The organism is Amycolatopsis samaneae, assembly GCF_039541975.1.
In the GTDB taxonomy this organism is placed as follows: domain Bacteria; phylum Actinomycetota; class Actinomycetes; order Mycobacteriales; family Pseudonocardiaceae; genus Amycolatopsis; species Amycolatopsis samaneae.
The window spans coordinates 1-57080 of record NZ_BAABHG010000021.1 but is presented as its reverse complement, the minus strand read 5'-3'; the positions used below and the strand labels follow the sequence as shown (position 1 = coordinate 57080).

Below are 57080 nucleotides of genomic sequence, written 5' to 3'. Positions count from 1 at the left end.
TCCCCGCCCTCGTGGCTCCAGTACGTCCCGCCGCATCCCAGGGGGCGTTCGACCAGGCCGAGCCCGTAGCGGTCACCGGGCCACAGCTGCTGGACCTCCGCGCTGACGGGACGGTCTGCTTCATTTGCGCGTGGATATCCCGGCCGCGGCTCAGGTCGTCTTCCGGTCGCACAACGCGATGTCCACGGTCTTGACCAGGTTCATCCCCTGGTCCATGGTGTCGGCTGCTCGGGTGACGGCGACGGTGGCGCTGCGCCCCGTGCGCTCGCCGGCGTCGACGGCCACGCCGGTCAAGGTCGAGTAACCGGGTACATCACCGCTGTGGCCGTAGAAGTAGCCGCCGCAGGACAGCGGCGTGCGGATCAGGCCGAGCCCGTAGCCCGCGTCAGGCCACAACCGCGTCGCCGGGTCCGGCCGCTTCATCTCCGCCAGCGTGCCCGGTGACAGCAGCCGACGATCGCCCTCGAGCAGCGCGGTCAGGAACCGGTTGAAGTCGCGCGGGGTCGATACCAGCATGCCGGACGCACCGAGAGCGGACGGTTCGAACTCGGTGATGTCCGCCAGCCGCGCGCCATCGGGGCCGGGCACCGTCACGTAGCCGCGAGGGTGCGGCCCGCGCAGGCCGAGCTCCCCGGTACGGGGCAGATACATGGTGTCCAGGCCCAGAGGCCGGATGACGCGCTCGGTCACCTCGTGCTGCCAGCTGTGCCCGGTGACCTTCTCGATCACCATGCCGAGCAGTTCGTAGCCGGTGTTGGAATACGCCCAGCGGTTCGCCTCCCCCGGCTGGAACGTCGCCGGGTGCGCCAGCGCCAGGCCGAGCAGCTCCTTGCCGCTGAACCGCTGGAACCGGCCGGGCAGGTTTCGCGGCGTGAACGGCAGATCACCGGTGAAGTCCGGCACCCCGCTGGTGTGCTGCAACAGATGCCGGATGTGCATCTCGCGGCCGTCATTGCCATGGCCGCGCACCAGCCCCGGCAGGTAACGCTCAACGGGTGCGTCCAGGTCGATCCGGCCTCGTTCGGCCAGTTGCAGCACCACCGTGGCCAGGACGGGCTTGGCATTGCTGCCCATCCTGACCCGGCTGTCGTACGGCACGGGCTGCCCGGTGCTCAGGTCGCCCACTCCGCTGCGCACGGTCCGGTGCCCGCCGGCGCCGCTCGGCCGGGGCGGGTCGCTCACCGTGGCGAGCGCGCCGGGAAACCCGACCTCGCGCGTCAGCCTGTCCACCGCCGCCCGCAGCACCGAACCCGTCGCCGCGTCCGCCTTGGCCGGCACGGACACGACACCGCCACCAGCGACGATCACCGTCGCGGCCACCCCGATCACCCAACCAGACCTCGACATCGTGAGAGCCTCCCCAGCCCGTCCGCCACCACGTCTACGCGAACACGATCCCAGCCCGGACACCACCAGGCACTCGGGCACACACCACGATCCGGGGTGGGGCCATCCCCTCCCCTCGGCAAAGACCTCGCGCACCGCCTGTGTCGTCAACGGTCCCGGCGAGCACGGGAGGCCGTGTCAATCCGGCGGTGTGTCGCGTTCAGGACGTTGCCACGCGGGGTTCGTTGTCGTCTGGGCGGCGAGGCGCGTGGCGTCGGCCGTACCGATCCGGTGGTAGATGTCCAGAGCCTGGTTCAGTGCGGTAGCGGCGGAACGGACGTCCGCCAGGTGCTCGGCGACCCGTCCCAACCCTTCCAGTCCGGTGGCTTCTTCCCACGGAGCTTTGAGATCCCTCGCCAAAGCCACCCCGCGCCGGTAGCAGCGTGACGCGATGTCCGGCCGACCACGGGCGAGGTGCAGTGACCCGATCCGGTGAAGAGTGCCCGCCTCACCGACGCGGTCTCCGACGCGCCGGTGGAGCTGTAGTGCCCGGCGAAGTGCCTGGGCCGCGGCCACGTAGTCCCTTGCGTCCATGTGCAGCGCGCCCAGTTGCCGCAGCGTCGCCGCCTCGCCGCGCGAGTCGCCCACGTCGCGCTGCAGTCCGACCGCCCGGACGAGCGCCTCTCCCGCGCCCGGCGCGTCGCCGGTCAGCCGGCGTATCGTGCCGACCTGCTGGAGGGCGTTCGCTTCGCCGTATTGGTCCCCCACGTCCCGTTGGATCGCCTGCGCCCGGGTGAGCAGTTCGGTCGCCTGACCGTAGTCGCCGATGATCCACAGTGAGTTGGCCATTTCGTTGAGCACGTTGGCCTCGCCGCGACGGTCGTGGATCTCGCGGAACACGACCAGTCCCCGACGCAGCGTCGTGATCGCGTCCTGATACCGCCCGACGAGCCGGTGCACGGCGCCCAGCTGGTGCAGCGCGTTGGCCTCGCCTCGACGGTCGTGGATCGCACGATGAATGCCCAGCGCTTGTCGCAGCGCCTGCCGGGCACCGCCGTAGTCCCCGTTCAGCCACCGCGCGATGCCCAGTTCGTTGAGCGCGTTACCTTCACCACGGCGATTGCCCAGGGCCCGGTACAGGCCCAAAGCACGCTCCTGTGCCCGGCCGGCACGATCGAAGCTCCCGGACAGGTGCAGGACGATGCCGAGGTTGTTCAGCGCCGTGGCCAGACCGTTTCGGTCACCCTCCTGTTGGAAGATGCCGATGGCCTGCTCCAGCGACGTGGTCGCGCCGGGATAGTCGCCGGTGAGCCAGCCCAGATTGCCCAGCGCACAGTGCGCGTTGCCCTCCCCGAGCCGATCGTCCAGCTCCAGGTAAAGCGCCAACGCGCGTTCGTGCATTCGAATCCCGGCCGGGTAGTCCCCGATGTACAGGTACACGGCCCCCAGCCCCCGGTGGACGTTCGCCTCGCCCGACCGATCCGCGATCCCACGGTAGATCGCCAGTGCCGACTCGTAGGAGTCGATCGCGGCGCCGTACTCACCTGTCTGCTCCTGTACGACACCGAGTCCGGTCAACGCGTCGGCCTCGCCGCCCAGGACGACCAGGTCACGCCAGATCGCGAGCGCGCGGCGCAACGCCTCGATCGCACCGGAAAAGTCGCTGGTCAACGATCGGATCTCGCCGAGATCCCCCAGTGCCTGAGCGACGCCGTGCCGGTCACCCTCGCGCTGGGCGGCGTCGACCGCGTTCTCGTGGCAACGCACAGCCACATCCCAGGGACCGGCGTACCGAAGAAACGGAGCCGCGGCGGCGGTCAGGCCAACGGCGCGTGTGTCGTCGGCGCACGCATACGCGTGGTCGACACACGCCAGGATGTTTCCCCGTTCGGCGCGGAGCCACCGTAACGCCGCGCCGGAATCCGACAGTTGTGGCACCGTAGGCGGAACGCGGGCCACCACCGGTGCGCGAGCACGCGAATTTCGACTGAATGCCAGGCAGGCGATGGCGGTGGTGTGCTGGTAGTAGTCCAGCAGGCGACCGACTGCCCGGCCACGCTGCTGTGCGGGCTCGGCCGCGGCCAGGTCACGAGCGTACTCGCGGAGCAGCTCGTGCATCCGGTAGTAGCCCTGGGTCGGTTCGTCGAGCAGGTGGTCGTCGTACAGCACCCGAAGCCGCTCGGCGGCCTCGGCAACGGGCACCTCTTCGAGTGCCGCGACCGCGTAGGGGTCCACCGTGGCACCGGGATGCAGTCCGAGGCGCCGGAACAGACGCTGCCCGATGCCGGGCAAACACCGGTAGGACAACTCGAACGCCGCGGCCACGGCACGGTCGTCCACCTTCAACCGGGCAAGCCGGCTCGTGGCGGCGGAGATGTCGGAAACCAGGCTCCTCACCGTCCATTGAGGACGCGAGTTCAGGATGCCCGCGAGGAGCACGATCGCGAGCGGAAGGCGGCCGGACAGGTCCACCAACTCCTCGACAGCGGCGCGATCGGTCCGCGCGACCGGCACGAGGCGGAGGAACATCTGCGCGGCCTCGTGCCCGGTCAGGATACCCAGCTCGAGGGAGTCGGCGTCCAACGCCGACAGCCGTCGGCGGCTGGTGATCAGGACCATCCCCGCGTCCGACCCAGGAAGCAGCGGTTCGACCTGGGCATGGCCGGCAGCGTCGTCGAGGACGAGCAGCACTCGCCGACCGGTGACCCGGCTACGCCACAGCGCGGCGCGATCATCCAGACCTACTGGCAGGAACCGCGGGGACACCCCGTCGGCGACCAGCAGCGAACCGAGAGCGTCCACTGCCTCGACCGGCCTGCGGCCAGCGGTATGGCCGTGCAGGTCCAGAAAGAACTGCCCGTCCGGAAATCGCTCCGACAGCCGGCGCGCGGCATGCAGCACCAGTGCCGTCTTACCGGCTCCCGGCATCCCGTTGATCGCCGACACCACGACCGCGCCGCCGCCTCCCGTCGCCGTACCCACCAAGCTGACTATCCTGTCGAGTTCCCGCTCCCGGCCGGTGAACCGACGGGGCGCCGAGGGCAACTGCCGGGGCACGACGACATCCCGGCCCGGCATCCGGATATGCACTCCACCAGTCACCGTACCGGCCTGCACCACCACGCCGGTCACATCGGCCCGGGTCACATTCGTCGGCCGGGACGGCTCGTTCACGCGTACCAGCATCGCACCACGGCTCACCCGGACGAAGTCACAATTCGGGGCATTCCATTCCAGCGAGATCATCAACGGCGACACCGGCCTGTCGCTGCGCGATTATGACCGCGCCGGCGGAGACGGACCACGACCTCACGGCCGCGACCTGCTGACGCACGGGCCGCACCTCGAGCGGATCAACCGGCCATAACCTGACAGATAACACACGCGGTATCCGTAGCGGGCACCAACAAGCGGTCATACATTTGCGGAAGGTTAAACACGACAGTAAGACTCTAGGTGCAATTTAAATCGAGAGCCGATCTACTACACAATTTCTGCGAGACAATATAATAAGGCACCCTAAACAACTGGATACGATAAACTCGTTCACCTCCTGTTTACCTGAATGTTCCTGTACGGTTAACCGCGACGTGGACAGCATGTGTCCCATGTCAACTTCCGCTCAGGCGAGCGAAAAGAGCATTAAAGACACTTCGGACATCGCACTGGCGCCCCATGAAGAAACCGTCTTCATGACGCTCAGAAAATCCGAGAGCGCGGCCGCGCAGGATATTGCCAGGGCATATCTCACGTCCTTGCCGCGCGCCCGATCCACCGCGATGTCCCGTTTGCTGTCCGCCCTGCTTCGAGAAGGCCTGCTCGATGCGACCTCGGCGCGGGACCGTGGTCTCGAGTTTCGTATGGAGAAGGCCACGGCCACCGGTCGTCTCGATCTTCGCGGCCCGGTGATGTTCGGCCCGGCTGCCGGCCGGCGGGTGGTCGAGGATCCCGTGGACCTGCTGAATGCTCTCGTGGAGCAGGGCCTTGTCGGCGGCACTCCCGAAGGCTGGGCGCGCCTGCGTTCCGAGATCGCCGAAAGCGTCACGGGACACGCCCTGTCACTGGCGGCCGCGGATCGCCTTGCCAGCGAGCTTCGGGATCACAGTGTTTTCGCCGACGAGGTCGAAGAGCATCCGTTCACCTCACTGGTCAATGCGTTCCGCATTTCGGGAGAACGAGGTTCACTGCTCGTCCCCTTCGAACGGATGGTCGTCGACGGGCATCCATTGCATCCGGCGGCGAAGATCAGGATCGGGATGACCCCGGACGAGGTCGTCCGGTTTTCTCCTGAATTCGGTGCGGCGTTCGATGTCGCCCTGATCGCGGTGTCCCGGGTCGCGGCGACGGGAGCGAGTAATTTCGAATCCGCACAATCGGTGCTTCGCCGCGCGTTCCCCCGCGCCATCGCCGCGGCGGAACTGGAAATGCGGGCGGCGGGGCTGGATCCCGCACGTCATGTGCTGGTTCCCGTGCATCCGCATCAGCTGCGGCACGCCGTGCCCGCGTTGCACGCCGACGCGCTGTCCGACGGCACGGTGGTTCCGCTCCGCACCGGGCTCCCGGCCCGGCCGCTGATGTCGGTCCGGACCCTGGCCGTGCGGGAGCCCGCCGCGAGCACCGGGCTGCACATCAAGACCGCGCTGGAGGTGCAGCTCACCAACGCCGTCCGTGGCGTCTCCCCCGCCGCGGTGCACAACGGCCCCCGCATGTCGGCGCTGCTCACGGACATCGTGGCCGGGGACCTGGACCTGGCGCTCACCACGGCGGACGGACGCCCCGGGTTCGCCGTACTGCGCGAGCTGGGCAGCGTCGCCTACGTTCCCCCCGAAGACCGCGGTCCCCGGTCGGCGCGCGAGGCGGCGAACGGGACCCCGGCCAGGAAGCGTTCGCTGGGCGCGATCCTGCGTGAAGACAGCGAAGACCTGCTCGGCGAGGACGAGCTCGCGATGCCGATCGCCGCGCTGCTGGCGAAATCGCCGCTCACGGGTGCCTGTCTCGTCCACGACCTGCTCTCCGAGATTTCGTCGGTCACCGGCACGCCCGTGGCCGACGTCGCCCCGCGGTGGCTCGGCGCACATGTCGAGCGGTGTGTCCCACCCGCGCTGACCCTGTTGGTTCGCTACGGCATCGCGCTGGAACCGCACCCGCAGAACACCGTGCTGGTACTGAAGGACCGGTGGCCGCACCGCGTCCTGGTCAGGGACCTCGGTGGCGCGCGCCTGTTCGAGCCCCGCCTTGCCCGTCGAGGTTTCACCGCCGAGCTGCGTCCCGGGTCCGCGTTGCTCGCGCCCGACGCGGCCTCTGTTCGTGCCAAGCTGTACTTCCCGCTCTTCGGCAACCATCTCGGGGAACTGGTCGCCGCGATCGCCGACGCGACCAGGTGTGCGCAGCAGCGGCTGTGGTCCGTGGTGCGTCGATGCGTACAGCGGACCTTCCTGCGGCTGGGCAGGTCGGCCTGCTGCCACGACGAGGCCACCGACGCCAGGACGGACGCCGAGGAACTGCTGACCAAACCGTGGCGGCACAAGGCGATGCTGACCATGCGCCTGAACGCCCTCGTCACCGACCAGCGCTACGTCACCGGCCCGAACCCGCTCGCCGCCTCCGCGCCGGCCACCGTCCCGGCGGGGCTCAGCGAGGCGGAGGACGAGATGCTGACAGGACTCCGCGAGAACCAACCCGACCTCGTGCAACCCTGGCTTGACGAACTCGGCGAGGCGCGGCTGCGCACTCTCAACGGCGCCTTCAGCGCGATACTCCGCGAACGTGGCCTCGTCCTCGCCGCGCGGATCACCGAGAGCGAACTCCTCGTGGGAAGGCCTCCGGCACCTTCGGCCGTCCTCACCGCGCTGGGGCCGGGCCTTCCGCGCACGGGAACGCTGGCCTGCGTGACGATGCCGTCGGGGCGGACGCTGTCGGCGGTGTGCCGGGCCGACACCGGTTTCGCGGCCAACGAGGTGGTGAGCCCCATCGTGGTCCGCGACGGCGACGAAGTCCGCCGGCTCCAGCGGCCCGAAGAACTGGCCGACCTCATCCTGGACGACACGCCGTCCACCGGCGCTGCCGGCTGGCGCGGCCTGCGGGCCGAGCTCGTCGACTCCGCCCGCAACCTGGCCCTGGCCAGGGCCGCGGTCCAGCGCCGTTTCCTTACGCACCCCGAAGGAGCCGGGACGGCACCCGGCGGGCGCGCCGCCTCCGACCGCACGCTCGATCTGGACGCCTCGTGCGCGGACGGGCACACGATCCACCCGTGTCCGCGGGCCCGCCACGGCTTCACCCCGGCCGATTCCCTCGCCTACTGTCCGGAGAGCGCGGACACCGTCGGCCTCGTCTTCGTGGCGGTACGCAAGGACTCCGTGGTCTCGACCCCCGACCGATCCGGTGCTTCGGTGGGAGCGGTCCTGGCCGACCACTACCCCGCGATCGCCGCGCACGCCGTCGGCGCGCTCACCGCCCGCGGACACGCACCCTCCGACTACGAGCTGATTCCCGTACACCCGTGGCAGGCCAGGGTGATGCTGCCGGACGAGTACCGTGAGGAACTCGCGGCGGGCACCATCGTCGCGCTCCCCGAAGCGCGCCTGGCGTGCCGGCCGACCGTGTCGGTCCGCACCCTGGTCACCGCCGCGCCGGGCAGGCACGGCCGGAGACTGAGTGTGAAGGTCTCGCTGGATGTCCAGCTCACTTCGACCCGCCGGACGATCTCGCCGGCCACCACCGCCAACGGTCCTCGGCTGAGCCGTCTCCTGCGCCGCCTCCTCGCGGCGGACCCCATCACCTGCGGAAAGGTCGACTGCGTACCGGATCTGGCCGGAATCGCGTTCTCGCCCGAAGCGGGAACGTCCTCGCGGGCGCGGGAACGTGGCCTGTCCGCCCTGCTCCGTGCCGATCCCGCCGACCACGCGCGCCCCGGCGAAGTCGTCCTGTCCGCCTGCGCGCTGTTCGGCCTGTCCGCGCATCCGGGCGGGACCGTGCTCGCGGAACTGATCGAGGAACGCGCTCGCCGCCTTGCCGTCCCCACCCGCGACGCCGCGTTCGCGTTTTTCGGTGCGTACGCGGACCTGATGCTTTCCGCGGGGCTGCCCCTGTTGTGGCACTACGGGATCGGCCTGGAAGCCCACATGCAGAACACGATGCTGGTGATGCGCGGGGAAACGCCGGTCCGTGTCCTCCTCCGCGACTTCGGCGGGATCCGCGTCCACACCGGCAGGCTGCGGGACGCGGGACTCGAATTCACCGCCCATCCTGGCTCGATCAACTTCACCGAGGACATCGACGAGGTCCGCGCCAAGGTGGCACACGCGCTGCTACAGGCCAACATCGCACAGGTGGTCAAGTCGCTCTCCTCGTCCTACGGCCTTCCCGGCGAACGCCTCTGGGCGACAGTCCGCGCCACCATGGTCGGCCTACCCGACCGGCTGCCCGAGAACCTGCGCTCCCGCGCCGCCTCGGACCTGGAGTTCTTGCTGGCTCCTCACCTGCCGCAGAAGGCACTCGGGCTCATGCGCCTGCACCCCACCGGCGAGGACATCTACCTTCCCCAGCCCAATCCGCTGCACGGGGCCGGGAACCGGGTGCCATGACCGCCCACCGCTCCCAGCGCCTGCCGTTGCGCGTGTTCCTGGCCGGGACCGTGGCGTCCCGGATCGGCGACGCGGCCGATCTCGTGGCGCTGAACTGGTACGTCCTCGAACGGACCGGCTCCGCGACGGCGCTGGCAACCGTGAACGTGCTGCGGCTCGCGCCCATCCTGCTGCTCACCGCCCCGACCGGATGGCTCGCCGATCGCTTCGACAAACGCCGCCTGCTGGCGGCCACACGCGTGACGCTCTTCGCCGCCACCCTCGGGCTCGCGTGGATCGTCACCGTCGCGGGTCCGTTCTGGCTCCTGTACGCCGCGGTCCTCCTCCGGGCATCGGCGGGCAGCGCCGAACCGGTACTGCGCCAGACGTTGCTGCCATCACTGCGGGGCGGCCGGGCGCTCACGGCGGTGGTCGCGATGAACTCGGCCTGCCTGAACACGGCCATGATCCTCGGCCCGGCGATCGGCGCGCTCCTCCTCACGATCGGTTCCGTCACCACCGCGTTCTGGTTCAACGCCTGTTGCACGCTGGCCGCGCTGTGCTGTTTGACCCTGCTGCCGGATCCGCCGTCTCCACCACCCTCGCCGGCTGCTCCCCCGACGGCGATCGAACCGCCGCGATCGAACCACTCGGTACGGCATTTCCTGCGCGAGAACAGAGCGGTGCGGCACCAGATCGCGCTCGCGATGGGGCCGATGCTGTTCGCCTTCCCCTACACCTCGATGATGCCGCTGCTGGCCAAGGACCTGTTCGACGGTGACGGAGGCACCGCCGGCCTACTGCTGACCTGCGGCGCGGTGGGCGCGTTCGCGGCCTCCACGACGATGTCGCGAAGACCACCGGCCGACCCCGCCCGCCTGGCCGCCGGGGGTGCCGTGCTCCTGGGAATCTCGCTCCTCGTCCTGCTCGTCCCCAGCGGACTCACCGGGGACGCCGCCGCGCTCGGCGCGGGCGTCGTGATGGTGGCCGTGGGCCTGACCGGCCAGTGCTACCGCACCGCCAACCGGGCGGCCATCCAGCTCACCGTGCCCGAACACCTCCTCGGCCGCGTCATGGGCATCGCCGGCACCGACCGCGCGATGATCCCCATCGGCACAGCCGTTCTCGGGCCCGTCGCACACCTCGCCGGCACCCGGACGATGGTCGTGTGCATGGGACTCGGCTGCGTCGTCATCTCCCTGCTGACCCGCAAACCCAGCCGGTTCCGAGCAGTTGTTCGCCTTCCAGCAGCAGGCCGTCGACACCTGGGCCCACCCGGAACGGGTCGCGTCGGCCACCGAGGACGACGCCCGTGAGCGGCGGATCACCGACCTGTACCCGAAGGCGGCTGACCAGCTCGGTTCGGACAAGGCACCCGTGCGGCTGGCGGGACTGTAGGCGCTGGAGCGCCTAGCGCAGGACAACCCGAGCCAGCGTCAGATGACCGTGAACGTCCTGTGCGCCTGCCTGCGCATGCCGTATTCGCCGCCCACGAAGACATCGCAGCCTCATCGTCGGGCGCGCACCCGGATGGGCACGCCGTCACCCACACCGGCGCCGCTGCCGCACCTGGCCGGGCGGCCGGTCACTCGGTCAGGCTCGGGCCCCGGGTTCGTCGGGCAGCAGGCTCCGCAGCATCGCTTCGAACTCGTCCGGGGTGGGCTTGCGGTCGGCCAGCAGGGCTCGCAGGAGCAGCCCGTCGTAGGCACCGACGAACAGTTCGACCCGTGCCGGGTCGGCGGTGTGGCGCCGAGCGAAGCCGGCGAGTGCTTTCGCCCAGCGGTCGGTCGAGTCGCGCAGTTCCGGCCGTCGCGCGGCGAGCAGGCACAGTTCGAACTCGGCCAGCAGCCGTGACCGGCCCGCCACCCGCTCGGCCATCAGCTCGGCCAGCGCCCGGCGGCTCGACACGTTGTCGCCGGGGGTGTCGGTGAGCAGCCGCAGCCGCGTCGCGTCCTCGTCGAGGCAACTGGTCAGGACCGCGGTGAGCAGGCCGTCGATACCGTCGAAGTAGTACGTCGGCGTGGTGGTGGGCAGGCCGGCCTCGCCGGCGACGCTGCGATGGGTGACGCCGGAGGCGCCGTCACGTTCGATGACCCGCAACGTGGCTTCGACCAGTGCGCGTCGGCGACGCTCGCCTTTGGCCCGGCGGCCGTCGGAGAACTCGTCGGTGTTGCCTGCGGGGCTCGGTTCGGTCATGCCCCGAAGCTAACCGCAGGCGGCGAGTTCGCCCACCGGGGCATGCGGCTTCGCCTCGGTCCTGGACCGCAGCGGCCGGTAGGCGAGCACCACGGTCAGCAACCCCAGGGCACCGGCGGCGATGGCGACGCCGAAACCGGCCCGCGTGCCCAGCGCGTCCACCACCTGCCCGGACACCGCGGCACCGAGCGCGATCCCGACGCTCAACCCGGCGATCAGCCAGGTCATGCCCTCGGTGAGCTTGGCCGCCGGCACCACCTGTTCCGCGATGCCCATGACGACGATCATGGTCGGGGCGAAGAACATCCCGGCGAAGAACACCGCCAGAGACAGCGTCATGACGTTGCCGACCACCAGGAACGGGAGCGTGGTCGCCGCCGTACCCGCCACCCCGAACAGGAGCAGCCGGACCGGCCGGACGTTCCAGGTGCGCGCGCCGAACACCAGCCCGGACAGGCCGGAACCGAGCGCGTAGGCGGAGAAGACGATACTCGCGGCGCCCTTCTGGCCCTGCTGCTCGGCGAAGGCCAGGCCCAGGGTGTCCACGGTGCCCGCGATCGCCCCGCCGAACAGCAGGGTGACGGCAAGGATCAGCACCGCACCGGACCTGATCGCCGAGCCCCCGTCCCGCTGGGTGCGCGGCCGCACGGGCGGCTCGGTGCGCTTCTGCGCGGTGAACAACACGACGCCGGCGACCAGGAGTGCCGCTGCCAGTGCCGGGCCGGCGGCCGGGAGGAGTGTGGTGCACAGCATCACCGCGAGCGCGGGCCCGATGATGTAGGTGAGTTCGTCCACAACGGACTCCAGCGAGTACGCGGTGTTCAGCTTCGGCGAGCCACGGTACAGCTCGGTCCACCGCGCCCGCACCATCGCGCCCATGCTGGGCATGAACCCGGCCAGTACCGCGAGGGCGAACAGCGTCCACATCGGACCTTCGTAGTAGGCGCATAGGATCAGTGCGCCCAGGGCGGCGACACTGATCCCGGTCGCCGGCACCAGCACCCGCCCCTGCCCGAGCCGATCCACCACCCGGGAAACCTGCGGGCCGATCAGTGCCATCGACAGCGTGAAGGTGCCCGCGACGGCGCTGGCGAGCCCGTAGCGCCCGCTCAACTCCGACAGCATGGTCAGGATGCCCATATGGGTCATCGGCAGCGACAGCCGGGCAACCAGACCCGCCGACGCGAAACCCCTGGCTCCGGGGGCGGCGAACAGCTCGCGGTAGAGGTTGGGCATGAGCGTCCCGTCGTCCAGGAAACAAGTTGAATACCTGTTCCACTTTCTATCACGGAGGGCCGCTCCCGGCCAGTGATCACGCTCTCGTCGTCTCCCCCAGCCCCGCACTCCACGTCAACGTCGGGATCGGGCCGGTGGTTTGCCGGTCGATCGCGACCGCACTCCGCGCTCCCGGCCGCTGCTAGCGGACGGGCGGCCGTGAACCGATCCGGCACCGGGGCCGGGATGCGCACGCGACGTGACCGCGGGATGCCACGGCTGGGCCCGCCAGCCCGCATCGAAGCTGTCTCGGTGGTGCGTCCCGGCCCCGGTGATCAGCTCACGCTAGTGACCGCCGCGGCTGTGCTCGCCGCCGCGGGCCTTGGCCTCGGTCGGCTGGGCTTGCGCGCCCCCGGCGACCTCCCCCGGCTGAGCTGAGCCACGCTCGACACGGCGAATGAGGGTGGCCCGGTCGATGGGGAGGCGGCGCCGGCCCCCTGCTGTGCCGACGCCGTCCGACCGGGCCACCCTCGGGCGCGACGCCCTCCGGGGCCGGTGGCTTGCCCCGCGTGGGGCGTCGAGTGTGAAACGGGTTCCCGAGATCCGGCTGATTACACGTCCCGGAGCTTTTCGCGACGAAGCGGGCGGGTAACTCACGGGGTACTGCCGGAAGGAGGGCGGCCATGTCCGACGAGGTGCCGACGATGGGCGTCGAAGAAGAGTTCCTCCTCGCGAGCCCCCGCACGGGACGGACGTCCCCGCGGGCCGACCGGGTCATCTCCCGCTGTGCTCCGGGAGAACTTCCCGGCGGCGCGGTCATCAACCGAGAGCTGCGGCTCACCCAGGTGGAATCGGCGACCGGGGTGTGCACCGGCGCCGACCGGCTCCGCGGCCAGCTGACCACGGCGCGCCGGGTGCTCGCGAGCGCCGCGCGGGCGGAGGAGTGCGCGCTGCTCGCCACGGGGACCTCGATCGGCCCGGGCCCCTGCGACGCTCCGGGGGCGGGCCCCGGGCGTTACGCCGACATCGACGCGGCCTACCGCGGCCTGGTGACCGACTACGAGGTGTGCGGATGCCATGTGCACGTCGGCGTACCCGATCCGGACACCGCCGTCGCGGTGGTGAACCACCTCGGCCGCTGGCTGCCGACACTGCTGGCGTTGTCCGCCAATTCACCGTCCGACCACGGCCGGGACACCGGCCACCACAGTTGGCGGATGGTGTTGCAGTCTCGGTTCCCCGGGGCGGGCATCGCGCCCCATCTGCGCGGGCACGCCGAATACCGGAAGGCCGTGGACACGCTGGTGACTTGTGGCGGGCTGGTCGACCCGGACCAGAGTTTCTGGCTCGCGCGGCCGTCGAGCCGGTTCCCGACCGTCGAGTTCCGGGTCGCGGACACCGCGCTGACCGTGGACGGCGCGGTGTTGCAGGCGCTGCTGAGCCGCGCGCTGGTGCGCCGCGCCCTCACCGACCTCGATCACGGACGGGAAGCGGCGCCGTTGTGCCCGCAGGTCGCCGCGACAGCGGTCTGGACCGCTTCGCGGCACGGGCTCACCGGGTCCTTGGTGGATCCGGCGGTCCAGCGGCCGAGGCCGGCGTGGGAACTGGTCGGCGCGCTGCTCGCGCACGTACGACCGGCGCTGGCCGCCACGGGCGACCTCGACGAAGTCGAGACGCTGCTCGGCGTCCTGCGCCGGGAAGGCACCGATTCGGCACGCCAGCGCACCGCAGCGGCCGACGGGACGCGGGGCGCCGTGCGCTGGCTGGCCGAGCAGACGGTGCCCGCGCAGGAGAGCACGCTCGCCGGGTAGCACTCGACCAGGTCGCGTGCCGGGCGGGACGGCCGCTCGGCGTTTTTCCGCACGGACACGGGGTATCCGGTCCTCTCGGCCCGGTGGAGTACCGGGCGGTTCCTGACACACCGGAGGTTGTCGTGCTCGCATTGCTGGTGACGCTGCTCGTGGTCTGGGCGGTGGTGTCGGTCCTCGGCTTCGTGATCAAGGGGCTGGTATGGCTGGCGATCGCGGGAATCGTGCTGTTCCTCGTGACAGCCGCGTTCGGTTTCCTGCGCCGAAACAGTCTCCGGAGCTGAGCCGGGTCCGGAGACCCGTGAACGCCGAGGACATGCCGACGATCGGGCACATCGACAGCCTGGTCGAGCTGTACGAGAGCGAAAACGGCGACCGGCTCCACCTCCGGTGGTCCCATGGCCCGGCGGACGATCTGGGCAGGGCAGGAGAAGGCCGCAGTCCAGCCGGGACGGGCTGACCGGGATCGCCTTACCGGGCCTGTCAGCCAATCCGCCGCGGGTACAGCCGTGGTGGGGAGACCGGTCTCCGCGGTTGTGACTGGCTCGCAGGCTGCATGACTACCGGCACCTGCGTGAGTCGCGTGGACCGGGCGTACGGCCGTGGCTGTTGCGTGGTTCCGAAACCGGACGGGGTGTAATGACCACGAGCGTTGTTGACAGTGTTCTCGATCTCAGCGGGTCCTCAGGGCTGGCGCGTCAGTGTGTCGAGGTCGACGGGGCACCCGGCTGCTATCGGTGCGGGTGGCCGGCTGGGTCGGGATCGTGGTCGGCGGCCCAGCTGGCGAGGATACGCAGGGCGTCTTCGGAGTCGCTGCCCGGCTCGGCGCCATAGGCGAAGAGGATGAGGCCGTCGGCGGGTAGTTCGAGGGATTCGTAGGTGAGGTGGAGGGTGCCGACGACGGGGTGGTGGATGGGTTTGGCGCCCTGGTGGTACTGGCGGACGTCGTGGCCGGCCCAGCGGGTACGGAATTCGTCGCTGCGGGTGGACAGCTCACCGATGAGATCGGTGAGGTCCTTGTCGTAGGGGTCGCGGCCGGCCTGGGCGTGCAGGAGTGCGACGAGGTCGTCGGCGGCGCGTTCCCAGTCGCCCCAGAACTGGTGGGAGCGGGGGTCGAGGAATACGAACCGGGCGTGGTTGGGAGTGGCGCCCCGGGCGGCTTCGATCATGGGGGCGTACAGGGCACGGCCGAGAGCGTTGGCGGCCAGGACGTCACCGCGGCCGTTCAGGACGAACGCCGGACCGGTCATGGAGTCCAGGAGGCGTCGCACGTTCGGCCGTACCGTGGCGGTGGCCGGGCGGCGTCGGCGGCGGGATCCTGGACCGGCGGTGCGGGCGAGGTCCTCCAGGTGGGTGCGGTCGTCCTGGCTCAGCCGCAGCGCCCGGGTCAGGGCGTCGAGGACCTGGCCGGAGACTCCGGAGAGGTTGCCGCGTTCCAGTCGTGAGTAGTACTCGACGCTGATCCCGGCGAGCTGGGCGACCTCGGAGCGGCGCAGTCCCGGCACCCGGCGGTTGCCGTAGGCGGGCAGCTCGGCCTGCTGTGGGCTGATCTTGGCGCGGCGGGAGGTCAGGAACGCCCGGATCTCGGCTGCGTGGTCCACAGTGTCCAGTTTAACGACGTTCGCTCTACAGAGGGATGTCCTACCAGTACACCTTTCCCCAGTGGCTTCCCCCCAGCCCGAAAGTTACGTTCCTATGGCGAGAGGGAAGTACCGGACGATCTCACAATAAAGAGGAAAGAACAGGAGAAACTGTCATGTCTGATGCCTCGGAAATGATCAATGGCCTGGTCGGCGGGATGTTCACCCGCCCGGTCCGGACACCGCTCCTGCACACTCCCGACGAGTACGGGATGTCCTATGAGGATGTCACCTTCCCGTCCCTGGACGGCACCCCGCTGGAGGCGTGGTGGATCCCCGCCCCCGGCTCGGACAAGCTGATCGTCGCCAACCATCCGCTGCCGATGAACCGCTACGGCTTCCCCTCGCACTTGGAGCCGTGGAAGCAGATGGTCCCCGGCGGCAACGACTTCGAGGTCAACTTTCTGCCGGAGTACAAGGCCCTGCACGATGCCGGCTACAACATCCTGACCTACGACGCGCGCAACCACGGTCACAGCGGTGCCGCCAACGGCGAGCTTTTCACCTGGGGTCTGTTCGAGTCCCGTGACGTCGCCGGTTCGCTGCAGTACGTCAAGTCCCGGCCCGACGCCGCCGGTATGACGCTTGGTCTGCTCAGCCGCTGTATGGGCGGCAACTCCACCTATGTCGCGATGGCCCGCCACCCCGAACTCTTCGAGGACGTCCGTTGTCTGGTCAACCCGCAGCCGGTCTCCCTGCGCGTGATGGCCGGACAGGCCCTCGGCGCGGTGGGCATCGCGGACCGGATCGACGACTTCGACCGCGCGTTCCAGCTGGTCACCAGTTTCACCATCGACCAGGTGTCGCCCATCGAGTACGCGAAGAGCTGCCGGGTCCCCACCTTCATCACCCAGGTCCGGGACGACGTATTGACCCGGCCCGAGGACGTACAAGCGATCTTCGACGCGATCCCCGTCGCCGACAAGAAGCTGTTCTGGATCGAAGGCAGCACCCGCCGCTGGGACGGCTACACCTACTTCCCCGAGCATCCGGAGCAGCTGATCGAGTGGTTCGACAAGCACATGGACTGAAGCCGTTCCGCCTCGTCACACAGGAAGCGCCGCCGGCCGTGAGCTGAACCATCGGCCGCAATTCAATCGAGTTGAAGCATCAATTTGATGCTTCAAAGGAGACAGCAGCCATGAACGGCAAGAAGATCATCGCGGTCACCGGCGCCACGGGAGGCCAAGGTGGCGGTGCCGCCCGGGCGATCCTCGCCGACCCTGATGCGGGCTTCGCGGTGCGCGCCCTCACCAGGAATCCCGATTCGCCCGCGGCCAGGGAACTCGCCGCGCTCGGGGCCGAGGTCGTGCAGGCCGACTTCGACGACGAGCCGAGCGTGCACAAGGCATTCGAGGGCGCCTACGGTGCCTTCCTGGTCACCAATTTCTGGGCCCACGGCTCGGCGGCGAAGGAAACCGAGGAAATCAACGTCCTGGTGCGGGCCGCCAAGACGGCGGGCCTTCGGCACGTGGTCTGGTCGACGCTTGAGGACACCCGCGAGTTGCTTCCCCTGGAGGACGACCGGATGCCCGTCCTTCAGGGTGAGTACAACGTGCCGCACTTCGACGCCAAGGGCGCGGCGAACGAGCTGTTCCGGCAGGCCGGGGTTCCCACGACCTTCCTGAACGCCACCTTCTTCTTCCAGGGCTTCCTGCGGAACTTCGCTCCCCGGCGCGGCGAGGACGGCGTGCTGACCCTTGCCCTGCCCCTCGAGGACGGCAAGCTGCTGGCCGGAGTGGACGTCGAGGACATCGGCCGCACCGCATTCGCCGTCTTCAAGGGTGGCGAGCGGTTCATCGGCGAGACCATCGGCCTGGCAGGCGACCACCTGACCGGGGCGCAGTACGCGGAGAAATTCGCGTCCGCGCTCGGCGAGCCGGTGCGCTTCCAGGCGGTGCCCTACGACGTCTTCCGCTCCCTGGACGTCCCGGCCGCCGACGAGATCGGCAACATGTTCCAGTACTACGGCGACTTCGACCGGGAATTCACCGGAGCCCGCGACCTGACCACGGCACGGCAGCTCAACCCCGCGCTCAAGAGCTTCGACGCCTGGTTGGCCGGCAACATCGCGCACGTGAACTGAACCCAGGTCGGTTCCTCGGGCCGCCCGGACGGCCCGAGGATCTCCACCGTCGCCACGGCAGCGACGCGAACGTCCCGGCTCCACGCATCTCGATTGCACCCCTCATGACTGCGACCCGCCCGAAGCCGGGTCCAGTCGCGTGTCCGCGGTCACCGGCGACATCCCCCGCACACATCCGCAGAGGTCTTCTTGTCCCACTCCAACGCCCGGCTGACCGTCCACGGCAGACGGCTCCTCGTCGACCGGGTCCGAGGCGGCAGGCCCATCGCCCACGTGGCCGACGAGATGGGCATCTCCCGCGCGACCGCCCACAAATGGGTCCGCCGCTGGAAAGCCGAAGGTGACGCCGGCCTGTACGACCGCCCCAGTCGGCCACGGACCACTCCCCACCGCACTCCCGCCGACATCGAGGCCCGCATCTGCGAGCTGCGGCGTGAACGAAAAGTCGGCCCAGCGAGGATCGGCCCGATTCTGGGACTGCCCACCTCGACCGTCCACCGAGTCCCGACCCGCCACAACCTAAACCGCCTGCGCTGGTTGGACCGACCCAACGCCGCGGCTGAATGCTCGCGACCCAGCAGGTGCCCGGCCAGCACGTGCGCGGCGGCGGTGCCGCCGGTCATACCCCATTGGCCGAAGCCGGTGGCCACCCACAACCGCCGGGTGCCCGGCAGATAGCGTCCGACGTACGGCAGATCGTCCACAGTGGACAAATCGTGTGCGGACCACCGATGGGTCACCTTGCCCAGCCGGGCGTGCCGGTGCGCCCACGCGGCGAGCCGTGCGTAGCGCCGCTCGACCTCACTCGTGGCACCGACCCGGTAGTGCTCGCCTCCCGCGAGCACCATCGGGCGCCCGGCCTCGGCGTAGCCGCGCACCGAATGATGCGTGTCGGCGTCCAGGTACATGCCGTCCGGCACAGTGCCGCCGGCCGACTCGCCCGCCACGACGAGATCGCGCACGGGGTCGAGCCGCGCGAAACAGAGCCCGCGGTCGAAGATCGGGTAGGGATAGTGGGTGGCGACCACGATGTCGCCGGCGGTCAGGTCGCCCCGCGACGTGCGGACCCGCCCCCGCGGCCCGAGTGCCTGCGCGCGGAGGTCCTCGATGATGACGCCGCCCGCCTCCTCGATGCGTCCGGCGAGGGCGAGCAGCCACCGCCGAGGATGGAAGTGGGCCTGCCCCGCCACCCGGACCGCGGCCTACCTGACCGACGTGCTGCCCGTCGTCGCCCTCGTCGGGATCGGCATCCCGCTCGTCACCCCGGCGATCACCGCGACGGTCCTGGCCGCGGTCCCCGACACCCGCACCGGCATCGCCGGCGCGGTGAACAACGGGGTGGCCAGAATGGCCGGCCTCCTCGTCGTCGCCGCGCTGCCGCTACTCGCCCGGCTTCCGCAGGACGCCACGGGCGATCGCGGGGTGCTCGACCGCGGGTTCGACCACAGCATACGGATGGGTGCCGGTCTGTTCGCCCTCGGCGGGTTCGTCGCGTGGTTCGGGATCCCCGCTGATCGGACCCGAAGGGGCCTCATGGTGAAGTGGCCCTGAACGAACTATTGGTGTTACGAAAGGGTAACGGCCACAATGGTGGCCATGCACCCCGGCCACGGTGACGACCCGTTCGCCCAGTTCCGCGCGAACATCGACGACCTCGCCGACACCTACACCACCCTGCTGCGCGAACACGGCAACGCCGACCACGCGACCCTGCGCCTGCTGGCCACCGTGCCACCCGAGGACAAGAACTGGTTCTCGGTCACGCTCGCCTTCGCCATCGCCGAACTGGCCCAGCACCGCCTCCACGCGGAGCCGGGCGCGTACATCGAGTAGCTTTCCCCTTCGACCCGCGAGGTCGGCCGAGCCGGATCCGGTCACGCCAGGGGATTCACCCACGCGGAGCGTGGTGATCACGAATCAGTCCTGTGTCTGCGCCCAGTCGGCCCGGATGTGCCGCAGATGGGCGTGGACCAGTTCTTCCAGGCGCGCGCTGTCACGATCGGCGATCGCGGCGAGGATTTCGCGGTGCTCCCGCGCGGAGTCGGCCAGCGTTCCGCGTTCGGCGAGGTTTTCCAGGCCGTAGAGACGGGTCTGGTCGCGCAGGGTGGCAACGGCGTCGACCAGGCGCCCGTTGCCGCCGCAGGCGAGCAGGTCGAGATGGAAGTGCCGGTCCGCGTCGAGGAAGCGGACGACGTCGCCGGCCTCCGCGGCGTCCTCGATGTCCCCGGCGAGCGCGCGCAGCCGGTCGAGGTCGGCGTCGGTGATCCGGGCCGCGGCCTTGAGCGTGCCGGGCAGTTCCAGGAGCACTCGCATTTCGTAGACCTCGTCGAGGTCCCGGTCGCTCATCGGGACCACGCGGAACCCGCGGTTGCGCACCGGCTCCAGCAGCCCCTGGTTGACCAGCGTGAGCATCGCCTCCCGCACGGGACTGCTGGACACCCGCAGGCGCGTGGCCAGGGCCGAGGCGGAGTAGATGTCGCCCGGCCGGATCTCTCCGGACACCAGCGCGTGCCGGACGTGTTCCAGCACCTGGTCCCGCAGGCTGGTGTGCTGCAGCAGCCCGGCGGCGGGTTCGGCCACGCGCGTCTCCATTCATCCGTTCTTGACTTCTCGGCTTCCGCGATGCATCTTACACGTCACCGGTATGCGGTTACCGGTGACCGATTACCCGGGAGTAACTTATGGAGACCGAGGTACGGGGCTACTGCACGCTCTGCCGTTCGCGATGCGGCGCGATCTACACCGTCGAGAACGGCACGATGACCGGCGTCCGGCCGGATCCCGCACACCCGACCGGCGCGGCGATGTGCCCCAAGGGCCGCGCCGCGCCGGAGATCGTGCACAGCCCCCGCCGGTTGACCACCCCGCTGCGGCGCACCACGCCGAAGTCCAACCCGGACCCGAAGTGGGAAGCCATCGGCTGGGACGAGGCGCTCGACGAGATCGCCGCGCGGCTCGGCCGTATCGCCGCCGAGAGCGGACCGGAGGCGGTCGCCTTCGCGGTGACCTCCCCGAGCGGGACGCCGCTGTCGGACTCGATCGCCTGGATCGAGCGGTTCGTCCGGCTGTTCGGCAGCCCGAACATCTGCTACTCGACCGAGAACTGCAACTGGCACAAGGACTTCGCCCACGCGTTCACTTTCGGCTGCGGGCTGCCGGCACCGGACTTCGCTGGCACGGACTTGGCCGTGCTGTGGGGACACAACCCGGCGAAGTCGTGGCTGGCGCAGTCGGCGGCGCTGGCCGAGGCGAGGACGAACGGGGCGGCGCTGGCGGTCGTCGACCCCCGGCGCTCGGCCGCGGCGCGCGAGGCCGAGCACTGGCTCCGCGTGCTGCCCGGTACGGACGCCGCACTGGCACTGGGGGCCGCCGGACTTCTACTCCACAGTGGACGGTTCGACGCGGAGTTCGCGCGGGCCTGGTCGAACGGTCCGCTGCTGGTCCGCGCCGACACCGGCCGCTTCCTGCGCGCCGAGGAGCTCGAAGCCGGACTGCGCGGGTTCGTGGTGTGGGACGAGCGAACGGGCGCTCCGCGGCCCTACGACACGGACTACCCCGCGACGGATCCGGACCGGTTCGCACTGCGCGGGAAACGTCGCGTCACCACGAGGTCCGGAGCCGTCGACTGCGTTCCCGCGTTCGAACGGTACGCCGACGCCTGCGCCGCGTGGCCGGTGGAACGGACCTGCTCGGTCACCGGCGTCGACCCGGCCTCCCTGACGGCCTTCGCCGACGCGCTCGCGTCCGCGCGTTCGGTCGCCTATCACGGCTGGACCGGCGTCGGCCAGCACGCCAACGCCACCCAGACCGAGCGGGCGATCGCCACCCTGTACGCGCTGACCGGAAGTTTCGACGCGCCCGGCGGCAACGTCGTGCTCCCCCGCCCGCCCGTCAACGCCGTCACCGCGCCCGATCAGCTCGCGCCCGCCCAGCGCGCGAAGGCGCTCGGGCTCGACGAGCACCCGCTGGGTCCGCCCGCCAACGGCTGGGTCACCGCCCGGGCGCTGTGCCGGTCCATCCTGTCCGGCGAGCCGTACCGGACCAGGGCCATGGTCGGCTTCGGCGGCAACATGATGTTGTCCCAGCCGGATCCCCGGCGGACCGCGGCCGCGCTGCGCGAACTCGAGTTCTTCGTGCACCTCGACCTGTTCGCCAATCCCACCGCCGACTTCGCCGACATCGTCCTGCCGGTCACCAGCCCGTGGGAGCACGACGCGATCAAGGCGGGCTTCGAGATCACCGAGCGCGCGCAGGAACACGTCCAGTTCCGGCCACGCATGGTCGCCCCGGCCGGCGAGTCCCGTTCGGACACCGAGATCGTGTTCGAGCTCGCCCGCCGCCTCGGCATGGCCGACGACTTCTTCGGCGGCGACCTCACGGCCGCCCGTGACCACGTGCTCGCCCCGCTCGGGCTGACCACGGCGGACCTGCGCGAGAAACCCGGTGGAATACGTCTCCCGCTCGAAACCAGGCACCGCAAGTACGCCGAGGTCACCCAGGACGGGACGGTCACCGGTTTCGCCACGCCCACCCGCCGCGTCGAGCTGTACTCGCAGCGGCTGGCCGACCACGGCTATCTCCCCGTTCCGGACCACACTCCCCGCCACGACCAGGATCCGCGTTTCCCGCTCCTGCTGACGTGTGCGAAGAACGGCTACTTCTGCCACAGCCAGCACCGCGGGATCACCTCGCTGCGAAAGCGCTTTCCAGAACCGACCGTGGATCTCGCCGCGGACCTCGCCGTCGACCGCGGCATCGAAGACGGGCAGCAGGTGACGATCTCCACGCGCAACGGTTCGGCGCGGATGCGCGCGAGGATCGACCCCGCGCTGGACCCGCGAGTGGTCGTCGCCGAGTACGGCTGGTGGCAGTCCGCGCCCGATCTCGGACTCCCCGGCTCCGACCCTCAGAAGACCGGCGGCGCCAACTACAACCTGCTCGTCGACGACACCGACCACGATCCACTCAGCGGCGCCGTCCCGCTGCGCTCCACCGCCTGCGACGTCCGGCCCGTGACCGACGAACGCTGGAGCGGGCGCCGCGAGTTCGTCCTGACCGATGTCACCGCGGAAACCCCGGACGTCCGCGCCCTAAGTCTGTCCCCTGTGGAGGGTGGGCCGCTGCCGGAGTTCCGGCCGGGCCAGCACATCACGCTCACCGACACACGCGGGATCGGCCGGAGCTACTCGCTGACCGGGCCCGCCGACGACGACGAGTACCACGTCGCGGTGCGTCGCGTCGAAGGCGGCCAGTTCTCCGAGTTCGTCCACAACGGACTACGCGTGGGCGACCGGGTCGAGGTCACCGCCCCGGGCGGACCGTTCGTGATCCCCGCCGACATCGAGTTCCCGGTGGTGCTGCTGGCCGCCGGGATCGGGATCACTCCCTTCCTCGGTTACCTGGAAACACTCGCCGACCGCGGCGGTTCCGTGCCGGAAGTCGTTCTGCACCACGGCAACCGCGACTCGTCGACGCACGCCTTCGCCGCGCGGATCCGGGAATTCGCGAAGCGGATCGACCGGCTGACCGTTGTCGACCACTACAGCAGGCCGTCCGCCACCGATCGGCAGGGCCGCGACTACGATGTGCCCGGCCGCATCCGCGCCGAGCACATCGACGCCGAGCTGATCCGGCGGCGAGCCCGGTTCTACCTGTGCGGCCCGGAGACTATGCTCGCCGAGCTCACCACCGGCCTCGTCGAACGCGGCGTCCCGCGCTTCGACGTCTTCGCCGAGAAGTTCCACGCCGCTCCCCAGGCGCTCGACATCCCCGCCGACGCCGAAGCCGATGTCCACTTCGGACGGTCGGGCCGGACGCTGCGCTGGCGCCGTGCCAACGGCACGCTGCTGGACCTGGCCGGCCGCGCCGGGATCACCCTGCCCAGCGGCTGCCGGGTCGGCCAGTGCGAAAGCTGCGCCGTGGCCGTGCTGGCCGGACAGGTCGCGCACCTGGTCGCCCCGGCCGGCGAACTGCCCGACAACACCTGCCTCACCTGCCAAGCCGTACCACTCACCGACCTGACCCTGGACGCCTGAGGAGAACCATGCTCACCATCACCGCCGACGACACGGCACGCGCACTGACCTTCGACGCACTGATCCCCGTGCTGCGCGAGGGTTTCCGCCGGGGCGCCCACACCCCCGACCGGCACGCCCACACCCTCGACGAGGCGGCCGGGTCCTCCCTGCTGCTCATGCCGTCGTGGAGCGACGGCGCCTACCTCGGTGTCAAGCTGGTCACCGTCTTCCCCGGCAACAACGCGCTCGGACGCCCCGCCCTGTCCTCGGCCTACGTTCTCAGCAGCGCCAGCACCGGCGAACACCTCGCCGTGCTCGACGGCGACGAACTGACCCGCCGCCGCACCACCGCCACCTCGGCGCTGGCCGCGTCCTACCTGGCCCGCCCGGACAGCCGGGTCCTGCTCGTCGTCGGCGCCGGCCACATCGGCGGGATGGTCCCGGCCGCCTACCGTGCCCTGTTCGACCTGGACACCGTGCTGATCCACGACGCCGACCCCGCGGCCGCGCGGCGGCTGGTGACCCGGCTGCGCACCGGCGGCCTCGACGCGGAGGTCGTCACCGACCTCGCCACCGCGGCCGGACGCGCCGACATCGTCAGCTGCGCGACGCTGGCCACCACGCCGGTCATCCACGGCGCGTGGCTGCGCCCCGGCACCCACCTCGACCTCATCGGCAGCTTCCGGCCGCACATGCGCGAATCCGACGACGACTGCCTGCGGCGCGGCACGGTGTACGTCGACACCCCGACCGCGCTGGTGGAATCCGGCGACCTCGTCCAGCCCGTCGCCGCCGGGGTCTTCGATCCCGCCGCGATCGCGGGAACCCTGAGCCAGCTCTGCCGCGACGAGGCGGCCGGGCGCCGCGATCCGGACCAGCTCACCGTCTTCAAGGCCGTCGGCAGCGGCCTGGCCGACCTCGCCGCCGCCGAACACGTCCTGCACACCCTCGCCCAGCCCGCCTGACCGGCGGCACCGCACCTCCAGCACACCCGAGCAGCAAAGGAGCTGCCATGGCCCAGCCCACCCCCGCGGTCCCGTCCGCGCCGCCGAGAGCCGGTTTCCTCGCCAGGACGGCGATCCGTGCCGCGAACTGGTCCGAACGCTGGTTCCCGAACACGCTGGTGTTCGCGCTGCTCGTCGTGGCGCTGGTCGCGGTGGCCGCGGTCGCGATCGGCGCGTCCCCGGCAAACGTCGCCTCGGCCTTCGGCGGCGGGTTCTGGGATCTCATCCCGTTCACCATGCAGATGGCCATGGTAGCCATCGGCGGCTACGTCGTCGCCACCGCGGGTCCGATCCGGCGGGTGATCGACCGGCTCGCCCGACGGCCCCGCACCGGACGCGGCGCGATCGCGATGGTCGCCGCGCTCAGCCTCGTCTCCGCACTGTTCAACTGGGGATTCAGCCTCATCTTCAGCGCGTTGCTGGTCCGCCGCCTCGCGGCACGACCGGACCTGCGGATGGACTACCGGGCCGCCGGGGCCGCCGCCTACCTCGGCCTCGGCGGCAGCTGGGCGCTCGGGCTGAGCTCCTCGGCCGCGCAGTTGCAGGCCAACCGCGCCAGCATCCCCTCCTCGCTGCTTCCGGTCACCGGGGTGATCCCGTTCCGCGAGACCATCTTCGCCTGGCAGTCCCTGCTGCTGGCCGCCGTCGTGGTGGCGGTGTGCGTCGCGGTGGCGTTCTTCTCCGCGCCCCGCGGCACGCTCGTCCGTACCGCGGACGATCTGGGCGTCGATCCGCGTGACCCGGTCGAGCAGGACCCGCCCCGCACCCGGCCCGGCGAATGGCTGGAGTACAGCCCGCTGCTCACCATCGTCGTCGTCGCGCTCGTCGGCGGCTGGGCGGTCCGGGAATTCGGCGCCAAGGACCCGATCGTCGCGATCTCCGGGCTCAACACCTACAACCTGTTGTTCCTCACCCTCGGCCTGCTGCTGCACTGGCGCCCGCGCCGGTTCCTCGCCGCGGTCACCAAAGCCGTCCCCGCCACCGGCGGCGTCCTCATCCAGTTCCCCTTCTACGCCGGGATCGCGGCGATCCTCACCAAGGCCACCGACAGTGCCGGACACAGCGTCTCCCACTACCTCGGGGCCGCGTTCACCGGCGCCACCTCGGCCGGGCTGTTCCCGCTGGTCATCGGCGGCTACTCCATCGTGCTCGGGTTCCTGATCCCCTCCGGCGGCGGGAAATGGGTCATCGAGGCGCCGTATGTCATGCAGGCCGCCAACGACGCCCACGTCAGCCTCGGCTGGACCGTCCAGATCTACAACGCCGCCGAAGCCCTGCCCAACCTCATCAACCCGTTCTGGATGCTCCCGCTGCTGGGCGTGCTGTCCCTCAAAGCCCGCGACATCGTCGGGTTCACCTTCACCTACCTGATCGTCCTGCTACCGCTCGTCCTCGGGCTGCTCACCCTGCTCGCACCCACCCTCGCCTACCACCCTCCCCTCCACTGAGAACCGTCCACACCGGACGAAACGAAAGGCAGCCATGACACCGGACACCGCGCGCATCCACGACGAGATCGTGCGCCGCAACCCCGCCGAACCCGAATTCCACCAGGCCGTCGCCGAGGTCCTCGGCTCCCTCGAACCGGTGCTGGCCCGCCATGCCCACCTTCGTGAACTCCGGCTGCTCGAACGGCTCTGCGAGCCCGAGCGACAGGTGATGTTCCGGGTCGTGTGGACCGACGACCACGGCGTCCCGCGGCTCAACCGCGGCTACCGCGTCGGCTTCAGCTCCGCGCTCGGCCCCTACAAGGGTGGTCTGCGCTTCCACCCGAGCGTCACCCTCGGCACCGTCAAGTTCCTCGCCTTCGAACAGATCTTCAAAAACGCCCTCACCGGGCTCGGCCTCGGAGCGGGCAAGGGCGGCGCCGACTTCGACCCGGCCGGCCGATCCGACGGCGAGGTGATGCGGTTCTGCCAGGCCTACATGACCGAGCTGTACCGGCACATCGGCCCCCACACCGACATCCCGGCCGGCGACATCGGCGTCGGCACCCGTGAACTCGGCTACCTGTTCGGCCAGTACAAGCGGATCACCAACCGCTTCGACGCCGGTACCCTCACGGGGAAAGCCCACACCATCGGCGGCAGCCACGTCCGCACCGAAGCCACCGGCTACGGTGTCACGTACTTCCTCGAAGCCATGCTCGCCACCCGCGGCGACACCCTCGACGGCAAAACCGCCGTCCTCTCCGGCAGCGGCAACGTCGCCACCCACGCCGCGGCCAAACTGCACGACCTCGGTGCCACCGTCCTCGCCTGCTCCGACTCCACCGGTACCCTCCACGACCCGTCCGGGCTCCGGCTCGACGTCCTGCACGAGATCAAAACCGCGCGACGCAAACTCGACGCCTACCCCGAACTGGTCCCCCACGCACGATTCCTCCCGGGCACCACGCCCTGGGACATCCCCTGCGACATCGCCGTACCCGCCGCCACCCAGAACGAGCTCGACGAATCCGACGCCATCGCCCTCACCAAGAACGGGCTGCGCGCACTCGCCGAAGGCGCCAACATGCCCTGCACCCCCGCCGCCATCGACGTCTTCCGCGACGCCGGGATCGCCTTCGCGCCCGGCAAGGCCGCCAACGCCGGCGGTGTCGCCACCTCCGCGCTGGAAATGCGGCAGAACGCCAGCCGCGAACGCTGGGACTTCCCCACCACCGACCAGCACCTCGCGACCATCATGCGCGAGATCCACGACACCTGCCTCACCACCGCCGACGAACACGACCGCCCCGGCGACTACACCGCGGGAGCGAACATCGCCGGATTCCTCACCGTCGCCGACGCCATGACGACACTCGGCATCGCCTGAAGGTCCGGTGAAGAGACCGTGCTGCTACTCCCCTACCGTCGAAAAGGCCTTCCCCGGGTTGAGAATCCCTGCGGGATCCAGCGCCTGTTTGACCGCGCGATGCATGTCCAGCACGACCGGGTCCAGCTCCCGGCTCAGGCCGGACCGCTTCAACCAGCCGACCCCGTGCTCCCCGGCGATCGTCCCGCCCAGTTCGATCGCCTCGGACATGATGTCCTCGAATGCCCGGCGGGCCCGGGCGTCCAGTGTCTCGTCGGCGGGATCCAGGATGAGCAACGGATGCAGGTTCCCGTCCCCGGCGTGGGCGATGTTCGCGACGGTGACCTCGTACTTCCTTGCGATCCGGTCGATTCGTCCCCACATCTCCGGTATCGCCGCGATCGGCACGCAGACGTCCTCGGTCAGCACCGGCCCCAGCCGCTCGAGCGCGGGATAGGCAAGGCGGCGCGCGGCGAACAGCATCTCGGCCTCGCCCGCGCTCTCGGACTTCTCGGCGAGCGTGGCGCCCGCTTCACGGAAGCAGTCCACCAGCGTCGACGCCGCCTGCCGGGCCACGCTTTCCGCGTCGTCGAACCGCGCGAGCAGCATCACGTCACCTTCCAGCGACAGCCCCATGTTCTTCCAGTCGTCGACCGCGCAGGCAGTGCCGGTACTCGTGAACCGACGGGCTACGACGCTTTCGTGGTGGCTCCGGGGGTGGCCTGACCCGCGCGGTCGGTGGCGAGCACCTTGAGCAGGGAGCGCAGTTCCGTCAGGGCGGCTTCGGTCATTTCGGAATCCGCCAGGACCAGCTGGTGGAGCACCAGGCCCTCCAGCGCGGCGAACACCAGCCCGGCGAGCGGGAAGTCCGCGCCGCCGGGCAGCATACGCGCGAGCTCGCGGCGGGTGGCGTCGAAGTACTCGTCGTACAGTTCGCGGATCCGGGGCAGCAGCTCCGGCCTGCGCCGCGATTCGAGCAGCAGTTCGTACTGGAACGCCTGGGTTTCCGGCTCCGACGTGACCATTGTGGTCAGTCCGGTCGCGAAGTCCGTGACCTCGCCGGTGCCCGGTTCCAGCAAGCTGGACCGCACGCTGGCGCGCACGGTGTGGGCGAACGCCTCCGCGATCAGCGCGTCCCTGGAGCCGAAATGGTGCACGACCAGACCATGGGTGACACCCGCCTCCTCCGCGACCGCGCGGTAGGTGAGCTCACGCAGGCCACCACGGGCCACCACGCGCACAGCGGCCTTCAGCAGAGCCTCACGCCCTTCTCCGTACTGAACGCGCTTGCGCGGCCGTCGTGGCTTTCGCGCCACCTTCGGCGAATCGGTCATGGTCGCGACCGTACCGAGACTTTCCTTACGTGGTAAAGGAGGGTTGCTCGAGCAGCCGGGCCCGGTAGGGCGTGGCCGCCGCGGCGGCGCGGCCGCCGAGCGCCACGACACCGATCAGCAGGCCGTCGCGGTGGTAGCCGACGACGACGTCACCGTCGAGATCGCCTTCCAGCACGCGCACGTCGTCCTTGCCGAGCGTGGGCGCGCCGAAAGACTGCAAGCGGAACTCGTACTGGTCGCTCCAGAACATCGGCAGTGGCGCGAACGGCGCCGAGCCGGGTTCGGCACCGGTGAGCTGGCCGACAAGGACCTTCGCGGCGTGCTTGGCGGTGTCGGCGGGGATCGACCAGTGCTCGACGCGGCGTGGCACGCCGTCGTACCGCGCGTTGGGGAAGCGTGCCGCGTCACCGACCGCCACCACGTACGGCAGCCCACCGACTCGCAGATGCTCGTCGGTGAGCACGCCGTCGGACAGGTCCAGTCCGTTGCCCGCCAGCCATTCGGTGTTCGCGACCGAACCGATCGACTCCACCACCACGTCGGCGGGAACCCCGGTGCCGTCACCGAGGACTACGCCGCCGACGCGGTCGTCCCCCGCGAAACCGGTGACACCGGTGCCGAGCGCGAAGCGCACGCCGTGTTCCTCGTGCCGCCGGAGCAACGCGCGTGCGAGCAGTTCGCCAAGCGGGCCCACCATGGGCAGTGGCAACGGATCGACGACGGTCACCCCGGCGGCGCCAAGGCCGCCGGCCGTGGCGGCCACCTCGCAGCCGATGAAGCCCCCGCCGACGACGACCAGCCGAGCACCGGGCCGGGTCAGCTCCTCGCGCAGCCCCCGCGCGTCGGCGAGCGTGCGCACGGTGTGGCGGCCCGCGAGCGGCCCTGGGCACCGCAGCCGCCGGGGACGCGTCCCGGTGGCGACGACCAGTCCGTCGAAGGACAGTTCCTCGCCACCGCGCAGAGTGACGACGCGATCGGCCAGGTTCGCGGCGACCACGGAAGTCGCGAGCCGCCACTCCACGTCCGCGACGGACGCCTTCGGCCTGAAAGTCAGCGACGCGAACGACGCCTTGCCCGCCAGCACCTCCTTCGACAGTGGAGGCCGGTTGTAGGGCAGGTGCGGCTCGTCCCCGACCACCGTGATCGTCCCCGTCCAGCCGGCGGCACGCAGCTGCTCGGCGGCGCGGAGACCACCCAGCGCGGCACCGGCGACGACGATTCGGGAGTTCACTCAGTCCTCGATCCGGATGGCCTGCAGCGGACAGACGTCGGCGGCCTCCTCGACCTGTTCGCGTAGCGCGTCGCCGGGCATGTCGACGTAGGCGAGCCGGCCGTTTTCGTCCAGCCGGAACACTTCCGGAGCCGCGAACACGCACTGGCCGTGGTCCTGGCACTGGGTCATGTCGACGACAACCTTCACGATGGATCCTCCTTTTGCCGAGGGCGCCGGCACGGGGGCCGAAAGTGACGGCGCACCTCGTTCGCCCCCAAACAAGATAGGAAGACGACAGCGGCCGGGTCAACACCTGTCCGGATGGATAATTTTCTGGCGTCTTCTCTTGTTCACCGCCCGTCCGCGACATATTGTTCGTGCCCAAATGGTTGACCCCCAAGGAGGCCGGACACCATGACCACCTCGCCGCACACGGCCGTCACCGAGCCGCTGCCCCTGGACCAGGTCGACCTGGCGAACCCGGACAACTTCACCGACGCGATCACGCCGTGGCGCATGTTCCACACCCTGCGCCACCAGGACCCGGTGCACTGGCAGCCCGAGCCGGGGAGCAACTCCGGTTTCTGGTCCGTGACCAGACACGAGGACATCGTGCGCGTCGACCGCGACCCGGCGACCTTCACCTCCACCAGGTTCGTCAACCTCGAAGAGGTCGACGAGAACCAGATCACCAGGCGCGCCTCGGTCCTGGAGATGGACGGCCTGCGCCATCGCGCCCTGCGCGGCCTGCTCCAGCGACAGTTCGGCGCGGGCGTCATCAACGGCTACACCGAATTCCTGCGCGGGCTGACCGCGAAAACCCTCGACACCGCACTCGCCAAGGGGCGCTTCGACTTCGTCGCCGAGGTCTCCGCCGACTTCCCCATCAACGTACTGGCCCGCCTCCTGGACGTGCCGGACGAGGACACCCGGCAGCTCATCGACTGGGGCAACCGCATCATCGGCAACACCGACCCCGAGTACGCCGACGTCCTGCTGGACAGCGCGGAAAGCGAGAAGTACCGCGACCTTCCCTTCCGTTCGCCCGCCGCCCTCGAGGTCTTCGACTACGGCCGCGAGCTCGCCCGGCAGCGTCGCGGCGGCAACGGCACCGACCTCGTTTCCCGGCTCGTCAACGAGACGCCGCGCGACGGCGTCCCGCTTTCCCCGCAGGACTTCGACAACTACTTCCTGCTGCTCGTCGTCGCCGGCAACGAGACCACTCGTCACACCATCACGCACTCGATGCTCGCCCTCATCCAGCACCCCGACCAGCTCTCCCGTCTCCAGCACGACCCCTCGCTCATCCCGGCCGCCGTGGAGGAGTTCCTGCGCTGGGCCTGTCCCGTGTACCACTTCCGCCGCACCGCCACGCGCGACGTCGAACTCGGCGGGAAACAGATCAAAGAAGGTGACAAGGTCGTGATGTGGTTCGCTTCCGGCAACCGCGACGAGGAGGTCTTCGGCAACCCCTACGACCTCGACGTCGCCCGCCGGCCGAACGACCACCTCACCTTCGGCAAGGGCAGCCCCCACCTGTGCCTGGGCAACCTGCTGGCCCGCACCGAAATCCGGATCATGTTCGAGGAGCTGATCCCCCGCATCGGCCGCATCCGCCTGGCCGGAGACGTCCCCAGGGTACGTTCCAACTTCGTCAACGGCATCAAAAAGCTGCCCGTGGAGGTCACCACCGCCTGACTCGGTCCTGTGTGGACACCGCGGCCGGCTCCGCAAGAGTCACCTGTCGGAATGTCCGGGCTCGTGACTCGACAGACGTCGACGCCTCCCGCGGGTACGCGGGTGCTGGACTGTACCGGGTTGACGGTGACGCCGGGGTTGATCGACGCGCATGTGCATCTCGGGTTGTCCAGTGACATGGAGCCGAGTGAGCTCGCCGAGTACCTCGCGCACCTCGTTGTTCGCCCGTTCGCACGAGTCCTTTGTGTGCTCAACGGCTTCCGAACCGTCGACGAAGGCCCCTGCCCCGGTGACCGGCCAGGCACCACTAGCTTAAAGTGACAAAAAGTCGCTATAGTGGCGGTGGCAGGAGGCCGACGCGACGAAGGAGCGATCATGCGGATTCTGGTCAGTGGAGCGGGAACAGCCGGGCTGAGCGCCGGCATCGACCTGGCGCGCGCCGGTCACGAGGTCGAAATCGTCGAGCGGACGAACCGTCTGCGCGCCAACGGCTCGCCGATCGACGTGCGCGGCGAGGCCATCGAGACCGCGCGCGGTATGGGCATCCTCGACGCGGTGCGCGCACACCGGATCACGATGACCGAGCAGACGAAGTTCGTCGACCGGTCCGGCGCGGCCGTCGCCCCCTTGGTGCTGCAGGAGATCAACGAGACGCCCGACGACATCGAGCTCCCCCGTGAAGACCTCATGGCCATCCTGCGGCAGACCCTGCCCGAGCAGGTCGAGCTGCGCTTCGAGGAGCGCGTCGTGACACTGGTCGACGACGGGGACCGGGTCGCGGTCACCTTCGCCTCCGGCCGCGAGGCCGCCTATGACCTCGTCGTCGGCGCCGACGGAGCGCACTCGGCGGTGCGTCGGCTGGTGTTCGGCGAGGAGAAGGAGTTCACCGAGCACCTCGGGGTGTACGTGGCGATCGGGGACGTGCCCGGCCAGACGGCTCCCGGCACCGCACGCGTGACGGAGATCCTCAACCTGCCGGGGCGCTTCGCCGGCGTGGCCCGCTACCGCGACAAGGCGCTGGGAATCTTCGAGTTCCGGTCCGAGCCGATCGACTACGACCACCACGACCTGGGCGCGCAGAAGCGCATCCTGGCCGAGGCCTTCGCCGGGATCGAGGACTGGAAGGTCCCCGAGCTGGTCAAGACCGTCCTGGCGGACCCCAACCTCTACTTCGACGTGCTCGCCCAGATCATCATGCCGGCCTGGCACAAGGGACGGGTCGTGCTGATCGGGGACGCCGCGCACTGCGCGACCCCGATGGCCGGGCGCGGCGTCTCGCTGGCCCTGCTCGGCGCGTGGACACTCACCGAGGAGCTCGATCGTCACGGCGACGACCTCGAATCGGCGTTCGCCGCCTACGAACAACGCCACCGCCCCCACGCCGCGGCGGCCCAGGAGTTCGCGCGCGGCGGGGCCGACCTCATGGTCCCCGCCACCTGGGAAGCCATCGAGGCGCGCAACACCCGGCTGCGCGCGGCACAGCCGCTGTAGGCTGCCACCCGTGGCAGAGGACGAACCGACGCGAGGGCCCGCCCGCCGCCCGGGCGGGCGCACCGCCCGGGTGCGGCACCGGATTCTCGAGGCCGCCGCCGCGTTGATCGCCCGCGAAGGGATCGGTGGCCTGCGCTACGAACAGGTCGCCGAACTCGCCCAGGTCAACAAGATGAGCGTCTACCGCAACTGGCCCGATCGCACCACGCTGGTCGCCGACGCGCTCACCACCTTCGGCACCGACGCCGCGCCCCTGCACGACTCCGGCGACCTCGACGCCGACCTCGTCGACTTCCTCGAAGCCCTCGCCGCCACCACGGCGAGCCCGCAGGGCCGGGCGCTGCTGAGCGTGGTGGCCTCGGCCAGGGAGAACCCCGAACTGCGGGCCGTCGTCGACGAGGTGTCCGACCGGCGACGGGCGATCCTGCACGACCGCCTGCGGACCGCGGTCGAACGCGGCGAGCTGCCCGCGATCGACGTTTTCTTCCTCGGTGCGATGCTCACCGGACCCGTCCAGCAGTTCGTCACCCGTGGTGAACGCGCGTTCACCCGAGCCGACGCGCAGCGGGTCAGCGCGATCGTGCTCGCGGGCGTCCGCGCCACAGCCGTCCACGACGGCGCCCCGGCCGCCCGCGAACCCGATGCCGGAGAAACCCGGCACCCCTAGATTCTCGCACCAGGGGGCGACCTCGCCGACGGCGGCCGGACGGGAAGTGTCGAACACTCTCCGGGGTTGCGCTTCGGTCACGGTTGAAGATCTTTCGCGCCCTTTCGCGGAAATTTTGAGCCGCTAAGGTATTGTTTCAGCGAAATCCAATGCGGATACTTCCTGCCCGCTATTTGTGTTCCCGGCCACCAGGTGGCGGCCGCGAATATCGGGGGATGGCGTGGCGTGAAGCAATGGAGAGGTTCCTCGGGGTGGGGGTGGCGCCGTGCGGCGAAGTAATGGCGCGTGTCGGTCTGGTGATGGCGATCGCGGTCGCGGCGGGACCACGCGGTCCCCGGCCACTACACCGCGTGCGATAACGCGTACGTAGGTGAAATCCGTTCCGCGACTCCGTTGACAAAGGGAGCGGGAACCCCGAACGCGATGGCTTCGCGCCCGCGCACAGAATTCAGCCAGCAGGAAGGAACCAGGAAAATCACTGCCAAGCGTTTGACCGTCATCGCGAGCCGGCTGACCGTCACCGGGGACGTGCTACTGGGCGCGGGAGCCGTCATGGCGATCGCCGAGCCTTCCGGGCCCGGTTTCAATTTCGGCGCGGCCGGCTCCCTTTTCTTCGGTCAGTGCGCGGCCGGGGCGGGGCTGCTGCTCGGCGTGGTGGCAGCGCTGGCCTGGCTGCGGGGAAGGAGAGGCGACCGGCAGCCTCCCGCACAGCTCCTGGCCCGGGAAAGGCGCCTCAGGGGCTTGACCGCGGCCGCGGTCGGCCTGATGACCATCGGGGCCGCCGTACTGGGCGCGGGTCCTCTCTTCGTCCAAAAGGCACCGGGCAGCGGCTTCAACGATGTCATTCCGGTCTTCCTGGCCGGCCTCGGCGTTTCCGTTGCCGGCTTGCTGGTGGGGACCCTGCCCGCGTTGCACTGGTTGTCGAAGCGGTGGGCCGAGGTCGATCGCTGACGTCGCGCCCTCGTGTCGGCGCAACCGACCACGGCGGCCCAGGCGATACAGGTGTGCGCCCGGCGCGAAGCGGTACGGATCCCTGCTCACCGTCGCTGCCCGTCAGCTTCGACCAGCCCTGTCTCGCGCCCCTGCGCGAGACAGCCGAGACCATCAGGGGCCTACGCCAGTAACGATCGCCGAGGTCCATGATGGACACCTGACCGTCTTGCCCGGTCTTCCTTTTTCCGGGCATCCGAGGCGGGGCGTGCCCACCAGAATCCCGGAGTTCGATGATGCCTGTCTCCCGCGTTCACCTACTCAGCTGCGCCGTCCTGTTCTCGCTCTGCCTCGGTGCTTGCTCCTCGATGCCCGACACTGTCACTTCCACCGCGGAGGCGGGGCCGGGCACGGAGACGGCCTCGGTCGCCCCGCCGCCGGTCGGCGCCGGTTTCGACTACCAGATCGGCGGTCCCTACCCCCCTCCGCCGGGTGTCAGGGTCGTCGCCCGCGACCACAGCGTCGCGCCCGCCGCCGGGCTTTACAACATCTGCTATGTAAACGCTTTCCAGGCGCAGCCCGGTGCCCAGGGCGGTTGGGATCCGGACCTGCTCCTGCGTGACGTCGGCGGCGAAGTGATCATGGACGGCAACTGGGACGAGGCGCTGCTGGACCTGCGGACCGAGGACAAACGGCAGCGGATCGCGGCGAAGGTGAACGGCTGGGTGGACCAGTGCGCCGCCAAGGGATTCCAGGCCGTGGAACCCGACAACTACGACAGCTACACGCGTTCGCGCGACCTGATGAACGCGGACCAGGCACAGGCGTACGTCCGGCTGCTTTCCTCGCACGCCCACCGGAAGGGGCTCGCGATCGCGCAGAAGAACACCTCGGAGCTGTCGGACCGGCGTCGACAGAACGGCCTCGACTTCGCGATCGCCGAGGAGTGCGGCGAGCAGAACAGCTGTGACGGGTTCACCTCGGCCTTCGGCAGGAACGTGCTCGTGATCGAATACGGCCGCGCGGGTCTGGAGAACGCGTGCAACCGCTGGGGTGTCCTGAGCGTCGTCCGCCGCGACCGGGCCGTTTCCCCGAAGACAGCGGGCGGCGACAGGTACGTCCGCGAGACCTGCTGACCGGCCGGGGCACGAACGACAGCGGGCGCCCGCTGCGCGTGCCTCGGCTGGTCAGCGACCGGTGGGGCCGATCCGTTGGGGATCGCGCAGCAGCGGGGCGAAGGCGTGGTCGACCGCGCCGGTGAGCATCGGCTCGGCGAGTTCGCCGGGAACCGGTTGGATGCCTCGGGTGCGGGCGAGGAGTGAGCCTCGGTGGATCTCCCGGGTCAGCACGTCCGGCTCGGCGGCCAGCAAGCCGGCGAGGAAACCGGTCAGCACGATGCGATCGGGGTCCAGGACGGTGGCCAGCCCCGCGAGCCCGGAGCCGAGCACGCTCGCGGCGTGCCGCCGGGCACGCCGCGCCCGTGCGGTGGTGCTCCGGAGTGCTTCCCCGGCGGTGGGAACCGCCGCCGCGCGAGCCAGCGCCGCGCCGTCGGCGTAGCGTTCCAGGCAGCCCCGCGAACCGCACGGGCAGGGCTCGCCACGGGAGTCGACCATGAGATGCCCGGCCTCCACCGCGTGCCCGCCGCCGGTGAAGAGGTTCCCCGCGTTCATCAACGCCCCGCCGATGCCCCGGCCGTCGCAGGTGAGCACCAGCGCGTTCGAGGCGCCCGCCGCGGCGCCGCGGCGGTACTCGGCCATCGCGGTGAGATTGCTGTCCCGGTCGAAGTGCAGCGGGAAGTTCGGCAGCAGCGGTGCCATGAGTTGCCCGAACGGCACGTCGGTCCAGTCGTAGCACAGCGAGGAGTGCACGAACCCATCGCGCTCGCGTAGGGCGCCGGGTATCGCGACGGCTATGCCCGCGCACACACGATCCCGACCGTCCTGTCGCCGGATCGCGTGCCCGATCTGGTCGGCGAGTACGACGGCCAGCCGTTCCGGCTCGACGTCGCGCGCACCGAGAGACCGGAGGCGCGGCGGCGCGATGGGCGCGCCGATGGTGCCGGTGGTGACTTTCAGACAACTCGGTCGCAACACGGCCGCGACGACGAAAGGCGCCTCCGGCGCCGGTACAACCAACGGCGACGGCCGCCCGCGCCCGGAGGCCGCGGTGGTGTCGGTCGTCGTGCGGACCAGGCCCAGCTCGTCGAGTTCGGCGAGGGCCGTGCCCATGGCGCTGCGAGCCAGCCCGAGCGCCGAGGTGGCGCTGCTGCGCGACAACGGCCCGCGGTGGTGCAGCAGTGCCAACAGCCGGGCCGCGGCGGTGCGAGGCGCGGTGTCCGGGGCGTCGGGCGGCGCGCTCGACCGCGGTGGTGCTTCGCGGTGCACCTGACGTAGGGCATGGGCCTGCCCCTCGGCCTCCCCCGCTCTCGCGGAATCAACCTGTCCCGGGTCCGCCCGCTCGGTCACATTGCCTCTTTCCTCCGGCGCACCCCCATCCTATTATGTACTGATGCAGAACAAAATAGCTGCGGAGCTGCGAGTCCGCGCGCTCCTGCTGGACCTCGACGGGACACTGGTGGACTCCCGCGCCGTCGTCCGGCGCAGCTGGCAGCGCTGGGCCGACGCCGTCGGCATCCCGCTGGAGTCGTTCTTCCACCGCACGCACGGGAGGCCGGGCCACGAGGTGATGGCCGAGATCCTCCCGGAACGGCCGGTGTCCGAGAACCTCGCGGACAGCCGCGCACTCCTCGACGACGAAATCAACGACACCGGCGGCGTACGCGCGTTGCCCGGTGCCGTCCGCTTGCTGGCGTCGCTGACCGACATCCCCTGGGCGATCGTCACCGCGTGTACCGAACCGCTGGCGCGGGCGAGACTCGCCGCCGCCGAGCTTCCGGTCCCGCGCGTGCTGGTGACCGCGGAACAAACCGACGCGGGCAAACCCGATCCGGCCGGCTACCTGCTCGCGGCACGGCGCCTCGGTGTCGAACCCTCGTGGTGCGCGGTCATCGAGGACGCGCCGGCGGGGATAAGCGCGGCCATCGCGGCAGGAATGCCCGTGATCGGCGTCGGCGGGCCGACAGAGCCCGCGCCGACCTGGGAACTGGCCGGCCTCGACGACTTGGAAGCGCTTCCGGACGGCGTGCTGCTCCGGCTGATCGGCTCACCCGTTTCCCGAAACGGCGCGCCGAACCCGGCTTGACGGGACGAGAACCCGACGACGGCACCACCGAGGGCGGGTCACGACCCTGTCGCGAGTTCCTCCTCGACCCGGCCGGCCGCGGTCTTGAGCAGCGCGACCCATTCTCGGACCGGGTCGGCGCGGAAGCGTGTGGTCGGCATGGCCAGGGCCATCGCGCCGTACGCCGGCCCGTGCGGGCTCCGCACAGCCACTCCGAGCGCCGTGAGGCCCTTCTCGGTGCGCTGGTCGTTGATGGCGAAGCCCCTGGCCCGCACCCGTGCCAGGTCACGGTAAAGCCGGCGGCCGTCGACGTCCTCCTCGTCACGGTAGAGCTCCGTGAGCTCGTCGGCGGTCTTCGCGGCCAGGATGGCTCGGCCGCCGGCGGTGTGGTGCAGCGGCCTGACGAAACCGGTGCGATCCGCGACGCGCAGGGTCCGGTCGCACTCCACCGTGGAGATGAAGCGGCCGTCGGTCCCGACGGGCACGAGCAGGGTGACCGTCTCGTTGACGAGCCCCATGAGCCACCGCATCTGGGGCTGCGCGACCTGCCACAGTCGCTGGGCACCGGGGTCGGGTGGCTCGACGGATGTGAGCATCGGGCCGGGGCGGTAGAGCCGGTCGGCGTCCTGGGTCGCGAACTCGCGGTAGACCAGCGACGTCAGCAGCCGGTGCGCCGTCGAAGGAGCGATCGAGATCCGCTGGGCGATGTCCACCAGCCGCAACGGCCCCTCCTGCTGAAGCAGGGTGGCGACCTGCAGGGCGTGATCGACCGAGGTCAACAGCGACGTCGGCGGATTCCGCATGGAGGAAAAGTATAGCGGCTCACCTCGTCCTCGGAGATCGTTCGGCCATGGCCTCATCCACCAGTCCGAGCCTGCCGCGCAGCACCGCGCCGGACCAACCGGAAATGACTCCCGAGCTGGACCGGCTCTACTCACGTTTCGAGGAGGAATCGCTCGTACCGCTGTGGTGCGAGATCGGCGACCTCATGCCGACCACGCCCAGATCGGCGGCGCGGCCGCACCGGTGGTCCTGGCACTCGCTCTCCGCGATGGCCGCCCAGGCGGGCACCTTGGTGCCGGTGGGTCGTGGCGGGGAGCGCCGGGCGCTGGCGCTGGCGAACCCCGGACTCGGGGGGCGCCCGTTCGCCACTCCCACGGTGTGGGCCGCGATCCAGTACCTCAACCCGGGCGAGGACGCGCCGGTGCACCGGCACACGCAGAACGCGTTCCGGTTCGTCGTCGAGGGCGAGGGTGTGTGGACCGTGGTCGACGGCGATCCGGTCGCGATGCGTCGCGGCGATTTCCTGCCGCAGGGAGGCTGGCACTGGCACGGCCACCTCAACACCAGCGACGCCCCCATGGCCTGGATCGACGGCCTGGACATTCCCTTCGCCTACGCCACCGACTCCACGTTCTTCGAGTTCGGTCCCGACCAGGTGGGCGACGTGGGCACCCCGGAGCGGTCGCGTTCCGAGCGGCTGTGGGGACACCCGGGGCTGCGTCCGCTGACCCGGCCGGCCCCTGCGCCCAAGACGCCGCTGCTCGCCTACCGCTGGGAGCACACCGACGGGGCGCTGCGTGAGCAGCTGGCGCTGGAGGCGGAGGGCTACCCGGTCACCCCGGAACCCGGTCACGCGGCGGTGCGCTACACCAACCCCACGACCGGCGGCGACGTGCTGCCGACCCTGCGTACCCAGTTCCACCGGCTCGCACCCGGCACCGCCACCGCGGAGCGCCGCGAAGTGGGTTCGGCGGTCTTCCAGGTCTTCGAAGGATCGGCCCGGGTCACGGTCGGCGACTCGGCCTGGGACGTCGACCGCGGTGACCTGTTCGTCGTCCCGTCCTGGCAGGCGCTCACCATCGCCACCGAACCCGGGATCGACCTGTTCGAGTTCACCGACGCACCGATCTACGAGCGGCTCGACCTCGCGCGAGCAGCGGCCACCCACGGGAGCACACGATGAGACTGGCCACGATCCTGGTCGACGACACCAGCCGCGCCGCCCGCGTCGACGGCGAGACGTACACGGCACTGGCCGCGGCCGATGTCCGCGAACTGCTCGAGGATCCCGCGTGGCGGGCGAAGGCGCAGGAGCCGGGTGAGCGGTACACCGCCGCGGAGGTCCGGCTCGCGCCGGTGATCCCGGCACCGGGCAAGGTCGTCTGTGTCGGCCTGAACTACCGGACCCACATCCTCGAGATGGGGCGCGACCTCCCCGAGTACCCCACCCTGTTCGCGAAGTTCGCCGACACCCTCATCGGCGCCCACGACGACATCGTGCTCCCCCCGGAGTCCGGCTCGGTCGACTGGGAGGCGGAGTTGTGCGTGGTGCTCGGCGCCACCGTCCGCCGTGCCACGTCCGAACAGGCGGCCGCCGCGATCGCGGGATTCACGGTGCTCAACGACGTCTCGATGCGCGACTGGCAGTTCCGCACCCGGGAATGGTTGCAGGGGAAGAACTTCGAAGCCAGCACGCCGATCGGACCCGTGCTGGTCACCCCCGACGAGCTTCCGGGCGGCGTTCGGCCCGGCCTGACCATCACCACCGCGGTCGACGGCGATGAGATGCAGCGCGCCGACACCGGTGATCTGGTCTTCGATCCGGTCGCGCTGGTCGAGTACGTCTCGACGATGATCACGCTCCGCCCCGGCGACGTGATCGCCACCGGCACGCCGGGCGGCGTCGGCCACGCCAGGAAACCGCCGCGCTATCTGACCGCGGGAAGCGAGGTCGTCACCACGATCGAGCACATCGGTTCGCTGGAGAACACGGTGAGGGCCGAGTCGTGACGACGTCCTCCACCGCGTACCTGACGTGGATGCGGGCGGGGACCGAGCGGCTCCTCGGAATCGTCGACGGGCTGGAGGAACCGCGGTTCGCCGAGCCGTCGTCGCTACCGGGGTGGACCATCGGCCATCTCGTGGCTCACGTGCACTACAACGCGTGTGCCCTGGGGCGACTGGCTTCGTGGGCCGCCACCGGCGTCGAGACCCCGATGTACGCCGGCGCGGAGCAACGTGAGCGGGAGATCTCCACCGGGGCGGCCCTGCCGCCCGCGGAGCTGAAGGAGCTGGTCCGCGAGTCGGCGGCCCGGCTCGACAGCCTCTTGTCCGCGCTGACCGACGAGCAGTGGACGAGCCACGTCGTCACCGCCCAGGGACGCACGGTCTCCGCCGAGGAGATCCCCTGGCTCCGGGTCCGCGAGGTCGTGGTCCACGGGGTGGACCTGGCCGGTGACACCTGGGAGCAGTGGCCGGAGGAGCTGTTGGAAGCGCTGGTCCGCGAGATCGTCGAGCAGCGCCTTGCCCGTGGCCAGGCCGCCGTTCTGGCGGGCGTCCTCACGGGCCGATCGTCCGGGCCCCTCCCGCCCTGGCTCTAGGCGGACCGCTTTCCCGAGCTTTCACGGCGCGACCACGCGCCGGTCACTGGCGACCCGAAACGAGGAACCGGCATGCAGGATCCGACCGTCACGCCCGCCGCCCCGGCCAGGGCTCGTCGCGCGGCGATGCGCGTGACCCTGCTGTGCTGGATCATCGTGGTGATCGAGGGCTACGACATCGTCGCCTTCGGCACCGTCGTCCCTGTGCTGCTGGAGAACCCGGAAAACGGGTTCACCGCGGAAAACATCGGCTGGATCGGCTCGGCCGTCTTCGTCGGCGCGATGGCCGGTGCGCTGTCCTCGGGTGCGCTCTCCGATCGTTACGGCAGGCGGCCCGTGGCCATCGGGGCGGTGACGATCTTCACCTTGTTCACGGTCCTGTGCGGGACGGTCGGCAGCGTCTGGCCCCTGGCGCTGTTCCGGCTGCTCGCCGGGCTGGGCATCGGGGCGATCATGCCCGCGGCGTCCGCGCTCACCCTGGAGTACGCGATCCCGCGGTATCGCACCCTGACCTACACCCTGATGCTGTCCGGCGTACCGGTCGGTGGCGTGTTCGCCGCGGTGACGGCGTTGCCGGTCATCCCGGCCTGGGGCTGGGAGGCGATGTTCCTGCTCGCCGGAGCGCCCGGCGTGCTCTGTCTGTTCCTCACCGCCAGGTACCTCCCCGAGTCGCCGCAGTTCCTCGACGCCATCGGGCGCCGCGACCGCGCCACGGCCATCCGCGCCCGGTTCGGGCTGGACGCGCCGACACTCGAAGTGGTCACGCGAGAGAAGACCGAGGGGATCTTCGGCCGGTCCTACCGGGGCGCGTCGGTCGTGTTCGCCATCGCGACCTTCTGCGGGCTCTTCGCCTGGTACGGACTCGCCACCTGGCTCCCCGGCCTGATGTCCAAGGCGGGTTACGCGCTCGACTCGTCCCTGGTCTTCCTGCTGGTCCTCAACCTCGGTGCGGTGACGGGATCGCTGGTCATCGCCGCTGCGACCGACCGGTGGAGCCACCGGCCCGTCGTCGTCCTCACCTGCCTCGGCATGGCCGCCGCCTTGATGGCGCTCTCGATCAAGCTGCCGTCGTTGCCGCTCCTGGTCTGCATCGCCGTGGCCGGCGTCGGCGGGCACGGCGGTCAGATCCTGATCAACGCCTTCGTCAGCGTCTCGTATCCGACCGGCCGCCGAGCCCGGGCCCTCGGCTGGTCCCTCGGCGCCGGCCGCGCCGGCACGATCGTGGGACCGATCGTCATCGGCTGGGTGGTCAGCGGCAGTGACCCCCTGATGGGGTTCGCCGTCTTCGCCGGACTTGCCGTCATCGCGGCGATTCTGCTGGCGCTGTGCCCCCGGACCCCCGCCCTCCGTGCACACAACGGCTGACCCTTTCCCCTTTACAGAACGGTTTCGAGCATGACGACGGCCTCACCGAGCCGGTGTGGACCGCGAAAGTCGACCGGCCGCCGCGGCTCGCGGGAGCTGAAACGCATGGCTCCGGTGGAGCGACGGGCTTGAAGCCGTCGTCGCTGAGCGAATCGCGTGTGGCCGGAGCGTCGAACTCGGGTCCGCACGATTCCCGTCCGTACTAGTACGCTTTCCCGGAAACCGCTAGTACACCCTCCGCGAACTGTTCTAGTTGACAGAGCTATCACGGGCAGTTACTGTCTATTTACACACCTGGCTGAAGTAGATGAGCTGAACGCCCACTTCATGCCAGTTTGTCCAATGGGGGAACACCGTGGCTTTCTGCGATTTGCTTCTTTCGCAAACCTCCGCACCGCACGTTCACCGGACCCGCGAGGCTTCGACGCGGAACAGTGCCGAGATTCAGGGCGAGAAATCTCCGCATTAAGGCATTGAGCACGTCCTTCCATCGCCTCGATGGATAAACGTTCAGTGACCGGAAAGTAGCAGACAAATGACCCGGTGGTCACGGCAAACCACTGCCCGGGTTCGCCGAGTCCTTGCCAGCCGACTGAGATGTGTCCTTGATTTCCGTTTCGCAAGGGAGGAAATTCGATGAGGTTTCGGGATCTGGTGCGTGCGCGAGGCCCCCGCTCGGGGCGAGGCGCGCTGGTGGTCGCTTTCACCGCGCTCACCTTGTCGGCAGGGCTCGGTGCCACCGGGTACGCGGCGGTCGCGGCCACGGACCGGACGAATGCCGCGGAACTCGGGAGCAGACAGTCTTTCTCCTCTGTCACCGAGCCCAATAGCGTGTCCCGGCCCGCGCCCAAGGCGAGGTACACCTGCGTCACCGGGAACAACGTCCGGTACCGGAGCGGGCCCGGCGTGCGGTACAAGGCTTTAGGGCAGGTGAACCGCGGACAGGGGGTCGATATCGCGGGCGCCGCCTTCGACCCGACGGACGGGAGCTACTGGGACAAGGTGAACCTGTGGGGCGGCCCGGCCGGCGTCTGGATTTCGATGGACTTCGTCGGGACGTGTGGCTGAGCGGCTCGCACCGCTCGGACAAGAGGTTCAGCCATGGTGGTGTTCGCGGCCGGTCCACCCTCGTCCGAGGCGTCGACGTGATCTGCTGAGCACGCAAGAAGATCCATCCGGCCGGGAGGCAGCCGCCGCTTCGCCTCCCGGCCGAATGGGCACCAGCCGGTACGGCAGTTTCCCGAGCCTCGCCGCCATCCTTCTCCCTTGAGCCGCCCGACTCCGATGTGTACGATACGCGTATCGTACACATCGGGAGTGATCATGGTCCGCGGCAAGCTGCGTGAGGACGCGATTCTGGGCGCCACCCTGGAACTACTGGCCGAGTCCGGATACCGGGCGTTGACGATGGACGCCGTCGCCGCCCGCGCGCACGCCAGCAAGACGACCATCTACCGCCGATGGCGCAACAAGGCCGAGTTGGTCCGGGCCACGCTCGACGCGTACGACAGTCAGTCCAACGACGACGTCGAGGACACCGGAACCCTGCGCGGTGACCTGCTCGCCGTAGTGGGCATGCTGCGCGTCAAGTCGACGCAGCTGCCGGTCACGCTGTACCACGAGATGCTCGAGATCTCGCGGCACGACAAGGAACTCGACGCCGCTCTGCGGGCCCACCTCGCCAACGAGGAGGTCTCCCCCGTGCTGGCGCCGATCCGCCGGGCGGTCGAGCGCGGGGAACTGCCCGAGGACGTGGACACCGATCTCATCCACGACGTCGCCGAAGCCATGATCCTTCACCGCGTGCAGTACGGCGAGTTCGACGACGCCTTCACCGTCCGGCTCGTCGACGACGTCCTGCTCGTCCTACTCACCCGGGGAGAGAAATGACGATCGTGATCGCGGGTGCCGGACCCACCGGGCTCACGCTCGCCTGCGAACTGGCCCGCCGCGGCGTGCCGTGCCGGGTCGTCGACAAGGCGCCCGGACTGTTCCCGGGTTCCCGCGGCAAAGGGCTCTCGCCACGCACCCAGGAGGTGTTCGACGACCTCGGCGTGATCAACTCGATGCTCGCCGACGGTGCCCCGTTCCCGAAGTTCCGGATGTACGCCGGCCACGAGATCGTGTCCGACCGGGACATCTCGGAGATCCTCGGCACCGAGCCGGCCAGGCGCACCCGTGAGGTGCCCTACCCGGGGATCTGGCTGATCCCCCAGTGGCGTACCGACCAGCTGCTGTACGAGCGGTTCCTCGACCTCGGCGGCACCGTCGACTTCGGTGTCGAGGTGACCGGGTTCGACCAGGACGGCGACCAGGTCACCGTGCACACCTCGGCAGGCCCGATCGAGGCCGGCTACCTCGTGGGGTGCGACGGCGGGCGCAGCACGGTCCGCAAGTCGATGGGTGTCGGGTTCGCCGGTGAGACGTTCGAGGCCGAACGAACCCTGATCGGTGACGTCCGGGCCGACGGCCTGTCCGGTACGCGCTGCCACGTCTTCACCCGCGACGGCGACATCACCGGGCGGTTCTCGCTGTGGAACCTGCCCGGCGGCGACTACTGCCAGTTCGTCGCGACCGTCCAGGCCGAGGAGGTCCCGGAACTGACCCTGGCGGCGGTGCGCGGGCTGCTGCGGGAGAGGTCCGGCCGCGACGACATCCACCTGCACGATCTGCGCTGGATCTCGCTGTACCAGGTCAACGCGCGGATGGCCGACCGCTTCCGGACCGGCCGGGTGCTGCTGGCCGGTGACGCGGCGCATGTGCACTCCTCGGCCGGCGGGCAAGGCCTGAACACCAGCGTGCAGGACGCCTACAACCTCGGCTGGAAACTCGCGGCCGTGTGGGGTGGCGCGCCCGAGGAGGTGCTCGACAGCTACGAAGCCGAGCGGATGCCGATCGCCGCGCACGTGCTCGGGGTGAACAGTGCGTTGCACCACCTGAACTTCCGCACGCCACCGCCGGGGACGACCCCGGCGATCGACCAGCTCGACATCACCTACCGCGACGGACCACTGGCCGTGGACGACCGGCGGGAGCCGGGGAGGTTGCGGGCCGGTGACCGCGCGCCGGACGGACTGCTCGACGACGGCACGCGACTGTTCGATGTGTTCCGTGGCCCGCACTTCACGGTACTGGCGTTCGCCGTGCCGGGTCTGCCGGACTTCGGGCCGGGGGTGCGGGTGCGACAGGCGGCGAAGTCGGACGGTTACGACCTCGACGACGGCACGCTCGTGGTGGTGCGGCCGGACGGTCACGTCGGCGCGATCACCCACCAGCCGGAGACCGCCCGCGCGTACCTCGACCGGTTCCGGCCGCCGACGGCCACGTGACACCTCAGGGACGTCGCGGTCCGCTCAACCGATCAGGACGCCACCGGGCGGCGGGTGGATGCCATACTCGGGGCGCGGGGCCGGCCCAGGATTCGGGTCGTGGAACCGGCCCCGTGGTCAGACGGTGTGTTCCCGGTATTCCTGACGGGTGCTCCGGCTCAGCCGAACAGGTCGCTGCAGACCTTTCCGGCGACGGTGGTCAGCAGGACGAGCGCGGGCACGGCGATCAGCATGATCACCGCGCACCCGCCCCTGCTGGCCCCACTGTCCTTCTTCCGGTGTTTTCCGCCCATGGGCGTCTCCTTTCCGATCACCGGCCGCGGTCGCGGCCCGGCGGCTTTCCCTGGTGGCGAAAGCCCGGAGGACACCGCGCGCGTGCGGCGGGCGAAGCGACACCGGGTGACACCAGCCTGTGGCGGAGTGCTCCGCGTGCGCGGTGGTGGGGTGCGGGTGCGGGTGCTGGTCAGGGGCATCAGGCATCCGGGTCGTGTCACGAGGGTGGCGGGGCCGGGCAGGTCTCGCGCGGCGCGCCGATCGCCTCTTCGGCGGGCGCCCGCCTCACTGTGGTCGTCCGGAGCGCGCTCTGTTCTTGTGCCGCAACAAAATGAGGATGGCCTGGCGCAGGCCGGGCGCCTCGCAGCGTCCCTGGAGGCGAGCGGCGGCCTCGAGGGTGATCAGCTCGCGGACGACGTCGTCGAGCACCGTCACGGCCGGGCGGGGCGTGGCCTGGGACAGCACCGGCGCGCCGGGAGGGATCGCCGGCCGGTCGCGGACCCGCTTCCAGACCGCCATGGTGTCCTCGACCTGGCGGGCCAGCGGTGTGCTCTCGGTACCGGGCACGGCGCTGAGGACGATCGTGAGCAGATTGCGCACCAGGGCTTCGTTCGGGACGGTGTCGCGTTTGAAAAGATCGCTCAGGGTGCTCTTCGGGATCGGGTTCTGCGGATCGAGGGCGGCGGAACGTTTCTGGATCCTGCGGTAGGGCAGGTTCGTGCGGGTGACGAGATGTTTCAGGTACTGGATGAAACCCTTCTCCGTGGTGATGTGCTCCGGGGCCTGCGGAACGCTCGGCTCCACCAGCGCCATCCGCGGGATCGTCGGCGGATCGGCGGACTCGGCCAGGCGCTGCGGAGACCGGGCCCGCGCGGCGGCGTGGTGCAGCCGGCGCAGGGTGTCCAGCACATCGCTGTCGGCCTCGCAGGCCAGCGCGATATCCCGGTAGATCGGCCAGCCGAGCAGCTGCTCGGACCGCGGATCCCAGGCACCGTGCAGCACGTGCTCGGCGACGTCGTGCAGCTTCAGCCTGATCTGCCAGAGGTTGGTCGCGATCGGCAGCGCGGCGACCTGGGTGTGCAGCTCCCGCACGGCGCGGCGAGCCGGGTCCTCGTTCACGCGGCCGGAGTCGCCGGGGCGACGGCGGCCCGGTCGTCCTCGGCGGCCCGCGGCGGGACGGCCCGCGACGGTAAGCAGGGCAGCGGGTATTGCCTCGGGGAGCAACGCATCGGTTCCGGTTCCAATCTTTGTCAGCACGGAAATCGCGGGTGAAGTGGGTGGAACCCCGTGCGACCGGGACGGGTGCAACCGTCGGATCCGGCGCGGCCGGGGCCAGCCCGACAACGATCGAACCTACTCGGTCCATATTGCACAAGACAAAAAGAAGCAAGATCGGTCCGAGTTTGTCCGGAAAGTATTCGGTCAGGTCCGGCAAGTAACACCACCATCTGGATCCCCTGTGACGCGGATTACTTTCCGTCTTATCTTCCGTCAGCCGCGCGACCGGGCAAAAGTACAGGTCAACGCGCCGGAAAACATGGTTTCCCGGCACACAGGGCTGTCCGGGCCCTGTCCGAGGAATGGGCCTACCGGGTGGTATTCACACATGATGGATGATTCAATTACATCGTTGGCGTCTTGACCGGGATCGGGGTTTGGCCCAGGCGCCGGTTTCACCGGTTCTCAGCGCTGCGGGTGAGGATCGTTCAGTCGAGCGCCCGGCCGGGTAGCCGGTGCAACGGCCCCCCGGGCCTCGGCTCCCCCGCCGCGCATTCTGCCTGCCACGCATTCGCTCCCTCGTCCCGAATGCTGGAATGCACATGCACTTGCCCAGGCGAGTGCACGAGCCTTTACTTGCGCCCCGGAGAGGCGGGCGGCGTGGAAGTTCACTTGTTCGAACAGATACGGGTGGTCGTTCACGGGACCTGGATCTACCGTTCGGCGACACGAATACGCCGACCCGTAATACATCACGTCAGGTAGCAAGGACTAGCGGTACTGTAGCCGCCTCATGTGGTGCACCCGCCCGACCGGGAAACCTGGAAACTGATCTTTCCCGCCACCGGAAGATCAGGGCACGACAAAGGAGAATGGGTTTTCTCCCCTTCGCGGGCCGGGCGCGGGCACCGTGGGAGTTGCCGGGGAGTGATATCCGAGTACCGCGAAGGGCGGTGCGCGCGGGAGCGCACCTGAGGAGGGCTGGGACAACCGTGGTGACCGACAGGACCGCGTACCAGGGACGCGGGCAAGGGATCCTGCGCAACCTGAAATCCACCGAGGACTTCACGCACAAGAGCAGGCTCAGCCTCGAAGCCCGCCAGCTGATCCTCTACCTGGTGGTCGTGCTCACCGACCAGGCGGGCAGCCTGACCACGCTGATCACCAAGGTGCGCGCCGCCTACGGCGCGCGGGACGGCCACTGGGCGGCCCACCGCAACGCCAAAAGCCTGCACAACCTGTTCGCCAAGACGCTCGGCAAGGGCGCCGAACGCGTCCCCCGCTGGAACCGCATCGACGACCTGCTCGCCGTCTTCCTCCCTCCCGACCAGCTTCCCGCCGTCCGCGCCGTCACCGCGTACCTGTACGGCCAGGCCGAGAGCTCGGACACCCCGGGCTTCGCCGGGCAGCCACACACCCCGCCGTGGGCCGGCGAGCCGATCGTGACCGTCGAGACGATCCGCGCCTACGCCCCGCCGATCGTCCCGCTGGACCGAACCGACCGCGACACCGCCTCCGACGACGGCATCTCCGGCGACCTCGACCTCGGCCTGGTCGAAGCACACCGTGAACTGGCCAAGCGCACCGAACTGCTGACCGGCATAACCAAGGCGTTCCAGTACGAGCACAGGCGGGCCAACAACCTCGAACAACAGGTGAAAGACCTCGAAGACCGGTTGGGCAAGAGCGAGAAAGAGCGGCTCGAGGCGGTCAAACGGGCCGCGCTCGGGCTCGTCGCACGCGATCACCACCGCGCGGTGTGCGACGCCTACGACAACCTCGAAGGACGATATCTCCAGACCCTGCGCTACATGATCCCCGGCGCCGACGACGACATCCTCCGGCAGATCATGCACGGCCAGACCCAGGGCGTGCGGCCCCGCGGCATCCGCATCGGCCGGGTCCCCCACCCCCGCGACGCCACCGGGCCGCAGGTCGGTGCCACGAAACCGTTCTCACCCCGACATTCCCGATCCCAGCCCGCCGGCGGGGAAGTGGTCAGCCTCGATTACTTTCCCGCCCGGAATCCGGACGCCGTGTAGCGGGAAAGATCAGACGGGCAGTGCGGGCAGCAGCTTGTCGAGTGTGATCGGCAGGTCGCGCATCCGCACTCCCGTGGCGTGGTGCGCCGCGCGCTGGCTCCTTCGTCGCCGGAACAAGCCCGGTTACCCCGGCGGCACAAGGACAAACCATCCCGCTCGGCCGGACGCGAGGCACCCACCGGCCGAGAGCAATCAATTCGGTCTACGACTCCGGGTTTCGGCCCGTCGGCGCGCGGGTACCCGGACGCGCCAGCGGGGAAGGGAGCCGGGATGTCGGGGCCGATGTTCGCGGGGCTGTTCGTCAACACTGAACGTGTCGACGACGCGGCCGAGGTCACCCTGGTCGGCGAGTTCGATCTGGAGAGTGTCGCGCCCGTCACCGAAGCGCTCACCGCCACCCTCGCGCCCCCACCGCCCCGGCTGGTCCTGATCGACCTGTCGAACCTCACGTTCATCTCCGGCACCGGCGTGTCGACGCTGCTCGGCGCATTGGCCGAAGCCATCTACCGCGGCGCCGATCTCCGGTTGTACGGGCCTCGGCACCGGATCGTCCGCCGTGCCATGGCCGTCACCGGCGCCGACCACCTGCTGCGGATCTATCCGACCCACGCCGACGCCGTCCGTGACACGGCGAGGCTGACGACGTGGCCGGGCCGGCGGTGACAGGAACCGGGTTTACCCAGAAGTTGGTGAAACATCGTGGACGTTGACCGAACCGGCGTTCGGCTGAGCACGACCTCCCGCGATGGCGCGACAGTCGTCACCGTCACCGGCCTGCTCGATCTGCCGAGTTGCCCGGACCTGCGCGACGGGCTGCTGAAGATCGCCGCCGAATCACCGGGCGGCGTGGTGGCCGACATCGACGCCCTGCGGATCCGGGACCGCGCCCTCATGAGTGTGTTCTCGGTGGTCGCCAAAAGAATCGGCGACCGGCCGGGCATTTCGTTCGCACTGGTCACCCGGCAGCCCGGGCATCGGGCGATGCTCGCGGCGAGGTCGGTGAACCGGTTCGTCCCGGTGTACCCGGACGTCACCGCCGCACTGGCGGCCCCGGCCCCGCCGAGAAACCGCCGTGCCACCCGGTCGATCGGCCGCTCCGACGGCGCGGAACGCGAGGCACGAGAGTTCGTCAGGAGCGTCTGCGCCGAATGGTCGGTACCGGATCTGACCGACGACGCGGCACTGATCGTGACCGAGCTCGTGGGAAACGTGGTCCGGCACACCACTTCGCTGCCGCGACTCCGGCTGGAGCTGCGGACGGGCATCCTGACCGTCTCGGTGGCCGACGACGACCCGCGCCCCGCGGCGCAGCGAGAACAGGTCAGGGCGTTCGGGCCGGGCGTCGGGCTGCGGATGGTCGCTCAGCTCAGCAAGGCCTGGGGCTGCAGTGCCACCGCGGAAGGCGGCAAAGTCGTTTGGGCCGCTCTCACCGCCTAGGCGGATCGCGCCGTAGTCGGGTGGCCGCGCCCGCGCCCATGCCCGCGATGGGTGGTGTGGCGTGCACGGCGTCGCCGAGGTCGGTGATCCGGCCGGCGTGCCACGGCGCGAGGTCGGCCGCGGGTCGAGGCGGCGTTGAACCGGAACGCGGCCACGCCGTCCGGATCGGCGCGGGCGATGACCTCCAGTGTGCGGTCGGCCCACCCGTGGGCGCGGAACCGGCCGAGCAGCGCGGTTCGCAACCGGACGCCGCGCAGGTCGCGCGGGGTCGAGGAATCCGATGTAGAGCGCGGCGCCGCGCGGGCCGATCGCCAGCGCCGAGCGCGGCCCGAGGCGCCGCTGCTCGGCGGGGCCGAGGTCGGCGCGCCGGGTGCGCCCGGAAAATCCGATGATGCCAGCCGGGTGGTCGGTCGGGCCCGCCGCCAGGTGCCGGGCGACGACCGAGTGGGTGCCGTCGGCGCCGACCACCAGATCCACGAGGACGTTCCGCGGTCGTGTCCACCGCGGTCACTTCGAGGCGGACGGCGTATCGAAGCTCGCGCCCATCCCGACACCGGCCCCGCCGTCGACCGGAATCACCGCGCCGGTGACAAATCCCAGATTCGGCGACACGAGCGCACCGACCACGTCGGCGAACTCGCGGGGCTCCCCGACACGTCCCACCGGCAGTCCGCTCCCCAGCCGAGCCTTGGACAGTTCTGGCTGCCTGTCGAGTGTTCTGCCCAGCAACGGGGTGTCGAAGTAGCCGGACAACAGGGTGTTGACGGTGATGTCGTGCTTCCCGACCTCCAACGCCAGGGTCCTGGCGTAACCGATCACCGCGGACCACACCGCCACGGGCGCCGCCATGCCGACGGCCGGGCGCTCGACGACAGCCGAGACGACGTTGAGGATGCTGCCCCCTTCGGCCATCATGTGTGGCAGCGTCGCTCGCACGGACCTGACAACGTAGAAGAAGTGGCGCTCGAAGGCTTGAAGCCACACGTCGTCGGTGAGTTCCGGGATCCGGCGGATCGGCGGTCCGCCGTCGTTGGTGACCAGGACGTGGACAGCCTCTCCGAACCGCGCGAGCGTCGCGGCCGTGACCCGCTCGAGGTCGGCCTCGACCGAGCAGTCGGCGGCAAGCCCGAGTACCCGCTCATGGCCGTACTCGCCGGCAAGGTGTTTCGTGGCGGCCGAGACCTTCTCCGCGCGACGCGCGAAGATCGTGACAAAGGCACCTTCACGCAAGAGGCGATCAGCGATCGCGAAACCCAGGCCATCGCTGCCACCGCCCACCACGGCTACCTTCCCGGTCAGTCCCAGGTCCATCATTCGACTCCGATCGCGGTAAGGAATGCTTCGGCATTGCCCGAGAACACGTCGTCGAGGACCTCCGACGAGTAGCCTTGCGCACACCACTCCGACACCAGCCGTTCGTGGCTGAGCATCGGGTAGTCGGCGCCGAAGAAAACCCGCTTGCGGAGCCGTTTCCCGATCTCACGCCTGAGTTCCTCGGGGAAATGGCGCGGAGACCAGCCGTGGAGTTCCATCCAGACGTTCGCTTTGTGAAGTGCGACCGCGATCATCTCCGACTGCCATGGCCACGCCACCCGCGCCGCGATCACGTTCAGATCGGGATGGGTCGCCGCGATACGGTCGACGTGGCGGGGGTGGCAGCCCTCGAGGGTAATGCCCATACCGCCACGGGTTCCGGCGCCGGTCGCGGACATGCCCACATGAACGAGAACCGGACGGTTGGCCTCGACGCACAGGTTCAGGCAGGTCTCCCACTCCGGCCGGTCGGGTGTGCCTGCCGGAGTGAACGAGTGAACCGTCAGCCCGATCAGTCCCGGCCCCGCACTCAGGCAACGCTCGAATTCCTTGACATGAGCCGGCTGCGTGGGATCGATACCGATCCAGTGGCCGAGCACGACGTCGGGGTTCCTGCGAGCGAAGTCGAACGCGTAGTCATGCTGGTCCCGTACCGCGCCGACGTCCATTCTGTACGTGAACGCGAAGTCGAGCATCACCCTGGCGTTGGCCTGACGAAACTGTGCCGCCTGCTCATCTTCGCCGACGAAGTTCATGTCCCACTTAAAGTAGCCCCGCAGAGCCTCTCGGTCCTCGGCGGTCTCGTACGGACTTCCCCTCCAGCCTCGCTCGGTGCCCCAGTGGGAGTGGAAGTCGATCAGCCGGGGTGGCGGTTTCATCAATGCCGTATACCTTTCGTGAATGGTTGCCGGAACGACCGGGGAATTTCAATGGACCTCGCGCGCCGAATCGCCCCAGTACGGTGCGCGCAACGCTTTTTTGTCCACTTTTCCGACCGTCGTCCGGGGAAGCGAGTCGACGACCACCACCTTTTTGGGCGAGTACATCGAGCCCTTGACCTGTTTCACGAAGGATTGGAGGGCGGGGACGTCGACGACCTGCCCGGGGCGTGCGACCACGAACGCGGTGACGAGCTCGCCCCACCTGTTGTCGGGCACGCCGATCACCGCCGCCGAGCCGACCGAAGGATGCCCCGCCAGAGCGGCTTCGACTTCGCTCGCGTAGATGTTGAAGCCACCGGAGACGATCATGTCCTTCTTGCGGTCGACGATGTACAGCAGACCCTCGTCGTCCTGGCGGGCCAGGTCCCCGGTGTGCAGCCAGCCGCCCTTGAGCGCGGCCTCGGTCTCCTCGGCGAGGTTCCGGTAGCCGAGCATGACCCCGCGGCCGCGCATGGCGATCTCGCCCACCTCGCCGACGGGAACGTCATGACCGTCCTCGTCGATCAGCCGGACGCGGTTCCCGAGCACGGGACGACCACAGGAGGCAAGCCGCTCCAGGCTCGCGGTCTCGTGCGCGGCCTTGGGCAGGACCGTCCCGATGCCGGTCGACTCCGTCTGCCCGTATATCTGGGAAAAGACCGGGCCGATGCGCTCACGAGCCTCGGCCAAGCGCACCGGAGACATCGGCCCGGTGGCGTACCAGATCACCTCGAGGCTGGACAGATCCCTCGTCTCCGGGCGCTCATGGTCCAGCAGCGTGTAGATCATCGTCGGGATGCCGCTGACGCAGTTGACGCGCTCCGCCTCGATGAGGTCGAGGAACCGGCCGGGATCGAAACCCTGCTCGATCACGACGGTACCTCCGCGAAGCAGCGTTGGGAGGACACCGAGCCCGGCGGCATGGGTGAGCGGCGCCGAGGCCAGGTACCGCGGCAGGCGCGGCTGTTCGAAATCGGCCATGTGCGCGTAGACCAGCTGCACCATCGACCGATGAGGCTGCATCACGCCCTTGGGCCTACCGGTCGTTCCCCCGGTGTACTGCAGCCACGCGAGGTCCATCTCGGTGGCCGGACCGGGATCCAGGGGTCGGACCGCGTGGGACTCGCCCTCGGGCAGGCCGCCCGAAGCCGGGATCACCATCAGGTGTGCCAGCGAGCCGACCTCGGCGAGGATCTGCCGCCCGTGCTCCTCCAGGGGCACGGTCACCACCAGCACCGTGGCCTTCGCGTCCTCGCAGACGACGATGTGGTCTTCGACCGAGGCCAAGGTCTGAAGGCCGGTGAAGCGCGCCCCCAAGAGGTAGGTCGCGGCTTGGACGATCCAGGACTCGGGCATGTTCGGGCTGAGCATCGTGACACCCACTCCGAGCCCCACTCCGCGATGGGCCAGCGCGGTCACGTACCGCGAGACGAGCTCTCGGACCTGGGCGTAGGTCAGCCGCCGAGCACCGGCGACGAAGGCCTCGGACGAGCTGTGCCGGGTGAGGGCCTGCACGATGAGGTCGCCCAGCGTCACACCGGAGGAAGCCGTTGTGGCAGCTGCCGAAACGGGATCGCTCCGCACCTTGACGGGATGAGACATACCTCAACGATCGGCGTTCCCGGGCGGACGTACCACCGATGTTCCGCCAGCATTTACCGATAACCCGCCACGCTGACGCTAGTCGTGAGCCGCACGCGCCGCGGAGCGGTAGCGACCGGGGGTCTCGCCGACGAGATCGGTGAAGGCGTCGATGAAGCTGCTCGGGTTCGCCCAGCCCAGCCGAGTCGCCGTGTCGGTGACCGAGGTGCCTTCGCCGAGTTCGAGCAGCGCCCGCTGAACGCGCAGCAACGTGCGCCACTGGTGAAAGCTCATCGACAGCTCGCTGCCGAACAACCTGCTGAGGGTCCGTTCGCTCGCCCCGGTTCGGTGCCCCAGCTCCGCCAGGGTCGCCGGGCTCGCCGGGTCGGCGTGCAGCAGGTCGGTGACGGCCTTGAGGCGGGTGTCGCCCGGCTCCGGGAGACGCAGTGGTTCCCGCCGGGCGCGAACGAGCTCCACGACGACGAGTTCGAGCAGCAGGCTCGCGCGGGAACTGCCGACCGGATCGGGGTCACTGAGCAACGCCAGGTAGGCCTCGCGCAGCAGGGCGCTGGCCACGAACACCGAGGGCTCCGCCGGTAGCCGCTCGGCCAGTTCCGCCGGAACGCGGAGCAACCGGACATCCGTTTCGCCGTACGAGCGACTGCTGTGGACGTGGAACGGGGGCACCCAGGTGATCCGGCTCGCCGGCGCCACCCAGGTGCCCGCCCGGGTGACGGTGACCAGCGCTCCGGAAGCTGCGTACCTGAGCTGCCCGAAGTCATGGAAGTGCGCGGCCACGTCCTCGCCGTGGGCCAGGGGCGCGCAGACCGCCGAATCGTCGGTCCAGAACACCGGCTCGCCGGCACCTTCACTCATGGGGCCAGCCTAGCCCCCACTTGGCGGGTTATCGGAGTTTTCTGGCGGGACACCGGTGGCACGCCCGCGCCGTAGCGATCATCGTCGAGGTAGGTCCCCTTGAAGGTCGTTCTCACACCCCAAAACCAGGAGAGTCATGCGAGTCATTACGCAGCAGTCGTTCGGCGGTCCGGAGGTGCTCACCGTGGTGGACGCGCCCGAGCCTCGTGTCCTTCCGACGGAGGTGCTCGTCCGGGTCAGGGCGATCGGCCTGAACCCGCTGGAGGCGCGTCTGCGTGCCGGCGAGTTCCCGTTGCTCGGCCAGCCACCGTTCGTGCTCGGCTGGGACATCAGCGGCGTGGTCGAACAGGCGCGGACATGGCGGTTTCGGCCCGGCGACGAGGTGTTCGGGATGCCGTTGTTCCCCCGGGCGGCCAACGCCTACGCCGAGCTCGTGGCCGCTCCGGCATTGCACCTGGTACGCAAACCGGCGTCACTGTCGCATGTGGAGGCGGCGGCGCTGCCGATCGTCGGGCTGACGGCGTGGCAGGGCCTGGTCGACCTCGGTGGCGTGACCGCGGGCGACCGCGTGCTGATCCACGGCGGTGGCGGCGGGGTCGGCCACGTCGCGATCCAGCTCGCGAAAGCCCTCGGCGCGCACGTGATCACGACCGCCAGCGGGAGCAAGCGGGAATTCGTCGAAGGGCTCGGCGCCGACGACGTGATCGACTACACCACGACCGACTTCGCCGAAACGGTCCGCGACGTCGACCTCGTCCTCGACACGCTCGGCGGCGACACCGCCGAACGATCACTCGGCGTACTCCGCCCAGGCGGACACCTCGTGACGGCGGTCGCCGACGAAGACACCGACCTCATCGCCAGGTACGAGGCGGCGGGCATGCGTTTCAGCGGCATCGGAGTCGACCCCGACCCGGTCGCCCTACGCGGCCTCGCCGGCCTCGCCGAACAGGGCAGGCTTCGCGTCCACGTGCAGGAAACCTTTCCCTTCGACCACATCACCCACGCACACCAGACGCTCGACAACGGCCACCTCCAGGGCAAACTCGTCCTGAGCTTCCCCCGGTTGTCCGGACACCTCACCTGAGGTGACCGCCGGTCACCAGGGAGGATGTTCTGGTGCCTGCACCACACCCGCCTGAGTTTCGTCAGCGTGCCGTCGAGCTGGCCCGTCTGGGC

At 69.8% G+C, this 57080-nt stretch carries 48 protein-coding genes and 4 pseudogenes; 33 read left to right on the top strand and 19 right to left on the bottom strand.

Annotated features, from left to right (window positions below; all coding sequences use genetic code 11):
* Positions 1-150: 150 nt before the first annotated feature.
* Together ABD987_RS39510 and ABD987_RS39505 are read right to left on the bottom strand one after the other, a co-directional pair.
* The gene (locus ABD987_RS39510) at positions 151-1347 is read right to left on the bottom strand and encodes a serine hydrolase domain-containing protein (RefSeq protein ID WP_345406943.1); all 1197 of its coding nucleotides are present in this window, start codon (positions 1345-1347) and stop codon (positions 151-153) included.
* Positions 1348-1524: 177 nt separating this feature from the next.
* A complete protein-coding gene (locus tag ABD987_RS39505) occupies positions 1525-4500 on the bottom strand; it encodes an ATP-binding protein (protein ID WP_345406940.1) in 2976 nt (991 codons plus the stop codon).
* Positions 4501-5186: 686 nt separating this feature from the next.
* On the opposite strand from ABD987_RS39505, the gene ABD987_RS39500 reads away from it, so the two are divergent.
* The 3 genes and pseudogenes from ABD987_RS39500 to ABD987_RS39490 form a co-directional block, all read left to right on the top strand.
* Positions 5187-8909 carry an IucA/IucC family protein gene (locus tag ABD987_RS39500; protein ID WP_345406937.1) on the top strand — a complete coding sequence of 1241 codons (3723 nt, stop codon included), beginning with the start codon at positions 5187-5189 and terminating at the stop codon, positions 8907-8909.
* Positions 8906-10204, top strand: a complete 1299-nt coding sequence (locus tag ABD987_RS39495) for an MFS transporter (protein ID WP_345406933.1) — start codon at positions 8906-8908, stop codon at positions 10202-10204. Before ABD987_RS39500 ends, ABD987_RS39495 begins: the two co-directional genes overlap by 4 nt.
* A pseudogene (locus ABD987_RS39490) lies at positions 10185-10385 on the top strand (pentapeptide repeat-containing protein); the annotation flags it as partial. The gene ABD987_RS39495 and the pseudogene ABD987_RS39490, both read left to right, overlap by 20 nt.
* A 96-nt stretch (positions 10386-10481) precedes the next feature.
* On the opposite strand, the gene ABD987_RS39485 reads toward ABD987_RS39490, so the two are convergent.
* Positions 10482-11084, bottom strand: coding sequence for a TetR/AcrR family transcriptional regulator (locus tag ABD987_RS39485; RefSeq protein ID WP_345406930.1), 603 nt, complete (start codon positions 11082-11084; stop codon positions 10482-10484).
* Positions 11085-11093: 9 nt separating this feature from the next.
* Positions 11094-12320 (bottom strand): MFS transporter, encoded by a 1227-nt coding sequence (locus tag ABD987_RS39480; protein WP_345406927.1) that lies wholly within the window; start codon positions 12318-12320, stop codon positions 11094-11096.
* A gap of 662 nt (positions 12321-12982) precedes the next feature.
* Here ABD987_RS39480 and ABD987_RS39475 point away from each other — a divergent pair.
* The 4 genes and pseudogenes from ABD987_RS39475 to ABD987_RS39460 all read left to right on the top strand — a co-directional run bounded on the left by ABD987_RS39475 (position 12983) and on the right by ABD987_RS39460 (position 14941).
* Positions 12983-14110, top strand: coding sequence for a carboxylate-amine ligase (locus ABD987_RS39475; protein ID WP_345406924.1), 1128 nt, complete (start codon positions 12983-12985; stop codon positions 14108-14110).
* A gap of 122 nt (positions 14111-14232) precedes the next feature.
* On the top strand, positions 14233-14391 hold the full coding sequence (locus ABD987_RS39470) for a hypothetical protein (RefSeq protein WP_345406921.1): 159 nt from the start codon (positions 14233-14235) through the stop codon (positions 14389-14391).
* A gap of 17 nt (positions 14392-14408) precedes the next feature.
* Positions 14409-14567, top strand: a complete 159-nt coding sequence (locus ABD987_RS39465; protein WP_345407168.1) for a hypothetical protein — start codon at positions 14409-14411, stop codon at positions 14565-14567.
* Positions 14498-14941 (top strand): annotated as a pseudogene (locus ABD987_RS39460) (DUF6098 family protein). The gene ABD987_RS39465 and the pseudogene ABD987_RS39460 overlap by 70 nt, the downstream one beginning before the upstream one ends.
* Here the strand turns inward: ABD987_RS39460 and ABD987_RS39455 are convergent.
* Positions 14839-15708 (bottom strand): helix-turn-helix domain-containing protein, encoded by an 870-nt coding sequence (locus ABD987_RS39455; RefSeq protein ID WP_345406918.1) that lies wholly within the window; start codon positions 15706-15708, stop codon positions 14839-14841. The pseudogene ABD987_RS39460 and the gene ABD987_RS39455 overlap by 103 nt on opposite strands.
* A gap of 155 nt (positions 15709-15863) precedes the next feature.
* Here ABD987_RS39455 and ABD987_RS39450 point away from each other — a divergent pair, with 155 nt between their 5' ends.
* From ABD987_RS39450 to ABD987_RS44665, 3 genes and pseudogenes are all read left to right on the top strand, one after another.
* A complete protein-coding gene (locus ABD987_RS39450; protein ID WP_345406915.1) occupies positions 15864-16778 on the top strand; it encodes an alpha/beta hydrolase family protein in 915 nt (304 codons plus the stop codon).
* Positions 16779-16888: 110 nt separating this feature from the next.
* On the top strand, positions 16889-17833 hold the full coding sequence (locus ABD987_RS39445; RefSeq protein ID WP_345406912.1) for an NmrA/HSCARG family protein: 945 nt from the start codon (positions 16889-16891) through the stop codon (positions 17831-17833).
* Positions 17834-18022: 189 nt separating this feature from the next.
* A pseudogene (locus ABD987_RS44665) lies at positions 18023-18579 on the top strand (helix-turn-helix domain-containing protein); the annotation flags it as partial.
* On the opposite strand, the pseudogene ABD987_RS39435 reads toward ABD987_RS44665, so the two are convergent.
* Positions 18481-19023: pseudogene (locus tag ABD987_RS39435) on the bottom strand (FAD-dependent oxidoreductase); the annotation flags it as partial. The pseudogenes ABD987_RS44665 and ABD987_RS39435 sit on opposite strands and share 99 nt — an antisense overlap.
* Positions 19024-19048: 25 nt before the next feature.
* Here ABD987_RS39435 and ABD987_RS39430 point away from each other — a divergent pair.
* Together ABD987_RS39430 and ABD987_RS39425 are read left to right on the top strand one after the other, a co-directional pair.
* Positions 19049-19384 (top strand): MFS transporter, encoded by a 336-nt coding sequence (locus tag ABD987_RS39430; RefSeq protein ID WP_345406909.1) that lies wholly within the window; start codon positions 19049-19051, stop codon positions 19382-19384.
* 45 nt (positions 19385-19429) lie between these two features.
* Entirely contained in the window at positions 19430-19666 is a 237-nt protein-coding gene (locus tag ABD987_RS39425; protein WP_345406906.1) for a hypothetical protein, read from the top strand.
* A gap of 84 nt (positions 19667-19750) precedes the next feature.
* Here the strand turns inward: ABD987_RS39425 and ABD987_RS39420 are convergent, their stop codons facing one another.
* Positions 19751-20413, bottom strand: a complete 663-nt coding sequence (locus tag ABD987_RS39420) for a GntR family transcriptional regulator (RefSeq protein WP_345406904.1) — start codon at positions 20411-20413, stop codon at positions 19751-19753.
* A gap of 101 nt (positions 20414-20514) precedes the next feature.
* Here ABD987_RS39420 and ABD987_RS39415 point away from each other — a divergent pair, with 101 nt between their 5' ends.
* Genes ABD987_RS39415 through gdhA form a run of 4 tightly spaced genes read left to right on the top strand, consistent with a single transcriptional unit; the run spans position 20515 to position 27671 of the window.
* The gene (locus ABD987_RS39415) at positions 20515-23868 is read left to right on the top strand and encodes a molybdopterin-dependent oxidoreductase (RefSeq protein ID WP_345406901.1); all 3354 of its coding nucleotides are present in this window, start codon (positions 20515-20517) and stop codon (positions 23866-23868) included.
* Between the two features lie 8 nt (positions 23869-23876).
* A complete protein-coding gene (gene lhpI / locus ABD987_RS39410; protein ID WP_345406898.1) occupies positions 23877-24815 on the top strand; it encodes a bifunctional Delta(1)-pyrroline-2-carboxylate/Delta(1)-piperideine-2-carboxylate reductase in 939 nt (312 codons plus the stop codon).
* A 47-nt stretch (positions 24816-24862) separates the two neighbouring features.
* Entirely contained in the window at positions 24863-26302 is a 1440-nt protein-coding gene (locus tag ABD987_RS39405) for a TIGR00366 family protein (RefSeq protein ID WP_345406895.1), read from the top strand.
* Between the two features lie 34 nt (positions 26303-26336).
* The gene (gene gdhA / locus ABD987_RS39400; RefSeq protein ID WP_345406892.1) at positions 26337-27671 is read left to right on the top strand and encodes an NADP-specific glutamate dehydrogenase; all 1335 of its coding nucleotides are present in this window, start codon (positions 26337-26339) and stop codon (positions 27669-27671) included.
* A 24-nt stretch (positions 27672-27695) separates the two neighbouring features.
* Here gdhA and ABD987_RS39395 read toward each other — a convergent pair whose 3' ends face one another.
* The 4 genes from ABD987_RS39395 to ABD987_RS39380 are packed head-to-tail and all read right to left on the bottom strand — an operon-like array spanning position 27696 to position 30404.
* Positions 27696-28286, bottom strand: a complete 591-nt coding sequence (locus ABD987_RS39395; RefSeq protein WP_345406889.1) for an FAD-linked oxidase C-terminal domain-containing protein — start codon at positions 28284-28286, stop codon at positions 27696-27698.
* Between the two features lie 53 nt (positions 28287-28339).
* Positions 28340-28984 carry a TetR/AcrR family transcriptional regulator gene (locus ABD987_RS39390; protein ID WP_345406884.1) on the bottom strand — a complete coding sequence of 215 codons (645 nt, stop codon included), beginning with the start codon at positions 28982-28984 and terminating at the stop codon, positions 28340-28342.
* A gap of 25 nt (positions 28985-29009) precedes the next feature.
* On the bottom strand, positions 29010-30215 hold the full coding sequence (locus tag ABD987_RS39385) for an NAD(P)/FAD-dependent oxidoreductase (RefSeq protein ID WP_345406881.1): 1206 nt from the start codon (positions 30213-30215) through the stop codon (positions 29010-29012).
* Positions 30216-30404 (bottom strand): ferredoxin, encoded by a 189-nt coding sequence (locus ABD987_RS39380; RefSeq protein ID WP_345406878.1) that lies wholly within the window; start codon positions 30402-30404, stop codon positions 30216-30218. It lies immediately after the preceding gene.
* A 207-nt stretch (positions 30405-30611) separates the two neighbouring features.
* Here ABD987_RS39380 and ABD987_RS39375 point away from each other — a divergent pair, with 207 nt between their 5' ends.
* The 5 genes from ABD987_RS39375 (at position 30612) to ABD987_RS39355 (ending at position 36119) form a co-directional block, all read left to right on the top strand.
* Entirely contained in the window at positions 30612-31895 is a 1284-nt protein-coding gene (locus ABD987_RS39375) for a cytochrome P450 (protein ID WP_345406875.1), read from the top strand.
* A 375-nt stretch (positions 31896-32270) separates the two neighbouring features.
* A complete protein-coding gene (locus ABD987_RS39370; RefSeq protein ID WP_345406872.1) occupies positions 32271-33386 on the top strand; it encodes an FAD-dependent monooxygenase in 1116 nt (371 codons plus the stop codon).
* 10 nt (positions 33387-33396) lie between these two features.
* Positions 33397-34053: a TetR-like C-terminal domain-containing protein gene (locus tag ABD987_RS39365; protein WP_345406869.1), complete on the top strand. Its 657-nt coding sequence runs from the start codon at positions 33397-33399 to the stop codon at positions 34051-34053.
* Positions 34054-34476: 423 nt separating this feature from the next.
* Positions 34477-35004 (top strand): hypothetical protein, encoded by a 528-nt coding sequence (locus ABD987_RS39360; protein WP_345406866.1) that lies wholly within the window; start codon positions 34477-34479, stop codon positions 35002-35004.
* A gap of 347 nt (positions 35005-35351) precedes the next feature.
* Complete coding sequence (locus ABD987_RS39355) at positions 35352-36119, top strand: endo alpha-1,4 polygalactosaminidase (protein WP_345406863.1); 768 nt, start codon at positions 35352-35354, stop codon at positions 36117-36119.
* A gap of 51 nt (positions 36120-36170) precedes the next feature.
* Here the strand turns inward: ABD987_RS39355 and ABD987_RS39350 are convergent, their stop codons facing one another.
* The gene (locus ABD987_RS39350; protein WP_345406860.1) at positions 36171-37448 is read right to left on the bottom strand and encodes an ROK family protein; all 1278 of its coding nucleotides are present in this window, start codon (positions 37446-37448) and stop codon (positions 36171-36173) included.
* A gap of 43 nt (positions 37449-37491) precedes the next feature.
* Here ABD987_RS39350 and ABD987_RS39345 point away from each other — a divergent pair, with 43 nt between their 5' ends.
* Entirely contained in the window at positions 37492-38184 is a 693-nt protein-coding gene (locus ABD987_RS39345; protein WP_345406857.1) for an HAD-IA family hydrolase, read from the top strand.
* Between the two features lie 38 nt (positions 38185-38222).
* Here ABD987_RS39345 and ABD987_RS39340 read toward each other — a convergent pair whose 3' ends face one another.
* Positions 38223-38966, bottom strand: a complete 744-nt coding sequence (locus ABD987_RS39340; RefSeq protein WP_345406854.1) for an IclR family transcriptional regulator — start codon at positions 38964-38966, stop codon at positions 38223-38225.
* Positions 38967-39013: 47 nt separating this feature from the next.
* On the opposite strand from ABD987_RS39340, the gene ABD987_RS39335 reads away from it, so the two are divergent.
* From ABD987_RS39335 to ABD987_RS39305, 7 genes are all read left to right on the top strand, one after another.
* The gene (locus ABD987_RS39335; protein WP_345406851.1) at positions 39014-40129 is read left to right on the top strand and encodes a cupin domain-containing protein; all 1116 of its coding nucleotides are present in this window, start codon (positions 39014-39016) and stop codon (positions 40127-40129) included.
* Positions 40126-40956 (top strand): fumarylacetoacetate hydrolase family protein, encoded by an 831-nt coding sequence (locus ABD987_RS39330; RefSeq protein ID WP_345406848.1) that lies wholly within the window; start codon positions 40126-40128, stop codon positions 40954-40956. The genes ABD987_RS39335 and ABD987_RS39330 overlap by 4 nt, the downstream gene beginning before the upstream one ends.
* Positions 40953-41546 carry a maleylpyruvate isomerase N-terminal domain-containing protein gene (locus tag ABD987_RS39325; RefSeq protein WP_345406845.1) on the top strand — a complete coding sequence of 198 codons (594 nt, stop codon included), beginning with the start codon at positions 40953-40955 and terminating at the stop codon, positions 41544-41546. The genes ABD987_RS39330 and ABD987_RS39325 overlap by 4 nt, the downstream gene beginning before the upstream one ends.
* A gap of 72 nt (positions 41547-41618) precedes the next feature.
* Complete coding sequence (locus ABD987_RS39320; RefSeq protein WP_345406842.1) at positions 41619-42911, top strand: MFS transporter; 1293 nt, start codon at positions 41619-41621, stop codon at positions 42909-42911.
* A 636-nt stretch (positions 42912-43547) separates the two neighbouring features.
* On the top strand, positions 43548-43979 hold the full coding sequence (locus ABD987_RS39315) for an SH3 domain-containing protein (RefSeq protein WP_345406839.1): 432 nt from the start codon (positions 43548-43550) through the stop codon (positions 43977-43979).
* 255 nt (positions 43980-44234) lie between these two features.
* The gene (locus tag ABD987_RS39310; protein ID WP_345406836.1) at positions 44235-44801 is read left to right on the top strand and encodes a TetR/AcrR family transcriptional regulator; all 567 of its coding nucleotides are present in this window, start codon (positions 44235-44237) and stop codon (positions 44799-44801) included.
* A complete protein-coding gene (locus ABD987_RS39305; protein WP_345406833.1) occupies positions 44798-46240 on the top strand; it encodes an FAD-dependent monooxygenase in 1443 nt (480 codons plus the stop codon). Before ABD987_RS39310 ends, ABD987_RS39305 begins: the two co-directional genes overlap by 4 nt.
* Before the next feature lie 158 nt (positions 46241-46398).
* On the opposite strand, the gene ABD987_RS39300 is transcribed toward ABD987_RS39305, so the two are convergent.
* Both ABD987_RS39300 and ABD987_RS39295 read right to left on the bottom strand, forming a co-directional pair.
* Positions 46399-46533, bottom strand: coding sequence for a hypothetical protein (locus ABD987_RS39300; protein WP_345406830.1), 135 nt, complete (start codon positions 46531-46533; stop codon positions 46399-46401).
* A 265-nt stretch (positions 46534-46798) separates the two neighbouring features.
* Positions 46799-47632, bottom strand: a complete 834-nt coding sequence (locus ABD987_RS39295; protein ID WP_345406827.1) for a hypothetical protein — start codon at positions 47630-47632, stop codon at positions 46799-46801.
* A gap of 1091 nt (positions 47633-48723) precedes the next feature.
* Between ABD987_RS39295 and ABD987_RS39290 the strand changes: the two genes are divergently transcribed.
* From ABD987_RS39290 to ABD987_RS39280, 3 genes are all read left to right on the top strand, one after another.
* On the top strand, positions 48724-49773 hold the full coding sequence (locus ABD987_RS39290) for a hypothetical protein (protein ID WP_345406824.1): 1050 nt from the start codon (positions 48724-48726) through the stop codon (positions 49771-49773).
* A gap of 270 nt (positions 49774-50043) precedes the next feature.
* Entirely contained in the window at positions 50044-50436 is a 393-nt protein-coding gene (locus ABD987_RS39285; RefSeq protein WP_345406821.1) for an STAS domain-containing protein, read from the top strand.
* 36 nt (positions 50437-50472) lie between these two features.
* The gene (locus tag ABD987_RS39280) at positions 50473-51210 is read left to right on the top strand and encodes an ATP-binding protein (protein WP_345406818.1); all 738 of its coding nucleotides are present in this window, start codon (positions 50473-50475) and stop codon (positions 51208-51210) included.
* 507 nt (positions 51211-51717) lie between these two features.
* On the opposite strand, the gene ABD987_RS39275 is transcribed toward ABD987_RS39280, so the two are convergent.
* The 4 genes from ABD987_RS39275 to ABD987_RS39260 all read right to left on the bottom strand — a co-directional run bounded on the left by ABD987_RS39275 (position 51718) and on the right by ABD987_RS39260 (position 55901).
* Positions 51718-52521: an SDR family oxidoreductase gene (locus ABD987_RS39275; RefSeq protein WP_345406815.1), complete on the bottom strand. Its 804-nt coding sequence runs from the start codon at positions 52519-52521 to the stop codon at positions 51718-51720.
* Complete coding sequence (locus tag ABD987_RS39270; RefSeq protein ID WP_378214287.1) at positions 52521-53402, bottom strand: amidohydrolase family protein; 882 nt, start codon at positions 53400-53402, stop codon at positions 52521-52523. Before ABD987_RS39270 ends, ABD987_RS39275 begins: the two co-directional genes overlap by 1 nt.
* Before the next feature lie 48 nt (positions 53403-53450).
* On the bottom strand, positions 53451-55046 hold the full coding sequence (locus ABD987_RS39265) for an AMP-binding protein (protein WP_345406809.1): 1596 nt from the start codon (positions 55044-55046) through the stop codon (positions 53451-53453).
* A 78-nt stretch (positions 55047-55124) separates the two neighbouring features.
* The gene (locus ABD987_RS39260) at positions 55125-55901 is read right to left on the bottom strand and encodes an AraC family transcriptional regulator (RefSeq protein ID WP_345406806.1); all 777 of its coding nucleotides are present in this window, start codon (positions 55899-55901) and stop codon (positions 55125-55127) included.
* A gap of 136 nt (positions 55902-56037) precedes the next feature.
* On the opposite strand from ABD987_RS39260, the gene ABD987_RS39255 reads away from it, so the two are divergent.
* Positions 56038-56988, top strand: a complete 951-nt coding sequence (locus ABD987_RS39255; RefSeq protein WP_345406803.1) for an NADP-dependent oxidoreductase — start codon at positions 56038-56040, stop codon at positions 56986-56988.
* The last annotated feature ends 92 nt before the right edge of the window (positions 56989-57080 follow it).

Excerpts from the sequence above, each read along its gene's own strand:
- ABD987_RS39510 (WP_345406943.1), bottom strand. The coding sequence starts at position 1,347 with ATGTCGAGGTCTGGTTGGGTGATCGGGGTGGCCGCGACGGTGATCGTC.
- ABD987_RS39500 (WP_345406937.1), top strand. The coding sequence starts at position 5,187 with ATGGAGAAGGCCACGGCCACCGGTCGTCTCGATCTTCGCGGCCCGGTG.
- ABD987_RS39495 (WP_345406933.1), top strand. The coding sequence starts at position 8,906 with ATGACCGCCCACCGCTCCCAGCGCCTGCCGTTGCGCGTGTTCCTGGCC.
- ABD987_RS39485 (WP_345406930.1), bottom strand. The coding sequence starts at position 11,084 with ATGACCGAACCGAGCCCCGCAGGCAACACCGACGAGTTCTCCGACGGC.
- ABD987_RS39480 (WP_345406927.1), bottom strand. The coding sequence starts at position 12,320 with ATGCCCAACCTCTACCGCGAGCTGTTCGCCGCCCCCGGAGCCAGGGGT.
- ABD987_RS39475 (WP_345406924.1), top strand. The coding sequence starts at position 12,983 with ATGTCCGACGAGGTGCCGACGATGGGCGTCGAAGAAGAGTTCCTCCTC.
- ABD987_RS39450 (WP_345406915.1), top strand. The coding sequence starts at position 15,864 with ATGTCTGATGCCTCGGAAATGATCAATGGCCTGGTCGGCGGGATGTTC.
- ABD987_RS39445 (WP_345406912.1), top strand. The coding sequence starts at position 16,889 with ATGAACGGCAAGAAGATCATCGCGGTCACCGGCGCCACGGGAGGCCAA.
- ABD987_RS39425 (WP_345406906.1), top strand. The coding sequence starts at position 19,430 with ATGCACCCCGGCCACGGTGACGACCCGTTCGCCCAGTTCCGCGCGAAC.
- ABD987_RS39415 (WP_345406901.1), top strand. The coding sequence starts at position 20,515 with ATGGAGACCGAGGTACGGGGCTACTGCACGCTCTGCCGTTCGCGATGC.
- lhpI (WP_345406898.1), top strand. The coding sequence starts at position 23,877 with ATGCTCACCATCACCGCCGACGACACGGCACGCGCACTGACCTTCGAC.
- ABD987_RS39405 (WP_345406895.1), top strand. The coding sequence starts at position 24,863 with ATGGCCCAGCCCACCCCCGCGGTCCCGTCCGCGCCGCCGAGAGCCGGT.
- gdhA (WP_345406892.1), top strand. The coding sequence starts at position 26,337 with ATGACACCGGACACCGCGCGCATCCACGACGAGATCGTGCGCCGCAAC.
- ABD987_RS39395 (WP_345406889.1), bottom strand. The coding sequence starts at position 28,286 with ATGGGGCTGTCGCTGGAAGGTGACGTGATGCTGCTCGCGCGGTTCGAC.
- ABD987_RS39390 (WP_345406884.1), bottom strand. The coding sequence starts at position 28,984 with ATGACCGATTCGCCGAAGGTGGCGCGAAAGCCACGACGGCCGCGCAAG.
- ABD987_RS39375 (WP_345406875.1), top strand. The coding sequence starts at position 30,612 with ATGACCACCTCGCCGCACACGGCCGTCACCGAGCCGCTGCCCCTGGAC.
- ABD987_RS39370 (WP_345406872.1), top strand. The coding sequence starts at position 32,271 with ATGCGGATTCTGGTCAGTGGAGCGGGAACAGCCGGGCTGAGCGCCGGC.
- ABD987_RS39360 (WP_345406866.1), top strand. The coding sequence starts at position 34,477 with ATGGCTTCGCGCCCGCGCACAGAATTCAGCCAGCAGGAAGGAACCAGG.
- ABD987_RS39355 (WP_345406863.1), top strand. The coding sequence starts at position 35,352 with ATGCCCGACACTGTCACTTCCACCGCGGAGGCGGGGCCGGGCACGGAG.
- ABD987_RS39345 (WP_345406857.1), top strand. The coding sequence starts at position 37,492 with ATGCAGAACAAAATAGCTGCGGAGCTGCGAGTCCGCGCGCTCCTGCTG.
- ABD987_RS39340 (WP_345406854.1), bottom strand. The coding sequence starts at position 38,966 with ATGCGGAATCCGCCGACGTCGCTGTTGACCTCGGTCGATCACGCCCTG.
- ABD987_RS39335 (WP_345406851.1), top strand. The coding sequence starts at position 39,014 with ATGGCCTCATCCACCAGTCCGAGCCTGCCGCGCAGCACCGCGCCGGAC.
- ABD987_RS39330 (WP_345406848.1), top strand. The coding sequence starts at position 40,126 with ATGAGACTGGCCACGATCCTGGTCGACGACACCAGCCGCGCCGCCCGC.
- ABD987_RS39320 (WP_345406842.1), top strand. The coding sequence starts at position 41,619 with ATGCAGGATCCGACCGTCACGCCCGCCGCCCCGGCCAGGGCTCGTCGC.
- ABD987_RS39315 (WP_345406839.1), top strand. The coding sequence starts at position 43,548 with ATGAGGTTTCGGGATCTGGTGCGTGCGCGAGGCCCCCGCTCGGGGCGA.
- ABD987_RS39310 (WP_345406836.1), top strand. The coding sequence starts at position 44,235 with ATGGTCCGCGGCAAGCTGCGTGAGGACGCGATTCTGGGCGCCACCCTG.
- ABD987_RS39305 (WP_345406833.1), top strand. The coding sequence starts at position 44,798 with ATGACGATCGTGATCGCGGGTGCCGGACCCACCGGGCTCACGCTCGCC.
- ABD987_RS39300 (WP_345406830.1), bottom strand. The coding sequence starts at position 46,533 with ATGGGCGGAAAACACCGGAAGAAGGACAGTGGGGCCAGCAGGGGCGGG.
- ABD987_RS39285 (WP_345406821.1), top strand. The coding sequence starts at position 50,044 with ATGTCGGGGCCGATGTTCGCGGGGCTGTTCGTCAACACTGAACGTGTC.
- ABD987_RS39275 (WP_345406815.1), bottom strand. The coding sequence starts at position 52,521 with ATGGACCTGGGACTGACCGGGAAGGTAGCCGTGGTGGGCGGTGGCAGC.
- ABD987_RS39270 (WP_378214287.1), bottom strand. The coding sequence starts at position 53,402 with ATGAAACCGCCACCCCGGCTGATCGACTTCCACTCCCACTGGGGCACC.
- ABD987_RS39265 (WP_345406809.1), bottom strand. The coding sequence starts at position 55,046 with ATGTCTCATCCCGTCAAGGTGCGGAGCGATCCCGTTTCGGCAGCTGCC.
- ABD987_RS39260 (WP_345406806.1), bottom strand. The coding sequence starts at position 55,901 with ATGAGTGAAGGTGCCGGCGAGCCGGTGTTCTGGACCGACGATTCGGCG.
- ABD987_RS39255 (WP_345406803.1), top strand. The coding sequence starts at position 56,038 with ATGCGAGTCATTACGCAGCAGTCGTTCGGCGGTCCGGAGGTGCTCACC.